General features: G+C 62.4%; 52 protein-coding genes (1 of these 52 cut by a window edge). 16 read left to right on the forward strand and 36 right to left on the reverse strand.

Annotated elements, in window-relative coordinates; genetic code table 11:
* The first annotated feature begins 475 nt into the window (after positions 1-475).
* Positions 476-1,360, forward strand: a complete 885-nt coding sequence (locus K7W03_RS04555; RefSeq protein ID WP_222885716.1) for a helix-turn-helix domain-containing protein — start codon at positions 476-478, stop codon at positions 1,358-1,360.
* Between the two features lie 103 nt (positions 1,361-1,463).
* Here K7W03_RS04555 and K7W03_RS04560 read toward each other — a convergent pair whose 3' ends face one another.
* On the reverse strand, positions 1,464-2,687 hold the full coding sequence (locus tag K7W03_RS04560; protein ID WP_066562938.1) for a cytochrome P450: 1,224 nt from the start codon (positions 2,685-2,687) through the stop codon (positions 1,464-1,466).
* A 116-nt stretch (positions 2,688-2,803) separates the two neighbouring features.
* Between K7W03_RS04560 and K7W03_RS04565 the strand changes: the two genes are divergently transcribed.
* A complete protein-coding gene (locus K7W03_RS04565; protein WP_066563889.1) occupies positions 2,804-3,169 on the forward strand; it encodes a hypothetical protein in 366 nt (121 codons plus the stop codon).
* A 35-nt stretch (positions 3,170-3,204) separates the two neighbouring features.
* Here K7W03_RS04565 and K7W03_RS04570 read toward each other — a convergent pair whose 3' ends face one another.
* The 3 genes from K7W03_RS04570 to K7W03_RS04580 all read right to left on the reverse strand — a co-directional run bounded on the left by K7W03_RS04570 (position 3,205) and on the right by K7W03_RS04580 (position 7,505).
* Positions 3,205-4,005: an SDR family NAD(P)-dependent oxidoreductase gene (locus K7W03_RS04570; protein ID WP_102999876.1), complete on the reverse strand. Its 801-nt coding sequence runs from the start codon at positions 4,003-4,005 to the stop codon at positions 3,205-3,207.
* 78 nt (positions 4,006-4,083) lie between these two features.
* A complete protein-coding gene (locus tag K7W03_RS04575) occupies positions 4,084-6,477 on the reverse strand; it encodes a TonB-dependent receptor (protein ID WP_102999875.1) in 2,394 nt (797 codons plus the stop codon).
* A 149-nt stretch (positions 6,478-6,626) separates the two neighbouring features.
* Complete coding sequence (locus K7W03_RS04580; protein WP_102999874.1) at positions 6,627-7,505, reverse strand: AraC family transcriptional regulator; 879 nt, start codon at positions 7,503-7,505, stop codon at positions 6,627-6,629.
* Between the two features lie 244 nt (positions 7,506-7,749).
* On the opposite strand from K7W03_RS04580, the gene K7W03_RS04585 reads away from it, so the two are divergent.
* Positions 7,750-9,039 carry an MFS transporter gene (locus K7W03_RS04585; protein WP_226869698.1) on the forward strand — a complete coding sequence of 430 codons (1,290 nt, stop codon included), beginning with the start codon at positions 7,750-7,752 and terminating at the stop codon, positions 9,037-9,039.
* A gap of 53 nt (positions 9,040-9,092) precedes the next feature.
* Here the strand turns inward: K7W03_RS04585 and K7W03_RS04590 are convergent, their stop codons facing one another.
* From K7W03_RS04590 to K7W03_RS04600, 3 genes are all read right to left on the reverse strand, one after another.
* Positions 9,093-9,488: a carboxymuconolactone decarboxylase family protein gene (locus K7W03_RS04590; protein ID WP_066562944.1), complete on the reverse strand. Its 396-nt coding sequence runs from the start codon at positions 9,486-9,488 to the stop codon at positions 9,093-9,095.
* Positions 9,485-10,333, reverse strand: coding sequence for an NAD(P)-dependent oxidoreductase (locus tag K7W03_RS04595; protein WP_102999873.1), 849 nt, complete (start codon positions 10,331-10,333; stop codon positions 9,485-9,487). The genes K7W03_RS04590 and K7W03_RS04595 overlap by 4 nt, the downstream gene beginning before the upstream one ends.
* A gap of 127 nt (positions 10,334-10,460) precedes the next feature.
* Complete coding sequence (locus K7W03_RS04600) at positions 10,461-11,900, reverse strand: spinster family MFS transporter (RefSeq protein ID WP_226869699.1); 1,440 nt, start codon at positions 11,898-11,900, stop codon at positions 10,461-10,463.
* A 33-nt stretch (positions 11,901-11,933) separates the two neighbouring features.
* Between K7W03_RS04600 and K7W03_RS04605 the strand changes: the two genes are divergently transcribed.
* Together K7W03_RS04605 and K7W03_RS04610 are read left to right on the forward strand one after the other, a co-directional pair.
* On the forward strand, positions 11,934-12,206 hold the full coding sequence (locus K7W03_RS04605; protein WP_222885717.1) for a PRC-barrel domain-containing protein: 273 nt from the start codon (positions 11,934-11,936) through the stop codon (positions 12,204-12,206).
* A 70-nt stretch (positions 12,207-12,276) separates the two neighbouring features.
* Positions 12,277-12,906 carry a TetR family transcriptional regulator gene (locus K7W03_RS04610; RefSeq protein WP_102999871.1) on the forward strand — a complete coding sequence of 210 codons (630 nt, stop codon included), beginning with the start codon at positions 12,277-12,279 and terminating at the stop codon, positions 12,904-12,906.
* Positions 12,907-12,909: 3 nt separating this feature from the next.
* On the opposite strand, the gene K7W03_RS04615 is transcribed toward K7W03_RS04610, so the two are convergent.
* The 12 genes from K7W03_RS04615 to K7W03_RS04670 all read right to left on the reverse strand — a co-directional run bounded on the left by K7W03_RS04615 (position 12,910) and on the right by K7W03_RS04670 (position 23,965).
* Positions 12,910-13,443, reverse strand: coding sequence for a VOC family protein (locus K7W03_RS04615; protein WP_102999870.1), 534 nt, complete (start codon positions 13,441-13,443; stop codon positions 12,910-12,912).
* A complete protein-coding gene (locus tag K7W03_RS04620) occupies positions 13,440-14,708 on the reverse strand; it encodes a hypothetical protein (RefSeq protein ID WP_222885718.1) in 1,269 nt (422 codons plus the stop codon). The genes K7W03_RS04615 and K7W03_RS04620 overlap by 4 nt, the downstream gene beginning before the upstream one ends.
* Positions 14,705-15,481, reverse strand: a complete 777-nt coding sequence (locus tag K7W03_RS04625; protein ID WP_066563898.1) for an SDR family NAD(P)-dependent oxidoreductase — start codon at positions 15,479-15,481, stop codon at positions 14,705-14,707. Before K7W03_RS04625 ends, K7W03_RS04620 begins: the two co-directional genes overlap by 4 nt.
* Positions 15,482-15,497: 16 nt before the next feature.
* Positions 15,498-16,691, reverse strand: a complete 1,194-nt coding sequence (locus tag K7W03_RS04630; protein ID WP_222885719.1) for a sulfotransferase family protein — start codon at positions 16,689-16,691, stop codon at positions 15,498-15,500.
* A 124-nt stretch (positions 16,692-16,815) separates the two neighbouring features.
* The gene (locus K7W03_RS04635; protein WP_102999868.1) at positions 16,816-17,946 is read right to left on the reverse strand and encodes a phosphotransferase family protein; all 1,131 of its coding nucleotides are present in this window, start codon (positions 17,944-17,946) and stop codon (positions 16,816-16,818) included.
* Between the two features lie 2 nt (positions 17,947-17,948).
* Positions 17,949-19,031, reverse strand: a complete 1,083-nt coding sequence (locus K7W03_RS04640; protein ID WP_102999867.1) for a TIGR03857 family LLM class F420-dependent oxidoreductase — start codon at positions 19,029-19,031, stop codon at positions 17,949-17,951.
* Positions 19,032-19,091: 60 nt separating this feature from the next.
* The gene (locus K7W03_RS04645) at positions 19,092-19,547 is read right to left on the reverse strand and encodes a nuclear transport factor 2 family protein (protein ID WP_102999866.1); all 456 of its coding nucleotides are present in this window, start codon (positions 19,545-19,547) and stop codon (positions 19,092-19,094) included.
* 11 nt (positions 19,548-19,558) lie between these two features.
* Positions 19,559-20,839, reverse strand: a complete 1,281-nt coding sequence (locus K7W03_RS04650; protein ID WP_253257885.1) for a DUF1214 domain-containing protein — start codon at positions 20,837-20,839, stop codon at positions 19,559-19,561.
* A 19-nt stretch (positions 20,840-20,858) separates the two neighbouring features.
* Complete coding sequence (locus tag K7W03_RS04655; RefSeq protein ID WP_222885720.1) at positions 20,859-21,623, reverse strand: tyrosine-protein phosphatase; 765 nt, start codon at positions 21,621-21,623, stop codon at positions 20,859-20,861.
* A 4-nt stretch (positions 21,624-21,627) separates the two neighbouring features.
* Positions 21,628-22,140, reverse strand: a complete 513-nt coding sequence (locus K7W03_RS04660; protein ID WP_222885721.1) for a VOC family protein — start codon at positions 22,138-22,140, stop codon at positions 21,628-21,630.
* 33 nt (positions 22,141-22,173) lie between these two features.
* The gene (locus K7W03_RS04665; RefSeq protein ID WP_102999863.1) at positions 22,174-22,965 is read right to left on the reverse strand and encodes an SDR family NAD(P)-dependent oxidoreductase; all 792 of its coding nucleotides are present in this window, start codon (positions 22,963-22,965) and stop codon (positions 22,174-22,176) included.
* A 121-nt stretch (positions 22,966-23,086) separates the two neighbouring features.
* Entirely contained in the window at positions 23,087-23,965 is an 879-nt protein-coding gene (locus tag K7W03_RS04670; RefSeq protein ID WP_102999908.1) for a helix-turn-helix domain-containing protein, read from the reverse strand.
* Between the two features lie 151 nt (positions 23,966-24,116).
* Between K7W03_RS04670 and K7W03_RS04675 the strand changes: the two genes are divergently transcribed.
* The 3 genes from K7W03_RS04675 (at position 24,117) to K7W03_RS04685 (ending at position 26,358) form a co-directional block, all read left to right on the forward strand.
* Positions 24,117-25,406, forward strand: coding sequence for a sulfotransferase family protein (locus K7W03_RS04675; protein ID WP_222885722.1), 1,290 nt, complete (start codon positions 24,117-24,119; stop codon positions 25,404-25,406).
* Positions 25,407-25,496: 90 nt separating this feature from the next.
* The gene (locus tag K7W03_RS04680) at positions 25,497-25,814 is read left to right on the forward strand and encodes a 2Fe-2S iron-sulfur cluster-binding protein (RefSeq protein WP_066562971.1); all 318 of its coding nucleotides are present in this window, start codon (positions 25,497-25,499) and stop codon (positions 25,812-25,814) included.
* Between the two features lie 40 nt (positions 25,815-25,854).
* Positions 25,855-26,358 carry an ester cyclase gene (locus tag K7W03_RS04685; protein WP_066562972.1) on the forward strand — a complete coding sequence of 168 codons (504 nt, stop codon included), beginning with the start codon at positions 25,855-25,857 and terminating at the stop codon, positions 26,356-26,358.
* A 32-nt stretch (positions 26,359-26,390) separates the two neighbouring features.
* On the opposite strand, the gene K7W03_RS04690 is transcribed toward K7W03_RS04685, so the two are convergent.
* Positions 26,391-27,044: a TetR/AcrR family transcriptional regulator gene (locus K7W03_RS04690; protein ID WP_226869700.1), complete on the reverse strand. Its 654-nt coding sequence runs from the start codon at positions 27,042-27,044 to the stop codon at positions 26,391-26,393.
* Between the two features lie 78 nt (positions 27,045-27,122).
* On the opposite strand from K7W03_RS04690, the gene K7W03_RS04695 reads away from it, so the two are divergent.
* From K7W03_RS04695 to K7W03_RS04705, 3 genes are all read left to right on the forward strand, one after another.
* Positions 27,123-28,061 carry a Rieske (2Fe-2S) protein gene (locus tag K7W03_RS04695; protein WP_222885723.1) on the forward strand — a complete coding sequence of 313 codons (939 nt, stop codon included), beginning with the start codon at positions 27,123-27,125 and terminating at the stop codon, positions 28,059-28,061.
* Positions 28,062-28,075: 14 nt separating this feature from the next.
* On the forward strand, positions 28,076-29,149 hold the full coding sequence (locus K7W03_RS04700) for an aromatic ring-hydroxylating dioxygenase subunit alpha (protein WP_102999860.1): 1,074 nt from the start codon (positions 28,076-28,078) through the stop codon (positions 29,147-29,149).
* Between the two features lie 62 nt (positions 29,150-29,211).
* Complete coding sequence (locus K7W03_RS04705) at positions 29,212-30,294, forward strand: LLM class flavin-dependent oxidoreductase (RefSeq protein ID WP_222885724.1); 1,083 nt, start codon at positions 29,212-29,214, stop codon at positions 30,292-30,294.
* A gap of 187 nt (positions 30,295-30,481) precedes the next feature.
* Here the strand turns inward: K7W03_RS04705 and K7W03_RS04710 are convergent, their stop codons facing one another.
* From K7W03_RS04710 to K7W03_RS04755, 10 genes are all read right to left on the reverse strand, one after another.
* The gene (locus K7W03_RS04710) at positions 30,482-32,137 is read right to left on the reverse strand and encodes an FAD-dependent oxidoreductase (RefSeq protein WP_102999859.1); all 1,656 of its coding nucleotides are present in this window, start codon (positions 32,135-32,137) and stop codon (positions 30,482-30,484) included.
* Between the two features lie 73 nt (positions 32,138-32,210).
* A complete protein-coding gene (locus tag K7W03_RS04715; protein ID WP_172451726.1) occupies positions 32,211-33,131 on the reverse strand; it encodes a TIGR03619 family F420-dependent LLM class oxidoreductase in 921 nt (306 codons plus the stop codon).
* A 213-nt stretch (positions 33,132-33,344) separates the two neighbouring features.
* A complete protein-coding gene (npdG, locus tag K7W03_RS04720) occupies positions 33,345-34,001 on the reverse strand; it encodes an NADPH-dependent F420 reductase (RefSeq protein WP_102999858.1) in 657 nt (218 codons plus the stop codon).
* The gene (locus tag K7W03_RS04725) at positions 33,998-34,828 is read right to left on the reverse strand and encodes an SDR family NAD(P)-dependent oxidoreductase (RefSeq protein ID WP_222885725.1); all 831 of its coding nucleotides are present in this window, start codon (positions 34,826-34,828) and stop codon (positions 33,998-34,000) included. The genes npdG and K7W03_RS04725 overlap by 4 nt, the downstream gene beginning before the upstream one ends.
* Positions 34,825-37,164, reverse strand: coding sequence for a 5-amino-6-(D-ribitylamino)uracil--L-tyrosine 4-hydroxyphenyl transferase CofH (gene cofH, locus K7W03_RS04730; RefSeq protein ID WP_102999856.1), 2,340 nt, complete (start codon positions 37,162-37,164; stop codon positions 34,825-34,827). Before cofH ends, K7W03_RS04725 begins: the two co-directional genes overlap by 4 nt.
* A complete protein-coding gene (locus tag K7W03_RS04735) occupies positions 37,161-38,168 on the reverse strand; it encodes an LLM class flavin-dependent oxidoreductase (protein WP_102999855.1) in 1,008 nt (335 codons plus the stop codon). Before K7W03_RS04735 ends, cofH begins: the two co-directional genes overlap by 4 nt.
* Positions 38,169-38,267: 99 nt before the next feature.
* The gene (locus K7W03_RS04740; RefSeq protein ID WP_253257884.1) at positions 38,268-40,487 is read right to left on the reverse strand and encodes a TonB-dependent receptor; all 2,220 of its coding nucleotides are present in this window, start codon (positions 40,485-40,487) and stop codon (positions 38,268-38,270) included.
* A gap of 352 nt (positions 40,488-40,839) precedes the next feature.
* Positions 40,840-41,934, reverse strand: coding sequence for a CaiB/BaiF CoA transferase family protein (locus tag K7W03_RS04745; protein WP_066562981.1), 1,095 nt, complete (start codon positions 41,932-41,934; stop codon positions 40,840-40,842).
* Positions 41,934-42,863: a 3-keto-5-aminohexanoate cleavage protein gene (locus K7W03_RS04750; RefSeq protein ID WP_102999853.1), complete on the reverse strand. Its 930-nt coding sequence runs from the start codon at positions 42,861-42,863 to the stop codon at positions 41,934-41,936. The genes K7W03_RS04745 and K7W03_RS04750 overlap by 1 nt, the downstream gene beginning before the upstream one ends.
* Before the next feature lie 83 nt (positions 42,864-42,946).
* Positions 42,947-45,628 (reverse strand): LuxR C-terminal-related transcriptional regulator, encoded by a 2,682-nt coding sequence (locus tag K7W03_RS04755; RefSeq protein ID WP_226869701.1) that lies wholly within the window; start codon positions 45,626-45,628, stop codon positions 42,947-42,949.
* 222 nt (positions 45,629-45,850) lie between these two features.
* On the opposite strand from K7W03_RS04755, the gene K7W03_RS04760 reads away from it, so the two are divergent.
* From K7W03_RS04760 to K7W03_RS04770, 3 genes are read left to right on the forward strand one after another with little or no spacing between them, the layout of a single operon-like run.
* The gene (locus K7W03_RS04760) at positions 45,851-46,852 is read left to right on the forward strand and encodes a quinone oxidoreductase family protein (RefSeq protein WP_102999852.1); all 1,002 of its coding nucleotides are present in this window, start codon (positions 45,851-45,853) and stop codon (positions 46,850-46,852) included.
* Positions 46,849-47,625, forward strand: coding sequence for an SDR family oxidoreductase (locus K7W03_RS04765; protein WP_102999851.1), 777 nt, complete (start codon positions 46,849-46,851; stop codon positions 47,623-47,625). Before K7W03_RS04760 ends, K7W03_RS04765 begins: the two co-directional genes overlap by 4 nt.
* A 53-nt stretch (positions 47,626-47,678) precedes the next feature.
* The gene (locus K7W03_RS04770) at positions 47,679-48,185 is read left to right on the forward strand and encodes a nuclear transport factor 2 family protein (protein WP_102999850.1); all 507 of its coding nucleotides are present in this window, start codon (positions 47,679-47,681) and stop codon (positions 48,183-48,185) included.
* Between the two features lie 35 nt (positions 48,186-48,220).
* Here the strand turns inward: K7W03_RS04770 and K7W03_RS04775 are convergent, their stop codons facing one another.
* Genes K7W03_RS04775 through K7W03_RS04795 form a run of 5 tightly spaced genes read right to left on the reverse strand, consistent with a single transcriptional unit; the run spans position 48,221 to position 54,505 of the window.
* A complete protein-coding gene (locus tag K7W03_RS04775; protein ID WP_066562988.1) occupies positions 48,221-49,048 on the reverse strand; it encodes an SDR family NAD(P)-dependent oxidoreductase in 828 nt (275 codons plus the stop codon).
* Positions 49,045-49,923 (reverse strand): MaoC family dehydratase, encoded by an 879-nt coding sequence (locus K7W03_RS04780; protein ID WP_102999849.1) that lies wholly within the window; start codon positions 49,921-49,923, stop codon positions 49,045-49,047. The genes K7W03_RS04775 and K7W03_RS04780 overlap by 4 nt, the downstream gene beginning before the upstream one ends.
* Before the next feature lie 23 nt (positions 49,924-49,946).
* Positions 49,947-51,104, reverse strand: coding sequence for an acyl-CoA dehydrogenase family protein (locus tag K7W03_RS04785; protein WP_102999848.1), 1,158 nt, complete (start codon positions 51,102-51,104; stop codon positions 49,947-49,949).
* A complete protein-coding gene (locus K7W03_RS04790) occupies positions 51,101-53,269 on the reverse strand; it encodes a 3-hydroxyacyl-CoA dehydrogenase NAD-binding domain-containing protein (RefSeq protein ID WP_172451725.1) in 2,169 nt (722 codons plus the stop codon). Before K7W03_RS04790 ends, K7W03_RS04785 begins: the two co-directional genes overlap by 4 nt.
* A 33-nt stretch (positions 53,270-53,302) precedes the next feature.
* Positions 53,303-54,505, reverse strand: coding sequence for an acetyl-CoA C-acetyltransferase (locus tag K7W03_RS04795; protein WP_066562992.1), 1,203 nt, complete (start codon positions 54,503-54,505; stop codon positions 53,303-53,305).
* A 154-nt stretch (positions 54,506-54,659) separates the two neighbouring features.
* On the opposite strand from K7W03_RS04795, the gene K7W03_RS04800 reads away from it, so the two are divergent.
* Together K7W03_RS04800 and K7W03_RS04805 are read left to right on the forward strand one after the other, a co-directional pair.
* A complete protein-coding gene (locus K7W03_RS04800; RefSeq protein WP_066562994.1) occupies positions 54,660-56,330 on the forward strand; it encodes a class I adenylate-forming enzyme family protein in 1,671 nt (556 codons plus the stop codon).
* A 43-nt stretch (positions 56,331-56,373) separates the two neighbouring features.
* The gene (locus K7W03_RS04805) at positions 56,374-57,156 is read left to right on the forward strand and encodes an SDR family NAD(P)-dependent oxidoreductase (protein WP_102999846.1); all 783 of its coding nucleotides are present in this window, start codon (positions 56,374-56,376) and stop codon (positions 57,154-57,156) included.
* 7 nt (positions 57,157-57,163) lie between these two features.
* Here the strand turns inward: K7W03_RS04805 and K7W03_RS04810 are convergent, their stop codons facing one another.
* Positions 57,164-57,355, reverse strand: partial view of a GntR family transcriptional regulator gene (locus tag K7W03_RS04810; protein ID WP_102999845.1) — the final stretch only. Its footprint extends 519 nt past the window's final position; only the last 192 of its 711 coding nucleotides appear in the window; its start codon lies off the right edge, out of view — the gene reads right to left on this strand; it ends in the stop codon at positions 57,164-57,166.

Here is a 57,355-nt window from a genome sequence, read left to right on the forward strand (position 1 = left end):
TGCCTGCCCCGCTCGGGTGGGAGAAGCGGCCCGATCAATTCCCATTCTGCGTCGCTCAGGTCGCCGCGATCCATGCCTGCCCTTCGAAAAGCCAAGCTTGAATCAGAACTTCACCGAGTTGGGAATCCCTTTTGTCAACGCGACCTAATGTCCTCTTCGCGATGCTTTGGAGATTTTCCGACCAGTCGGCCATGAACGCAATGACGGTTTCGCGATGGGATGTCCGGTTTGCGCGATATGATTGCGAGTCGACGTGCTGCAGACAAGGCCCCATAATATCCGCTCATGACCGGGGTCAATGACCAGCATGGAAGGCAAGCTCTGAACGCAGGCGCGACACACAGGGATCGGTTACTGGTGCAGTCGCCCTTGCATGCTCCGCGTTCGAACCTGCCGGCTTTGTCATATCCTGCTTTGCGGCGCAAACAGGCGCGAATGAAAAGGGACGGAAGGTGCAATGGCAGGCGGGCGATCTATGATGCAGTCAACGGGCACCATCCTCCCATGCCAGCCGCTCACCGTATCCTACTTCCATGTCGAGAACAGCATCATCGCAAACGGCATTCGTGCCGATATCCGGCATTTTGCGTGGGAACGCAGCTGTGACGCCAGGTTCGAGCCGAACAGTCACTATCTCGACTATTCGCTCGGCCCGCGCGCGCGGGGCGCGCGTCTGCTGCCCGACGGCAAACGCCATGCGCCACCCTTTGGCGAGGTTTCCTACCTGCCAAAGGGGAGCCAGTTTGACGCGCGCTGCGAACCCAGCGAATATCGCATATTCTGTTTGACCTTCGAAAGCCTGACAGCCGATCAGCTCTTTCAGAATGAGGTAATGCCTTCGTCATTGCCCCCCTGTTTCGACGTCAAGGCGCCGTGGGTCCGTCAGGGCCTCGCCCGCCTCGCCCAGGAAGTGCGCAATCCCGGTTTCGCGCCCGACATCATGGTCGAAACCATTGCGTTGTCGCTGGTCATCGACCTGTCTCGTCACCTTCAGATCGCTCACAAATGCGATGACACCGCCGATCCACGAATGGCGGGCTGGCGCCTGCGCCGCCTTCAGGAGCGTATCGAGGCCGGACTGGCGGGGCCATTGTCGATCGTCGATCTGGCCGAAGAATGCGGCGTCAGTTCACGGCATCTGATGCGGACCTTCAAGAACACGGTCGGGAAGACCCTGGGCAGTTACATTGCCGATGCGCGGATTGCGCAGGCCAAGCGAGAACTGGTTCAGGATGGCGCCCTTATCAAGGTCGTCGCGGGCAATTGCGGTTTCCAAAGCGTCGCGGCCTTCAGTGCCGCCTTCCGCAAGGCGACCGGCCTCAGCCCCCGGGGTTTCCGGCACGAGATGCTGCGCGGCTGACGCTGGAGCGGTTATCCGATGCAATCAGATAACCGCTCCAGAACCAATTTGACCGGTCAGACCTCATGCGCCCACAGATCACAGTCCCGGGCCATGGGAATATTCAGTCCCATTGCAGGTGGAGATCCGGCACATGCAGAATATTGCCCACGAAATACGGCACTTTGAAGCCGTCCTTGATCCGAAATTCCGGCAAAGTCGTGACGAATTCCTCGACCGCGATTTGCAGTTCCAGCCGCGCGAGATGCATCCCCAGACATTTGTGAATACCGCTGCCCAGCGACATATGCGGCGCCTTACGGTCGAAGCGAATGGCCTGAGGATCATCGTAGAAGGCCGGATCGCGACCAACCACGGGTGAGCTGAAGGCCACATAATCCCCAGGCATAATCTTCTGCCCCTGAATTTCGATGACCTTCGTCGCGATGCGGAAGGCCGTGACCGGCGCGAAGGCGCGGAGGAATTCTTCGACCGCGAGGACGATCAGCGACGGATCAGCGCGCAGTTCGTTCTGCTTGTCCGGATGAGACGCCAGATAGTTGAAGATATTGCCGAGCAGCGACGTAACCGTGTCCAGTCCACCGATATACAGGTTGAAACAGTGCCCCAGCACCTCGTCATCATTCCACAGGCGGTCATCCACCTCAAAGGTCAGGACCTTGCTGATATAGTCATCGCGCGGCTGCTGGCGGCGGGCCTCAATCTCCTCCAGCAGATAGTCTTTCACACAGCGCACGGCGTTGCCGCGGACTTCCCAGTCATTGGAGTGGAGCATTTCCTTTTCCCATTTGAGGAATTGCGCCATTCTTTCCTGCGGCAGTCCAAGCAGATCGAGGACGATGAAGATAGGGAATTTCTCCGAAAATTCCTCGATGAAATCGCACTGACCCCGATCCTTGAAGGCATGGATCAAGGTCCGCGCACGCTCGCGCACCTGTTCCTTCATCGCGAACATCTTCTGCGGCGCGAAATGACTGTTCAGCGCCTTGCGGTAACCGGTGTGAATGGGCGGGTCGGCTTCGGTCGGAATGACCAGCCAGTTCTCGCCGATATTCTGCGCCCATTTGCCCATGCCGTTCTTGGTGAAATTGTCAGCGTCGCGCAGCATCGCCTGCACATCCTCGGCATTTTTGAGCAGCCAGCCGGGTTGGTCACCGGGAAAGATGTTGGTGACATAGGTGACCGGCGGCAGGTCCGCATGCATGGCCGGGATCAGCACCTCCTGCGGATTGTCGTAGATCACCTGCCGGGAAAAGAGCGGCAGCGCCATCGCCAGTTCGGGTGGCACATGATCCGGAAGGGGCTGTTGCGCAGGTTTGGTCATCATATTCTCCGAAGCAAAAAGAGATAATTTCCACCCTTGCCAAAGACAGGTGCGGTCCTGGTCATCCGATCGAGACTGGCGGCCATGCGGATGATCCGCAATGACAGGAGGCGATGCGCATGAGCGAGGTAGAAGTGCCGGATCTGGAACAGGCGATCCGCGACAATTACCGGCTGTGGAACGAGGGAAAGCGTGACGAACTCGACCGGCTTTTCCGGGCGCTGGGCCCCCAAGGCTTTACGATCGAATATGTCGGATCGCCTGCCGTCGACGGTAGCACCGCTATGGCGGAGATGTGGGCGGAATATGGCGGAAAATGCACGACCGAGCCGCTGGAGGTGATTGTCAACGGATCGGAGGGCGCGGCCTATGTAGCCAATCGCCTGCAAACCAAGGATGGCATTGTGACGCTGCCGAGCCTCGAAACCTACAAGGTCGCCGATGGCCGGCTGACGATCCGCTATTTTCATCGGACCGCTCATTAACCCCCTGAGAACCGAAGTGCAGGCGTTGGACACAGCTAGTCCTTCGCCTGCATGAAGGCCAGCAAATCGGCATAATGGGGCTGGTGGACAAGGCCGCCGCCAGAAATGGATATATTCTCACCCGTGATGTAGCGCGCCTCGTCCGAAGCAAGAAAGGCGACCAACGCGGCGATATCATCGGGCGTACCGAATTCGGGCGTCAATATATGCCGCTGAATAATCTCCTTCAGGCCCGGCACGGTTTTTTCGAGGGCTTCAGTCAGCACCACGCCCGGCGCGATGCTGTTGCAGCGGATATTCTGCCGCCCATGCTGGGTCGCCACATATTTGGTGAGGCCGATGATCGCCGCCTTGGACGAACCATAGGCAATGCGCGCAAGATCCCCGGCGGTGCCCGAATTGGACGCAGTATTGATGATCGAACCGCCACCACCGGCGACCATATGCGGGATCGCATATTTGCATCCCAGCAAATAGCCGGTGAGATTGACGTCGAGAATCTCGCGCCAGATCCCGATCGGAATGTCGACGGCGGTGGTGTCCTGCGGACTTTTGTCCGGATCGGTCATCGCCGCATTATTATGTAATATGTCGAGCCTCCCGAAATGGTCGACGGTGCGATCAACCATCGCCTTTACCGACTGCGGATCGGCGGCATCAAACTGAACCGCCAGCGCCTTGTCCCCCAACGGGGCGGTCGCACGGACGGCCGCCTCCTCGAACAGATCGGCGATCACGACGCGAGCCCCCTCCGCAACGAGGCGCCGCGCGACGGCGGCACCGATACCACCGCCGCCGCCGGTGACGATCGCCACCCTGTCTACCAACCTCATCATCTTTCAAGTTCCCCGGTCATGGGCTGGCGGGAAAAAGCCGTACTGGCCATAGCTTCTCCCGCCATCCGCTTTATCCGATCAGAATTTAAACGTCGTTTCCACGCCATAGGTGGCTGGCTGACCAACATAGGCGGCTGTGATGCCCAATGTCCGATAGAGATCGGGGAAACGCCGCAGCAGATACTTCTTGTTCGTGATGTTGCGACCATAGACGGCGATTTCGACATTGGGATTTTCAAGTTGGAAGGCGATACGTCCGTTGAAAATGCCATAGCCGGGCACACGACCAAAGCGGTTTTCCGTGTCATAGGCGGCCTTTGTCGCAGCCGACGCCTGATCCGCCGCCCTGACGGCATCGAAATGCTGAGCGCCGACATAGGAATAGGCGCCGGTGACAGCAAGCGTGCCCGCTCCCAATGGAATTTTCTGCGTGGCGCTGATATTGAGCTGCTTCTTGGGCAATTGCAGCAGCGGCAAACCACTCAGGTCGACGACGCAGCCATTGACGACCCCAGCGCCGTTCGTGCAGCCGCTGCCAGCCACCACCTGAATTTCGCTGAAGCTACCCTTCACATATTTACCGTTTTGCAGCGAACCGTTGACGCTGAGCGTCATGCCTTCCCACGGCACAGCCGTGATTTCATTTTCCATGCCCCAGATACGGACCTTGCCGTTATTCTGAATATATTGGGTGACGCCAATGCCGGTGACGAAGCTGTTGACGATCGCCTGATTGTCATCCTTCCACGTGTGGAAGACCGCGGTGTTGAAACGCAGCCGGCGGTCGAAGAGATCGACCTTGAGGCCGGCTTCGACGTCTTTCACCTTTTCGGGGGCGAAGGCGGGCAGCCCCCCTGCCCGCAGGTTCCAGCCACCGGCCTTGGCCGCGCCACGGGTCGCGAGATAGAGGAAGAGATTGTCGCTGGCCTGCCAGTCGAGACCCAGATTCCAGGCCGGATAATTGAACTTGGCATTCTGCGCCTGATTACAGGTGGTGGCCGTAACCGGTTCCGTCGGGGTCACCGTACAGTTGATGCCGGTCGGCGTCCCCGCCACGGCGACATTATAGGGTCGGCCATATATCTGCGCATTATGCAGCAGGCTGTCGCGGGTGTCCCAGGTATAGCGGAAACCGCCCACCGCGCGCAGCTTCGGCGTCAATTCATAATAGGCCTGGGCAAACAGGCCGAAGGTCTTGTTGGTGACATCGGCGTTCGAATCACGGATGAGTCCGCCGAAAATCTGCGACCGACTGAATTCGTAGCCGCTCTCCTTGCCCGCATAGGCGCCCGTGATGAAGCTCAGGCTGTCGGTGATATTGCCGGAAAGCTGAAATTCCTGAGAAATATAATAGGAACCAGACCCCGCGAACGTCGCCAGCAACGGGACAGCAGTGCCATCCGTGTCGTTCTGACCATAGTTCATCGAGTGGCGATAGCCGGTGATGGACTTGAAGTTCAGGCCGCCCAATTCAACATTCAGGGTGCCGGAAAAACCGTATACTTCGAGCGTATTAAATGGCCGCACGCCATAGAGTGCCTGCGCCTCTGGAGTCAGCGTACCGATGGTGGCCGGGATCGACGTGCCGGTCGTTGTATTGCCCCACCAGTTTTCCTTGGTCAGCAGGCCCGCGGTGAGCCCCGGCTGGAAGGCCGCAGGAACGATCGCCGGATTGAAGGCCCAGAGCGCGATCTGCTGACCATGGTTGGACTGGCGGTTCCAGTCGCCCGACAGGGTCAGATCCCAGCCATTGCCCTCATATTTGAGCTTGCCGCGAACGAACTTGCTGTTGTTGTCGGAAAAGTCGCGCTTGGTGAGAAGATTGTCGCCATAGCCGTCCCGGTCGTTGATCGCCCCGCTCAGACGAATCGCCAGGCCTTCCGCAAGCGGCACATTGATATTGGCCTGCGCGCCCAGCGTACTGTAATTGCCAAATTCTGCCTTGAATGCACCGCTGAGCTGGTCGTTCGGATCGTTGGTAACGATGTTGATGGCACCACCAGTCGTGTTGCGGCCGAACAAGGTACCCTGCGGTCCGCGCAGCACTTCCAGCCGCTTGACGTCCTGAATGTCGGTCATGCCCGTCGATGGACGGGGAATGTAGATACCGTCAATGTACGTGGCGACGGCAGGATCGTTGGCGAGGATCGGCTGGAGATTGCCCTGACCGCGAATGGCGACGAAGACGATACCGTCGCCGCCTGCCGAACCACGGCCGATGACAAGGCCCGGAGCGGTGCGCTGAAGATCGACGACGTTTTCGACCTTGGCGGTCGTCAGCGCTTCGGGCGTAAGCGCGGTGACAGCGATAGGCGTGGTCTGAAGACTTTCCTCGGTACGGCGCGCGGTGACCACGATATCCTGAATGCCTTCGCTGGCACCCGATTGCGGCTGCTGCGCATAGGCAGGCTGTCCCATTGCGGCAATCAGCGCGCCTGTGGCGATCGCACCTAAAGCAGCGGCCTTGCTCATTTTTTCCCTCCCCATCATTTTATCCGACTTCGATTTGTAAACGCAGAGTGCGTCTAGCTTGGAGATAATGCGCTCCATAGTGGTAGGCTCCTGTTTGACTGTGCGGCGACAGAATTTGGCCGCCGATCGATAGTTTCCTGTTTGCCGGGTCAATGGACCTGCGGCGGCTGGCAGCGGAAATCCTTAGGCGTCTGGCCCGTCGCGGCGCGAAAGGCAGCAGAAAAGGCCGAGGTGCTGCTAAAGCCGCAGCGCCAGCTGATTTCCTTGATCCGCGCGCCGTCGTTCCGCAGCAGTTCCTTGGCCAAAGCGATGCGGCTGCGCGCGACAAATTCACCCAGACTGACGCCGGTTCCGTCCCTGAACACGCGGGCGACATGGCGCACGCTCATGTTGCAGTCGCGCGCAATATCCGCGATGCCAAGGGGGCCGGACAGATTGTCCATCACATAGTCGATGATATTGCGTACCTGCCGCGCACCGCGTGATGTCGTGCTGCCCAATTCCCGTGGACACATGTGCCGGACGAGTTCGACTGCCAGCCCCATGAGCATCGATTCGACAAGAGTCTGGCTCGCGAAGCCGGGCGCCCGCAATTCCGCCGCCAGTCCGGCAAAAAGGCGGCGCATGGAAACATTCTGGACATCAGCGCAGGGGTCCACCCGCTTTAGCGGCTGCTCGCCGTCGAACAGTTCTTCCAGAAATTCGTCCCCCAGCGCGACACACACCAGATGCCGTTCCTGAAGCGCGGGTTCGCCGACATATTGGCGATGCGGCGGCATGTAGAGGATGTCACCCGAAGCGACACGCCGATCGGGTCGGCCCATGCTGACCATGCTGCGTCGCGGTTGACCGTCGAGCGAATAATCCAGATAATGTTTCTCAGGGCTGAAGACGCCACTGCTGGGCAAAACCCAATCGAAATGACGCAAATCCACACGAGCATCGCGAACGGTCGCCACCGCTTCGATGTAGAAATTCTTGACCCCGAACCTGTCCTGGCCGGTCCAATCGCTCTCCGGACGAAACATCGCCACCTCTGCCTGTTTCTCTTCTCTCTGTGCATCAGATAGGCGCAGCACCCACTTTTACTTCTATCTTCGGATAGGTGGTCAAGACACCCAAGGGCGGCACATCCATAAACCATACTCGACACAATCTGGCCGAGGGCGGCATGGGGAACATATGCTATGCGTTTCTCACGCACCTCAGCCTGATATCCAAAAACAGGAGGCGCTCAATGTCCATCGCACCGCTCTTGCAGCAGCGGGCGCCATGAGAGCGCTGCCGGAAAAACCCGCCGCCGTCAGCCATTATCCCTGGTATGTGCTGGGCATATTGACGCTGGCGCAGACCTGCCATGGCATCGATCGTGCCATCATCGGGCTGGTGCTGGCGCCGGTCGGGCATGAATTTGCCCTGTCGGATGGACAACTCGGGATATTGGCGGGCTTTGCCTATGGCATATTTTTCGCGCTCGCCGCCCTGCCCTTCGGCGTAGCGGTCGACAACTGGAACCGTCGCAACCTGATGGCTGCGGCACTCACGCTGTGGAGCGGCGCGACCGCTTTGTGCAGCCTGGCGACCGGATTCTGGACATTGCTTGTAGGCCGTGCCGCGGTAGGGACGGCCGAAGCGGGCGGTTCACCGACCGGCATGTCATTGCTGAGCGACTATTTCGGGGAGGACCGACGCGCAACCGCTATCGGCATCTGGTATCTGAGTTCGGGTATCGGCCTTGCCATCGCCTTCATTGTGGGCGGTGCGATCGTGCAGAACGCCGGATGGCGCTGGGCATTTGTGGCCGCCGGCGTACCGGGACTGGTGCTGGCGCCCCTGCTGCTGCTCACCGTCCGGGAACCTTTGCGCGGCGCGCATGACGGGCCGGCCCCGCTGCAAGGAGAGACGCTGAGGCTGGTGCAGCGTATCCGCCTGCTCGCGGCGCGACCGGGACTGCTTTACTGCATCTTCGCCATCGTCCTGATCGCGGCGGGGATTTACGGCATGAGCACATGGCTCACCACTTTCCTGATCCGGGTCCACGGCATGCCCATTGCGCGGGCGGGTTTCCTCATCGCCATTGCCTATGGCGGCCTCGGCTCCCTGGGCGGATTCCTCGCGGGCTGGGTAATCGACCTCATCAACCGGCGCCGTGGCGGCTTCGATCCGGCGCGCACATCCCTGTTTGGCGCGGTGATCCCCTTGCTGACGGCAGTGACCGGCGTCGGCACCGTGCTGTTCCGGGACCTTGATCTGATGCTGGCGCTGCTGATGGCCTGCGGTTTCCTCAGCGCTTCCTATAACGGCCCGATCTACGCCGTCATCGTGACCATCGCCGGGCCGCGCCTGCGGGGCCTTGCGGTATCTCTGGTGCAATTGGGGGCAAACCTGATCGGCGTGGGCGCCGGCACTTATCTGATCGGCGCCGTCAGTGACTTTGTCGGGGGGACGGCGGGTGTCGCCTGGGGGATCGGCACCGCCATGCTGTTCACCTTTGCCGGGGGATTATTGCTGCTGCTGGCGTCCCGCGCGATCCGCCGTGCCCACAATAGCGGCGAAGCATAAGAAAAGGGCGGCCTGGTTCTTCGACCAGACCGCCCTTTGTCATGCACGCCCTGTCATTTGGATGCGGCGTCGCGCTCCTTGCGCCGCGCCTTGGCGGCTTCGATCCCCCGGAACACGGTGGTCGTGTTGCCCGCCCCGGCATAGAACAGTATGAAGAGCGGCAGGAAGTCCAACTCCTCATCGGTGAATTCGTTATTGATGAGGGCGCCGTTCATCTGGATCTCGACCAGATCGGCGCGTCCCAGCATGGCGGTCGCGCCCAGCACCAGCAGGCGCTTCTCCCGCATCGAGAAGATATCGCTCGCCCACAGATTGGCGAACTGGTTGCCGACGATTTCCTGATTGAAGGAAGAGTCGCGATACGGACGGGTCATGTCCGACGATCCCGGTCCGTAGACCTTGTCGAACACTTCAAGTCCCTTCTGCCACTGCGCTTCGTCGATGCTCATGCCTTTTCTCCCATTACATTTTCAAGGCCGACGACCGCCTGATCGGTCCGGCGTGTCAGTTCGACCAAGGGCAACGCGATGCCATAGCTGCGCGCCAGATCGATGGCCGCATCCAGATCCTTGACCATCAGCCCGCGCGTATATTCGCGCACCGCCGCTTCCTGCTCGCTGGACGACGGATCGTCACGTACCGCCAGCATCAACGGTCCGCCCACGCTGTCGGAGCTGGCGTCGATCACTTGCGCAAGTTGGCGGACATCCACCCCGGCATTGCGACACAATACGGAGGCCTCATAGCCGGCGCGCAGGCAGCCAAAGACGATGACGTTGCGCGCGATCTTCGCCGCCATGCCCGCGCCGGGGCCGCCCATATGCGCCACCAGCTTGGCAAAGCCGTCCAGCACCGGGCGCACATTCGCAATGGTCTCATCCGTGCCGCCGACCAGGCAGACGAGGCCGTGTTCGCGGGATTTGGGGCCACCGGTCACGCCGCAATCGACCAGTTCCACGCCCGCCGCGTCGGTCAGGGCGCGAACGGCGTTCAGATCCTCGATCGAGACGGTCGCCACCAACACCACGACCATGCCCGGCCGCGCGCGCGACAAAACGCCGTCGGGGCCTGACAGTACGTCAATCGTCTGCTTTGCGTTGACGACGGCGATGATGACGACGTCGGCCTGCGCGGCCAGTTCCGCCGGACTGGCGACGACGGGCGGCACCCCTTCCAACGTGTCGGCAGCATCGGCACGAATGTCATAGACCGCCGCCAATTGATTTGTCCGCGCAAGGCATATGGCGACGCCCGCGCCGATCTGCCCCAACCCGATAACTCCTGCTCTTCCCATCCTCATTATCCTTTCCGCCGCCTGTACGCGGTCCTGTAATCGACAGGCCGGGAGGGTGGCATAGCCAAGACCGACGCGTCATCCCGTTCAGGGCCGCTTGGCCGAACCTCGACAGCTTTCCCGTCCTTCACGACGCATTTGCCTCCAGCGGTAGATTTTTTGCGGCGAGAAGATAGTGGAGAACCGCGATCAAAAGCACGGATGCGGATAGCTGCATGCTCAGTTGCAGACCGCTTGCCGCAGCCGAGAGACAGGCCGCCGGCGGTGGGCCCCTCCCCGCAGCGAGACAGTCGGCGGCATAATTCCCCTCGTAGAGAAACACGGCCAAACGATCGCTGAGATAGCCCAGCACCACCGATCCCAATCCCAGCCCGGCCACGGTCTGGCCGAAGGAGTGGAGCGCGGCGGCGGATGCCCGCATGCGCGGTTCGACCAGCGATTGTGTAATGGTCATGATGGCGGGGGTGAAGGCGTAGAGTAAGGTGGTGGCGACGAAGAGAAAGGCGACCAGCCATCGCCAGTCCGACTGATGAATCGCGAGCAGATAGAAGGGCAGCGCCAGCCCCACCGCGATCGCGGGCGCCCATCCGCCCCAGCGTATATCACGCCGGATCAGGCGTCCGATCAGATAGCCGCCGCTGACCTGCCCGACCATTGTCGCCAGACTGAACGAAAGCGCAAACACAAGACCTGCGTGGGCAAGCGGCAGATCGAAGCGGCGGACCAGCAAAGGGATCAGGAACAGGTTGGTCCCGAACCCGACCAGCCCTACAAAACCGCTGCCGAAGGTCAGGTGCAGGAAAGCGGGGGAATGGGCGAGCCGCCGCAACACCATGGCGAAGGGAGGCGTATCCACGCTTTGCCCCGCATCTTTCCGCTCGGGCTCGGGAATCGTCGCGATCAGCAGAAGCGCCAGCAGCAGACCGGGTGCGCCGACCGCCACGAGCGCGAGCCGCCAACCGAATGTCTGCGCGATCGCGCCACCAGCGATCGCCGCTATGGCGCCGCCCAGCGGTACCCCTATCGCTATCAGCGAAAAGACGACCGCGCGGCGACCAGCATCGAACCGGTCGGAAATCATCGAGACGAGCGCCGGTGTGAAGCCCGCTTCTCCGATGCCTACGCCCATGCGGCACAGCAAGAGCTGGACATAACTCCCCGCTGCGCCGGAGAGCGCTGTCATCAGCGACCACAGCATGGTTACCACGGCAATGATCCGCACCCGGCTGTAGCGTTCGGCCAGCCGCGCGAGCGGAATCCCCAGCACGGCATAGAAAAGCGAGAAAGCCAGCCCGCCGAGCATGCCGAGTTGAAGATCGCTCAGCCGCAGATCGTGGCGAATCGCCTCGCCGACCACGGCGATGATCGTGCGATCGATGAAGTTGAACATGTAGATCGCACCCAGAAGCAGCAGAAACCATTGGTCGCGTGCGCCTGACCCGCCCCTGCCCTTCATCGCCTCTCCGATTGCCATCCGGCTGCTTTTTTCATGCATGTAAGACAGATAGAACAGATTCTTTTCGATGTGTATTGGTTTTCTCTTGAAACCATCCTTGGACTGCGCCAACAGGTCGCCATCTTCGACAAAGGATTTCAGCATATGAATACCATCATCATCGCGCTCACGGCTCTGGGCCTGGCCGCGCCCGCCTTTGCCCAAGCGCCTGCGGTGGATCGCAACGAGGCGGTCTACTCCGCCGATGGAACCAAGATCGGCAAGGTCGATCGGGTGCTGACCGCCGGCGACGGCGCCGTGAGCGCGGTGCGGGTCATCTATCGCGGAAAGTTCATCACCATCCCCGCAACCACGCTGAGCGCGGGTGAGAAGGGCGTGACGACCAGTCTGTCGAATGCCGAGCTGAAGAAACTGTGATTCTTTGCCCCACGGTCTTACAGGACCGTGGGGCATGGACCCGTGCCGCGCCTCGGCTTAAAGCGAAGGCATGAGGGCAGACCAAAAACCGCTCGCACGGATCCCCCGGCGCGGCCGACCGCCACAATCCGAAGGGCCTGCGCTCGACCGCAGCCGGCTGGTCGCGACCTTGCTGGACATGGCCCGGTCGGGCGGAATCGAATCGCTCAATATCCGTCCGGTGGCGCAGCGTCTGGGCGTGTCGCCACGTCTGCTCTACCACCATGTCCGCGACAAGGAGGAGATGCTCGGCCTGCTGACCGACGAGATTCTGCGCGGCCGGATGCCCGACCTGTCGGCGCCGGACTGGGAAAGCCGCCTCCGCAGCATCGCCCGCGCGGTCCATCTGGCCTATCGCGATTTTCCGGGGTCCGCCGCCTTCATCCTGTCACGCAGCGCCAACCGGCTGGAGCAACCCAATGCGCTGGCGATCCGCCGCGCCATCTTCGAGGGGCTGGCCGAGGCAGGGCTGACACGGCCGCAAAGCGAAGAGATGCTGGTGATTTTCTCCGTCATCGTGCTGGGCAATGTCGTCGTGGCGGAAAGCCTGACCGACAATGACGAACGGCTGGCGATGCAGCGCGATGTGGTGGAAGCCGCCTTCACCCGCGCGACCGACATGCTGCTGACCGCGATCCGTGCCGTCGCGGGCACGGCCTGAGCCTCAGTCGAGGTCGGCGATGGATCGGACGGGGCGGCTGATCCCGTCCCACGCGCGATGGGCGGCGTGCATCCGGTCGAGCGACGCTTCCATCGCAGGCGAAAGCTCCATCAGTTCGACATAGCCGCCATTGCCTGCGCGGGTATCGAACAGCGCGAACCTTTCGCCCGACGGCATCATGCCGCTGAACGCCATAGCATAGCCTTCGCCGGACAGCCGCTCCACCCCCTCGTCATAGGGAATGCGCAGCATGACATGATGATAGCCGTCACCATGACGGTCGAGCATTTCGGTGAAGACCGAAGGCCCCTCATTCGTCTGCTGGAGCAGTTCGATCAGCAGTCCGCCGGAAAAGCCGAACGCGACCTTCATCGCCACCTGCGTCGGCGCGCCACGATAGATCTGGCCCGGCAGCACGGGCACGTCGAAAACGAAAAACGGTCCCGCCCCCATGACCCGCGTCCAGTGAGCCAATGCGCGCTCCATGTCGCGCACCACCTGACACAGTTCCAGTATCGAGCCCTTGGGCTGCATCATGCGTCTCCCCAGATCGCGGCATGGGTTCGCAGGAAATGCTGGCGCGCGCGATCGCGCAACTGCTGTTCTCGCAGGGCGAGATCGACCCGGGGAACACCTGCGTCCACTTCGCGGTCGATGGCCGCCAGATCGACGACACGCACGTCGCGAATGAAGCGGGCGGGGTCGGCGCCTTCGGACACGCCCTGCCAGCGCAGCAGCACCCAGCCTTCTTCGAGGCCCGTTGTATCGATCCAGTTGGCGATGCCCGGATCGACGCCCGCCACCACATAGCTGACCGTGCAGTCTACGGCGGGCGTGACCTGCCCACTGTTGAGGCTGACCATGCGAAGCATCGGATCTGGCGAGATCGTCCACGGGTCGGCGATCTGGATGCCGGTATAATAGCTGCCCGCCGGATCGATGGTCACTAGCAACCCCTGCCCTTCCCCCAGTGCAAAGCGCCCACCGGCCAGATAGCCCCAACCCCCGTCACGGCCATTGGGTCCGATCAGCCGATTGGGTTCGGGATGGCCGAGAAAATCATTTTTGAAACCCGACCAGAAGGCGACCCAGGCAGGCAGGTCGGCGATGATGGTCCGGGCAATCTCGCTCTCGCTGCGCGGGCGCCGGTCCGATGGCGGGTCGAGGCGACGGACGCTGACCTGTGCCGGCACCTGCCGCCAGTCGCGCTGACTGTCACGGGTATAGACCTGAATCCGCGCGCCCGGCTCGGTCCGCAAATGGGTCGCACCGCCTTCCTGCGGGCCGACGGTCACCGTCACCTGCCCATCGGCATCGCAGAAGGGCAGAAGTTGCTGAAGCGTCAGCGCGCCCAGATTACGGCCAAGTCCCGCATGATGCTCCGGCTCGACCTCGGCAACGATGCTGAACTGCGGCGGATCGGCGGAAAAGCGGATGTCGACGGCATAGTGCCCATCGCCATCGACCGGAATTTCGCGATTGAAATTGTCGGGATTGTCGATCGCCACCGCCGCACCCGGATAGATGTGGCCGAACCAGCGCCGCGGGGCGTTGCTGATATTCCAGACGACCTTGGGATCGGCGGGATCACCATTGGCTTCGCGCATGGCGAGCCCCAGCACCCACTGATCGAGCGCACGATCCAGCCCCAGCCGTCCGTCGAGCGTAGCCGCCAGCGGATCGGCCAATAAGAGGAGGCGCGCCTCCTCGCGCGCGGCGCGGATGTCGGCCCGTTCGATCAGGCGTAGCGCCAGCCGTTCCGCCGCCGCCTGATCTTCGGTCCAGAGGGGGTTGGCGGTCATGAAATGGTCCCCACCCGGCCGCCTTCGGTGAAGATGGTGCTGCCGGTCGTGTAGCTGGAGCCGTCCCCCGCCAGCAATATGGCTGCGCCTACCGCCTCGTCCGCCGCGCCGAAGCGCTTGATCGCGTTGCGCTCGGCCAGGCCCAGCCCCTTGTGAATATCGGCCTCTTGTCCGTCCGGACTCATCGATCCGACGCACAGGCAGTTGATCCGCGTGTGCGGCGCCTGCGTCTTGGCCAGCTCGCGCACCAGAAAGAGCAGCGCCGCCTTAGACACGCCATAGGCGACGGCGGGCGGGATTGGCGTGAAGCCGCCGCAGCTCTGGACTGAAATGATGCTGCCCTTGCCATGCGCCTTCATATCGGCCTCGGTCAGTTCGGTCAGACGCCAGGTCGCCATGACATTGACGTCCATCGCCGTTTTCCAGACGTCGTCCGTGTTCGCCCAAAGCCCGCCATCAGCGGCATAGACCACGCCGGCCGCGGCATTGTTGAAAACGATATGGATCGGCCCAAAAGCCTCACGGGCGCCCGCCACCAGCCGTTCAAGATCGGCCTTCTCGCCCGCATCGGCGGCGATGGCGATCGCCCTGCCGCCGTCGGCCGCGTTGATCTCTGCGGCAATCCGGTCGAGCCGGCCCTGCGAGCGGGCGGAGAGGACCACATTGGCGCCCAATTCGGCATAGGCCTTGGCGACATGTTCTCCCACGCCCGGCCCTACGCCGGTCAGGATGGCGGTGCGCCCGTCGAGGCGGAAACGGTCGAGAACGCTCATGCTCATACTCCAGACATCAGGGTCGCGCCCGGTCGAACAGATGGCCGTAGCGCGCATAATAGCCGGCAAGCCGTTCATGCACCTCGCCCGGATCAATGCCGAACTGTTCCGGACTGTGTTTGTGCTTGCCAAGGCGGCTGGCGGCAGGATTGTCTGCCAGAAAAGCGGTGATGCGCGCGCGATGCTTGTCGGTGAAGGGCAGAGCGAAACGGTCGTAGATGCGCTGCATCGCCGCCATCGGATCGGCAACGATATCGCGATGGGCGAGGTCGAGAATGCGGCCCTCGATCGCCGGATCATTCGCCCGCGCTTCGGTCGCGCGGGCCATCGCCGCGCACCAGGTGTCGACCACCGACCGGCCGATCGCCTTCAGGTCGTCTGCGCCGCCCACGGCAGCGAGGAACCCCGCGATCATGCTCGACAACGAAGAGAAGGTCAGCACCGGATCGCGATGGGTCCACACCAACATCGCGCCGGGATAGGCCTCCACCAGACCGGGCAGGTCCATCAGATGCTGCGGTGATTTCAGCGTCCAGCGGCCCTTGGGTCCTTTCCACTGATATTGCTGGAGCATCCGCTTATGGGTGCGATATTGCCCTTCCGGCACGGTATCCTGCAACCAGCGGGCGAAATCGGGTACGCCCAGTTCGGCCGGAAAATTGGTGCTGGCGAAATGCAGCATCATGCCATGATTGCACTCGCCCGGCTGAGTGCAGTCCATCCGCTGGATATCGGCCAGTTGCGACGCGTGTTTCAGCCAGTTTTCATAGATGGCCTGCACCTGCGCGATGCGCGGATCGCTGTCGAAACTTGCTTCTTCCGGGGCAGGCCAGGGGATATACCATTCCCATTCGCGGGGCGCGCGAGCGGCCGGATCAAGGCAGAGCAGGTCATAGGTGATCGTCGTCCCGGTGCGCGGCAGGCCGCAGACGATCAGCGGGTCCCCCACGTCCTGCGCGACAATGTCCGGATGCTGCCTTTCGTCTTCGGCGAAGCGCAACCGGGTCGCGAGCAAACCGACAATCTTGTGATGCGCGGTCTCGCGCAGCTGGGCTGGCGGGTCCATCGCCTCGACCGCTTCGACCAGCCGACGAAAGCCCGTCATGAAGGACAGGTCCGGTCCGAAATCCGACAGTCCGGTCGCGGCGCGCGCCTCCGCGATCAGCGCATCGGCGTCGAGAGGCGAACGCTCCAGGACAGAGCTGTTCATGGATACCCCTCGACCGACCGCTGCCTCATGACTCACCCTCTCCACTTTATTATTCCACGATGTGTATTTAATAGAAGAGGCCGTGGTCAAGCAGACAATTCACTTTTGCCCGCAGCGAGCCGCGTCAGGCTGCCTTGTCTTCCACCGGCGTCAGATTCTTCATGAAGGCCACGAAATCCGGTCCCAGTTCGGGGATGGGCAGCCCCAGCTTTTCGGCCAGATAAAGGGTCATGAAATTGTCGTTGAGCGATTTGTTCGTCGCAGGGATGTTGCCGATGCCGACCTGCCGGTCGAAGGCGCCCACGGCGACCAGCGCCATGCGGAGCGCCGCGACGATGTCATAATAATCGAGATGCCCGGCCTTCTGTTCGCTTGCCGCTTCCCAGATGGCGATCGTCTCCTCCTTGCTCGGCAGGCCTTCCAGCCGGGTGATACCGAAGCGGCGGCCGAACAGATCGTCGAAATAGAGCCACCAGGCGAGGTCAAGCTCCGCCGGCCCCAGTGCCGCGAGTTCCCAGTCGATCAGCGCGTTGACGCTGCCGTCGGCCGCGAACATGACGTTCGACGGCGTGGGATCGCCCCACAGCACATTCACCCCCGCATCGGCAGGCATGTTGGCGCGCACATAGGCCATGGCGGCATCGACGATGGGCATCGTCCGGCCGCGCCCCGCAGCCTTGTGCCACGCCTCCAGCGCACCGACATATTGATCGAGACCCGGCCGCCCATTTTCCGGCTGGGCGAGAAATTCAAAGCCGTCGCGCCAGTCGATCGTCGCCAGGCTGGCAAAGGCGTTGATGGCATTGGCGAATGTTTGCCGCCGCTGCTCCGGGGTCATTTCGACCAGCCAGCCTTCCAGATTGTAATTGGGCTTTTGCTTGGCGCATTCCCCTTCCACCTTGCCCATCACGAGAAAAGGCAGGCCGAGAATATCGGGGTCGAGATGCATGCCGATCCACGGCGGCACGGGCAGATCGCCGCGCGCATCGAGCGCCGCCATCATCTTGCCCTGAAGCGCGAGGCTGCTGCCGAACACCACTTCCAGATCCATCGGCTGACGGCGGACCACAAGCGTCTGGCTCTGGGAACCAGCCGGATCGACATAGTCGACGTCGACAAAGAAAATGTCCGCCGAAAAGCCCGCGCCCAGCGTCACATTGAGCGGACGAACGCGGATGTCGCGCCACTCGGGCTTTTCGCTCGCCAGCCAGTCCTGCAACTGGACGGTGATACGATCGGGAGTCAGCAATTCCATGATTACAGCCCCTTCGCCGCCAGCGCGCGCTTCAGTTCGGTGGTGAGCGGCCCCATATCCTTGGGCGACGAGCCGTGGAGCAGAATTTCATCGGCGCCAGCATCCAGGAACCCCATGAGCTGATCGGCGCATTGGGCCGCGGTCCCCACCGCAGCGCCCTCGTCCAGCCATTGCTGCGGAATGAGCCGACTGACATCGACCAGCTCCTGCCGCGTATAGGCCTGATCCGCCGGCTTGCCGTTGAGGCCTGCAATCTTGGGATGGGCGCGGATATCCTCCAGCACCTTTTTGTCCCAGCCGTTGATGTCGACGATCAGGTCGCCAAAGCCGGGCAGTTCGAAATAGGTGATGGCGCGGCCGCCGACGACGGCCTCCTCCTCGTCCTTGGGCAGGTCCGGGGCGACGATGATATTGTGATAGATGCGCACGGACATGGGATCGCGGCCGGCCTTCTCCGCCGCGTCGCGGACGATCTTGGCGCTGTTCTTCACCCCCTGCGCCGACACAAAGGGGTGCAGCAGCACGCCGTCGCAATGTTCGCCAGCGAATTCCAGGCTTTTGGGCCCGATCGCAGTGAAGATGATCGGCGGGGGCGTGCCGCCATGGCGATCGGTCAGATTGATGGCGGGGAATTTGCCCAGCACACCCTCATAATCGATCTTCTCACCCGCCCAGAGGCGCCGGCAGATCGAGATCAGATCGGCCAGCCGCTCCATGGTGATCGGCGGCGAACCCAACATCTTCATATAGGCCGGAACCGCCCGCGCGAACATCAGGCGGAACCGCTCCCCGCTCATCGCCTGCATCATGTCGGCGACGCTGGCGGTGACGAGCGGATGGCGCATCGTCGCATACATGGTGCCGGTGATGCGGATCTTCGAGGTGGCCTCGGCCACCGCGCCCGCCAGCACCGCCGGTTCCTTCAGCGCATAGCGTTCGGAAATCCACACGCAGCCAAGACCGATACGTTCCGCCTCTTTCGCTTCGTCAATCCCGCGACGCGGATCATTGACCCGCCCGGGGAGGATATAGGTGCCGAACTTGTCGAAAAGTGCCTGTACGCCCGGTTCCACCGCTTCCGTCATTCCCATGTCCTCTCAAATATATGCCACTGCATTGCCGTTGGGAGGAGCATAGGCAACCTGTCAAACGGCAGGTTCGGGATGCACCTCGACATAGAGGCGCGTGAGCTTGAGCGCAGCGATTTTCCACTGTCCGTCCTGACGCACATAGCGTTCGGTATAATGGCCGAAACCGGTGATCGACTGACCGCCGGGGATCGGACATTTGCCCGGCGCCCAGACCACCCGGTCCTGCATCGCCGTGATCATGTCCGCCTCATCGCCGCGCAGGTCGATTTCCGACGAGTGGATCTGATGCGCCGAGCATGCGTCGATGACCGCGGAACGTACCTGCTCCAATATGGCGGCGTGCCCGCTCATTGGGGGATTGCCGGTGTCCTCCTCCACATCCAACACCGCATCGGGCGTGAACAGAGAGAGGAAGCCATCCCAGTCCTTGGTGTCGAGAAAGCGGCAATAGCGCGCCTTCACATTGCGGAGCGCCTCATAGTCGAGAAGTCTGGCCAGTTCGTCGCTCATTGGTTCCCCCCTCACCAGATGATGCGCGTGTGCGCGCGGAGCGTGCGTTCGCGGATAGCTTCGGCGCGCGCGTCCGGTGTCACCAGAACGGTGTCGACTGGCAGATGGCTGCGCACGTCGGCCAGTTTGACTTTCTTCATCGTCGGCGTGGGCCGCTCGTCGGTGTTGAACCAGCGCCCCTGCACAGCGCCGCTGGCATAGCCCGACGTGTCGAGCCAGTTGTGAACGCCCGGATCGCGCGCGGAAATGACCGCGCGGAAATAGCCGTCGCCATCGACCACGGCCTGAGCCGCATTGAGGCTGGACTGATTATGATACCAGTCGGTCGTCTCATAGAGTTCGTTGGTCAGGATCAGCGACCAATAATCGACTTCCCTGGGAATCCGGACCTCGGTTATCAGCGCCTCGTCATCGGCCAGATCATAGGCACCCTCATAATAGGATTGCCGGGCAAGACCGGTCATCTGGGAGAAGTCGACGACTTTCAGCGTGTTGATCAGCCCCTCGTCACGCAGCTTCTGCACCTTGTCGGGGAAGGCCAGCGCACAGACCGTCGCCGTGGCGGGAATCTCGGCAAAGCGGTGCGCCAGTTGGGCCAGCGTAGGGCGTCCCTTAGCGGCGTGATCGGCATCCAGACGCACGATGCCGAAGCGCGGCTCGCGCTCGACACCCCAGTCGCAGGCGACGATCCGCACCATCAGCTTCTCGGTCGCGGGTTTCAGTTCCCACCAGTCGCCTTCATAACCGGTCGGACGGGTCGGCGAGAGGATGACATCGAAGGCTCCATCAGCACCGACATGCAGATCGTTAAAATCATTCGCGTCCTGCGCGGGATGATGCTGCCCCGTGCGCAGCGTGTCCGGGCCGAGCTGGGCCAGGATCATCATTCGCGTCGTGCCGCGATCGCCCCGGATGCGATAGGTGCCGCCCTTTTCGATCAGCGCCGCCTTGTAAATGGTGTCCGCATTGGGCTGGAAGATATTCTGGCAAATGTTGAGTTCGGGCACGAAGATCGGGTGACTGCGATCATGCATGATCGCGTCGTTGGTCGCCCGCAGCACGCCCGACAGCAGCAGCCGCATCGATTCCTGCATGACGCGGGGATCGCTGCGCAGCCTTTCCGGGATACGATCGCGCATCAACTGGCCCAGGGGGCGAAGCTGGTCGAGCAGATCTTCCCATTCGAAAATGCCGTTATCGCTCATCTCATTCTCCACCATATTCTTCCGGTTGACGGCGGAGGCCCCGGCTATCCCGCCCGGCAGCAGAAGCCCGGCCAGGGTGGCGGACACGCCCGCGCAGATTTCCCGCCTAGTCTGTGGCAAGCAATTGCTTCAGCGCAGCACGCCGTTCCGCGTCGACGCCTGCCGCCTCGAAATACCCTTCAATCCCGCCCCAGCGCGTCGCGACCATATTGAGCGCGCTCAGGAGGAAATCATCCTGCACGCCGATCAGGATGGCCACCATGTCGTCGGGCGGCACGAAGCCGAAGGTCTTTTGCAGATCGCGCTTGAGATGACCCGACACGCGCAGATTCTGGCCGAATATGTCGGACTTGCGATAATCCTCCATGATCGCGGGACGCGGCACGGCGAGCAGGTCGAGGAACAGGGCGACGACGACGCCGGTCCGGTCCTTGCCGGCGGTGCAATGAACCAGCATCGGCGTGTCCTGCGCCAGCAGCGCATCGACCATCCGCGACAGATGCGGCAGAAATGCCTGCGGCATCAGGCCGTAATTATGCGCCATCACCTCGACGGCGCGCGCGGCGGTCGGGTCGCGACCGAGCGACATCCACATATCTTCCCCCTGCGCGCGCAGGTCCGTATTCATGTCAAGGTCGAGCATCCGGCAATCCGGCCCGCACCAGTCATGAGGCGCCGCATCCCTCTCGATCGTCGATCGGAGATCCGCCACCGAGCGAAAGCCCAGATCCGACAATTCCGTATGATGATCCTCGATAAAACTGGCTGGGCCTTCTGACCTGAAAAGGATGCCGGGCCGGACCTGACCTCCCCCCGCGGTCGGCAGGCCGCCAATGTCGCGGAAATTGAGGCGGGACAGAGCGATGGTCATGCAGTCAGTCCTTTACTGGCGGATAGGTGGGGACGACGGCGCGCATCTGCGCCAGAAGGTCGGGCGCCATCCAGACATGCTCGACATAATGGCCCAGCGTCGCGCGCTCGTCGGTGTAGATATATCGCAGCACATCGCCCAGCGCGCCCTCGAACACAACCGGGTGCCGCGCCAGGTCGAGCGAGGCGACATGCGCCTCCCAGTGGGCAAGCGGTCCATCGATCCGGGTCGCGACATGATGAAAGCGAATGGCTAGGTCATCGCCCTCGGGCAGAAAATCGCTGAACAAGGGGGCCGTATCGCCCACCGGTTCGATCAGTTCGACCTCCACGCCGCCGACCACCGCCAGCGCGATCTTCAGCACCGGCTTGCCGGTCGGGTCTTCGCCGGGCTGGATGTTCGACAACTCGAAGAAGCCGGGCGTGCCATAAGCGTCCTTGAGCGCGGCCATCGCCGCGTCGAGATCGTTGGTGACATAGGCGACCTGGCAATGCTGGCTGTTGGGCCGGACGAACATGCGTATCTCCTGCTATTATCGACAGTCCGTCGGTCAGTTGGCGGACATCTTCCCCCCGTCCACGACCAGCGTGTCGCCAGTGTGATAGGCTGACATGTCGCTCGCCAGATAGACGACCGCACCTTCCAGATCGGCCGGCTTGCCCGCCCGCCCGAGCGGCGCCTTCGCGGCCACCAAGTCCGCGATCATCTTGCCGACTTCCGGGTCTGCAAATGTCATCTCGGTTTCGATGAAACCCGGCGCGATGACATTGCAGCGCACGCCGATCGGACCGAGTTCGGCCGCCAGCGCCTTGGCGAGGGCATTGAGCGCGCCCTTGGCAATGCCATAATGGGCCATGGTCGGCACGCCCTGGAAGATCGAACCGCTGCCGCAGATGATCAGCGAGCCCCCCGGATCACCCGCCTCGGCGCGCGCCTTCATATGCCGCGCACCCTCCCGCAGGGTGAAGACCGCGCCATCGAGATTGACGTCGATCAGCTTGCGATAGGTCGCAACGTCCATCTCCGTGAACGGCACCCGGCTGGCGATACCGGCATTGGCGACCATCGTGTCGACCCGGCCCATGGCATCGAGCGCGCGGGCGAAGCCGGCGACGATCGCAGGTTCGCTGGCGACATCGACCACGTCAGCGAACACCCGCACCCCATGCGCGCGCAACGCCGCTGCCGCCTCCTCATTCCTGTCGGCGCGCCGCCCCCAGAGGATGACGTCACTGCCCGCGCGGGCAAGGCCGCGGGCAAAGCCGAACCCCAGCCCCGAATTGGCGCCCGTGATCAGCGCCACCTTGCCGCTCAGATCGAACAGGTTTTCCGGCACGTCCATTCTCCCCATGGCCGCTCGAACAACGGCGGCGCTTTGGCGCAACATTGCTGGCGACCGCGCCGATGAACAAGGGGGGCCAGTTTCGCGATCGTGCCAATGCCATCGCGAAACGGCCCTGCTTTCAATGCATCATGCCTTCGCGAAACTGCCGGGGCGTCAGTCCAGTCGCCTTGCGGAAGGCGGCTGAAAAGGCGGCCGCACTGTCAAAACCGCAATCCCAGGCGATGACCTTGATCGCCGGGCCGGCCTGGCGCAACAATTGCTTTGCCCTGTCGATCTTGCGGTCGGCGACATAGCGGGTGAGCGTCTGCCCCGTGGCAGCCTTGAACTGGCGGAAGAAATGACGGGTGGAAAGGCCGCATTCCGCCGCCAGCTCGGCTACGGATGGGGGCTTGCCCGGCTGCTCGATGCGATCGCCGATGCGTTGAAGCTGGGCCCGGGACATGCCACTCCCCCGTATTTCGGTATCGCCGCCCGAAACGCGCAGATAGCGCTGTAACTCGATCGCGGCCTGAAGCCATATCGCCTGTGTCAGCATCTCGCTGCAAAAGCCAGGCTGCGCAATCTCACCCGCAATGCGCCGCAGCGCCTCACGCACAGCGGGGCTGCGAACGTCGAGCGATGCCTGCAAGGCGTCGTTCGACAGATCCGGCTCATCATGATCGAATCCCATCCCGTCGAAGCCGCAGCATATCGATGTCTGCTCACCCTCGCCCCACTCGGTATGAAGTTCGCTTCGGGCCGGGACGAACAGCACGTCGCCCAGAGCGCTGGCCCTGCCCTCTCCGATCCCGCCATAGCCGCCACAGGGACGACCGGGGCGCGGGGACAGCGCGAGATCCAGAAAGCTGCGGGGTGACGAAAATATCCCGCCCTGTTGGCCGCGGAAGCGATAATGGTGCAATTCCATCACCACACCGGGCAGCGCTATCCGCCCCCGAACCGTGCACTCCATGGCCGGTGTGACGGGCAGATCATAGACCTGGGAAACAGCGTTCATCCAACCTCTCCGAACAGTTTCGCGTGCCGCGATGCCATCCCTGCGCAGCATGGCGCTTTTGCGGAGCATTTGGCGCAGTGGCGATGGCTGCGCACCTTGCGGAAGAAAGGGTCCGTGCTTTTAGATGGCGCATCGATAAAAGGAGAGCGACATGGGCAGTCCCGCGCAGGAAGAGGCCGCGCGCCGTAACATCATTGACATTACCGACCTGCATCACCCCGTGCTGACCGATGTTCAGAAGCAGGTGATGGCCGGAGCCGAAGCGGCGGCGGATCAGATCGTCCTCCAGCCGGAGGTCATTTTGACTGCGGCGCAGGCGCAGACCGGGCTGTCGGATTTCGGCGCGGAGGATTTTCGCGAACGGCTGGCCGTCTGGTGCCAGGCCGTGGACGAGGATGCCAACGCCTCGGCGGTCACGCGCGCCAATCTGTTCCAGATGATGATCCGCTTTGCCGCGACCCGCCTGCGGATCGAGGACATAGTGAAGCGCCACCCGGAGATATTGGACATCCAGATCGACCGGCCGATCATCGTCGCGGGCCTTCCCCGATCGGGCACGACGCATCTGCTCGGTCTGCTGTCGGCCGACCGCCGGTTCCGCTCCCTGCCCTGGTGGGAAGCGATCGCGCCGGTTCCCGCCCCTGACGAAACCCCGACACCTGAGGATAGCAATCCCCGCTGGACCAAGGCGGAACAGGGCTGGCGGATGATGGAATCCATCCTGCCCCATATGGCGATCATGCACGAATTTTCGCCCGATCATATCAGCGAGGATATCGAGCTTCAGGCAGTCGACTTCTCCTCCTATCTGATCGAGTGGCTCGCGCATGTGCCGCGCTGGCGCGATTATTATCTGAGCCACGACCAGTCGGGCACCTATGCCTATCTGAAAAAGGGCCTTCAGGTCCTGACATATCTGAACGGACCCAACCGCTGGGTCATCAAATGCCCGCAGCATATGGAGCAACTCCCCGCCCTCTATAAGGCCTTTCCCGACGCCACCTTCGTCCTGACCCATCGCGATCCGGTCGGATCGATCCGGTCGCAGCTCACCATGTATAGCTATGCGGCGCGCATGTTCCGCAAGACGGTCGATATTCAGGAACCGCTCGCCTACTGGCCCGACCGCTATGAGAAGCTGCTCCGCGCCTGCGTGCGGGATCGCGACATCCTGCCCCCCGACCAGACGATCGACGTCTATTTCCACGACTGGATCAGAAATCCCGACCCGATCCTGAAGGAAATCTATCTCATTGCCGACATCCCCCTGACCGATCAGGCGCTGGCCGATCTGCACAGCTATCTGGCCGAGCATGGCGAGCAGGCCAAGGGCAAGATCGTCTATGATCTGGAACGCGATTTTCATGTGACCGGCGAGGAATTGCGCCGCCCCTTCGCTTTCTATTTCGATCGTTTCCCGGTCGAGGTCGAGGTGAAATAGCCAATCTCACAACCTGCCTTTCGACAGGAGGGAAATCAATACGCCCTGATTAGGAGGGGGCATCGATTCCGATTCCAGCAGAGGAATGCCATGCCCGAATTGAATGTCATTACCCGTGACGGCGCCCAGCAGACGATCAAGGCATCCGCCGATACGTCAGTGATGGAAGCCATACGTGATTCCGGTTTCGATGAGTTGCTGGCGCTGTGTGGCGGCTGCTGTTCCTGCGCGACATGCCATGTCTATGTCGACCCGGCCTTCGCTCAGTCCCTGCCCCCCGTATCGGACGATGAAAGCGATCTGCTGGATGGCTCGCCGCATCGCAACGACTATTCGCGCCTGTCCTGTCAGGTCATGATGTCGGAAGCGCTTTCGGGCCTTACGATCACCATCGCGCCTGAAGACTGAGCATAACGCACCACCCCTGAATGAATGAGAGAGGATTATCGTGGCCTGGAAAGAAGATATTCGTGAACAGCTCGACGTGTCGGATTCGACCGTACTGACCGACAAGCAGAAGCAGATGGTCAAGCATTGGACCGACCTGCAGGAAACCCTGAATGCCGGCGACTTTGACGGAATGGATCGATTTTTCCATCCCGAGTTTCGCTACGGCAACCCCAACCGGCCGGATCTGGGCACCTATGAGCAGTGGAAGACCTCGCCGGTCGCGCTCTACAAGACCTTCTTCCCCGCCGCCTACAAAACCATCGACGCGGTCGGCAAGGGCGACGATGAAATCTGGATCTACGCGACCCATTATTGCAAGCATGTCGGCGGCCCCTATATGGGCGTGCAGCCGACCGGCAACGAGTTTCAGGTCAACTGGTTCTCGATCGTCAAGTTCAAGGACGACAAGATTATCAGCATCTTCAGCATTTCCGACGTGCTGACCATGCTGAAGGACATCGGCGTGGTGGAAGTCCCCCAGCCTGTCGATCCCTACAAGTAAGCAGATATGCCGCTGCCCTTCTTCCGCTTTGGTCAGGCGACCGACGGAAGGAGGGCAGCGAGCAGAAAAGCGGCCAGCCTATCTGCATGTTCGGCCGCATGCACATCATCCACTTCCTGCCCGGCCCCCAGCCGCTGCTGCATCGGCACGGCACAGAAATAATAGCCGACCCCCTGCACCAGCAGCGCCATCAACGCCGCCGTCGACAGGTCGTGAACCGGCCGCTGCAACCGCACCGCGTCGAGCAGGCCATCGAGCCGCCGCTGGAACGGCAGCACAAAATGTTCGACGATATGGTCAAGCCGCCAGGTCGAACGGCAGCCTTCCACATTGGTCAGCGACACGATGTCGCCATTGCTCGTCGCCCACAGGCAGAAACGCTGGATCAGATGGCGCAGCCGCACTTCCGGATCGGCCGGTTCGTCAAAAGCCGCTTCGACGAAGGGCGATGCCTGCGCCATGCGCCAGTCGACCGCACGTATCCACAGATCCTCCTTCCGGCCGAACCGGACATTCAGCAGATTGTGGCTGACCCCAAGCCGCTTCGACAGATCGCGCAGCGTCGTGCCCTCATAGCCGCGCTCCGCGAAGGTCGCAAAGGCCAGGCCCAGCAGTTTGTCCTCATCCACGGCCTGGGCGGCATTGAGGGCAGGACGGCCGCGGGTGCGCTGGGGACGATCGAGCATCAGCAGATCCATAGTGAAAAGACGTTGACATATAAATTGTCATCCGTCAATTTAATCGAAAGGAGAGTGGATAGCGCTATGAGTCTCGATTGTGATCTTTGGTGGGCTGTCGCACGGTCCGAGGAAGTGACCTCCGAAAAGCCGCTGTCCGTCGATATCGGCGATCAGCCGGTCGTGCTGTGGCGCGACAATCACGGTATCGCCCGCGCGCTGGAGGATCGCTGCCCGCATCGTCGCGCACCGCTGTCGCTGGGCTGCATCCGCGACAATGGCTGGATTCAGTGCGGCTATCATGGCTGGAGCTATGACGGCGAGTCGGGACGCCTGAAGGAAATCCCGAACATGAAGGATCAGCAGAAATTCCCGCCAATCTACAAGGCCAATGCCTTTGGCGTCAGCGAGCAGGCGGGTTTCGTGCGGGTCTGCCTCAATCCCAAGGCGGAAGCGCCGCTCAGCGCAGACCCCAAATACAGCTATATCGGCACGGTCAACGTCAGTTGCAGCCATCAGGAATATCTAAATGCGCTCTATGACGATCCGAGCCTCGTCATCGCGATCCGCGGTGTCCGCTTCAGCCCCTATCTGATGTCGGAACTGCATGAGGAAGGCGGGATGCTGGTGATGGAGCGCAATTGCCAGTGGCATCCGCTGCACTGGCCGTCGCATTTCGTGGCCGAATTTCCGCTCACCCTGCTGACGCGCACCCATCCGCTGACCGGCGAGACACAGTTGACGCTGCGCGACGACCAATTCAACGATCTGCTCCACGCCGTTCTTTCGCCCGTCCCCTCGGCGCGGGGGGTGACAGCCGTCCGCTGGCGGGCCGAACTGGGCGTTCGCCATCCGGGCGTGCGCGGCGCGGTGCTGCGCGGGATCAACCCGCTGTCGGTGCTCGCATCGGTCGACGGATCGAAACTGCGTGCCACCAAGCCCACCGTCTCGCTGCATGGCGAGGATCTGCGCAAGGCAATGCTGGAAAGCGCCCCCGCGACCCATGATCAGACCGTAGCGGCCTGAAGGAGGATTTGAAGATGCTCGAAACCGCCGATCGTCCCGTTTCGCACGACGACAATTCCGCCGCGCCATCAGGTGGCAACCCGATCGCCCTGAACGCCATCAACCGCTGGGTGCCGCATAATCTCGTGATGCGCGACAGCTGGTTTCCGGTGGCGCATGATTATTCCGTGACGGGGAAGCCCGTCCGCCGCGCCATCTATTCGCACCCCATCTTCCTGTGGCGCGACAATGGCGTCGCCGTCGCCAGCGAATTCCATCCCAATGAGCGGATCGCACGCGACAAGAGCGAATTTACCGACGCACGCGGCCGGTATCCGGTGATGGAACATTATGGCGTGGTCTGGGTGTGGTTCGGCAACCCGCTGGCGGCAGACCCGGCCCATCTCCCCAGCCTGCCCTTCCTCCCTCCCAAGGGTGGCCTGCCGCGGCACATGACCGCGACCGTCCGCTTTGAGAGCGCCGCGCCGATCAGCCTGGAAAATCTGATCGACCTTACCCATGCCGACTTCCTGCATGCCGACGTCGTCGGCGACGAACGGTCGGACAGCGAAACCGTGGAAACCTTCTACGACAGCGAGACCGTCACCATGGTCCGCACCTGCGTCAACAAGTCGGTCGCCCCGGTGATGAAATTCTTCAGCGGCATCAAGCAGCCGACCCAGAATGTGCGGCAGGTGATCCGCATCTATCTGCGCTCTCACTGCGCCATCGCCTATGGCCGGTTCAGCCCCGGTGACGATGTGCCGCTGTTCCACCCCTGCACGCCCGAAACGCGGGACCGCACGCGGATGGAAATGGTCATGAACACCTCCAACGCGGGCCTGATGTTCCGCCATGTCATGCCCAAGGCGGGTTACAAGGTGTCGCGGCAGGACAGCTACATGACCTCGCCGCAAAGCCCGCGCTATATGCGCCATACCGACCGCAAGGACCTGCACAGCAAGTTCGACCAGGCCGGGCAGCGCTATCGCATGGCGATGATGGACCTTGCCGACCGGCAGGCGAAGGGCGACTTCGCCTATCGCGACAATGTCAGCGCCGATTGCAGCGACATCATCGGCCTACGCAAGGAACTGTTCCAGTTCTGATCTGATCTCTCCCCATGGGCGGACGGCAGCGTCCGCTCCTTTTTTTCTTTTCCGGAGTCGCCATGTCCAAGCTCGTCAATGCCGTCGGCGGTGAACGCCGCTGGTGGGCCGTCATGCCCACCCTGCCTGCCCCCGCCATGGCAGGTATCGGCCAGCAGATGGAACAGGCGGGTTTCGAGGGCTGCTTTTCGCTGCAGATTTACGGGCCGCCCTTCGTTCCGATGGCTGCGACCGCCGCGCTGACGAACAGCCTGAAGGTCGGCACCGGCGTCGCTATTGCAGGAACGCGCAGTCCGGTGGAAACCGCCTATGCAGCGATGGACATCGATCGCATTTCCAATGGCCGCTTCGTGCTGGGGCTGGGCTCCAGCATCAAGAGCTGCGTCACGGGCATGTATGGCGAACCCGAACGCAAGCTGCTGTCCCACCTGCGCGAAAGCGTCAAGGTGATCCGCTATGTCATCGCCAACGCGCATAAGGGGCTCGATCCGATCGAGGGGGAATATTTCTCCGCCGATTTTGAGGAAATGATGCTGACCGCGCCCCCGGTGCGGGAAGAGATTCCGATCTGGATCGCGGCGCTACAGGACAAAATGACTGCGCTTGCGCTGGAAATCGGCGACGGTCTGATGGTCCATGCCCTCTGGTCCGCGGCCTATACCAGGAGCCGACTGCCTTTCATCAACGAGAAGCTGGCCCAATATGGCCGCAGGCGCGAAGATATCGAAATCAACGCCTGGCCTTGGATCGCGGTCAATGATGACAAGCAGAAGGCGATCGACGACAGCCGCGCCACCGTCGCGGCCTATTCCGGATACAAGGAATATGAGCCCTTCTTCGAGGCGATCGGCTTTGGCGATCAGGCGCGCGCCTGCCAGTTGAGCCTGGGTGAGCATGGCGACATCGCCAAGGTCATCGGCAATGTGTCCGATGCGATGGTCGAAGCCTTCGTGACCTGCGGGCCGGTGGACGAAGTTCTCGAAAAGATCGAGCCGTTCTGGGATGTGGTGGACTCGCTCTGCCCGATGACGCCCTATCGGGATCTGACCATGGACCAGCTGACCGACTATAATGCGGGTCTTTTCAAGCTGGTGGCGACGGCTCGGGCGCGGGCCGGCATGGTTGCCGAACCGGCGTACAGCTAGAGCGCGCTGCGTTAAATTCGACGCAGGTCGCGCGCTCTAAGTTTCTGTTGTCGCATCGTTTATGCGGAAAACCGGTTTCCACTTTTCCGCACGATGCTTTTAAGGTTGATCTCAGTAGTTGCTACGGCAGGAGCCGGGGCCAAGGATAACCCTTGATCCCGGCTCCTGCCGTCCCCCCCCCAAAGAATCAGGCCGGCACCAGTGACTCGGCCATGGCTTTGCCGGCGATGAACCCTGTCACCATGGCCGGGCCGACATTGCAGCCATGCGCCGGCGATTTGCCGCGCCAGATGGAATTGGCATCAAGCCCAGCCGCGAACAGTCCTTCGACCGGCGCGCCATCTGTTCCGATCACGCGGCATTGCGCGTCGATCTTGAGGCCCACCGTCGTGGACCCGTCACCCGGATAGATTTGGATGGCATAGAAGGGTGCCTTTTCCACCCGACCAAGACACGGATTGGGCTGATGCCTGGGATCGCCGATCTCGATATCGATCTGCGTGTCGCCCTTGCCGAAATCCAGATCCTTGCCGATCTCGGCATAGCGGTTCATCTTCGCGACCGTCGCCACCAGCCCGTCGGCGTCCACACCGATCTTGTCCGCCAGTTCGCGCAGGCTGGGCGCCTCTGTGACATAGCCCGCCGCGATCAGTTTCTTGAGACCGCCGCCGCCGGGATACACCATGCCCATGCCATATTTCTTGATGAACGCGGCATCCCCGATGATGTGGGCGGGCACGGTGCCGCTCCGGTGCATGGCCTCGACAAAGTGGACGGACGCCTCATTCCCGAAACGCTCGCCCTTGGCATCGACCGCGATGCAGCCGGGCTTCGACATGTCAATCAGATGCGCGTAGCGCGCGACATAGCCGTCCGGCCGCGTCATCTTGGAAACCACGGCCCAGACGGCATTGACCAGATTGTCGCCATCCAGCGACGCCCCGGCATCCAGCCCCATATTCATCCCGTCGCCGGTATTTTCATAAGGCAGGATCGAGACATGCTCCTCGGCATAGGGGATATAGGCCTTGCGCAACTGCTCACTGGCCGAAAAACCGCCGGACGCCAGCAGGACACCAACCCTTGCTTCGATGTCCTCGGCGCCGACGCGCACGCCGGTCACGCGGCCGGCCTTCACCAGCAGCCGATCGACAGCGGCGTCCTTGCGGAGCGTGACACCGGCATCGATCGCCGACCGGATCAGCCGCGCCGCCAGCGCATTGCCCATGGTCAGCCGCGTGCCGCGCGGATAGCGGCGCACCTTGTCCAGGCCAAATTTCGCGGCCAGCTTGCCGAAATGGAACAGCGACCTGGGCGACGGCATCTCGGCCAGATAAGGAAGGTCGAACAGATCGATCATGAAGCCGCCCGGCGCGTTGAACTCCTCGCGTGCCGGACGAAGCTCGGCGAAGTGATCGCCCAGTTTCTTGCCGTCATATTCCTGTGGCGAAAGCAGTCGGCCATGATCGGCGGCGCCGCCGACTTCAGGGTACCAGTCGCTGCTGGGCGGCGAGAGAAGGAAATGAACCTCGCTGTTCTTGTCCAGCCATTCCACCATTTCCGGACCTGCGTCGAGATAGGCGTCGATCAACGCGGGATTGGCCGTCGGTCCGATCACGTCCAGCACATATTGGCGCGCCACGGCGCGGCTGTCCTCGACACCGGCGGCCTTGGCCTGCGGGCTGCCGGGAATCCAGATGCCGCCGCCCGAAACCGATGTCGTGCCGCCGAAATGTTCGGCCTTTTCAAGCACAAGGACCGACAGCCCGGCGGACGCGGCCCTGATCGCCGCGGTCATGCCCGCAGCACCCGATCCTACCACCACAACATCATATTGGGCCATCAAGTCCTCCCGATCAGTCTTTCGATGTCCATGAGGAAAAGCGCGCCAGCCCGCGCCTTTCCCCCGGCAGGTTTCAGATTTTGGGCATGATTTCCTCGGCCACCCACTGGAGCCGCTCAAGATATTCGGTCAGCCCGGATATGCCCGGCGGCAGCGGAACGATGGTTTGATTGACCCCCAGTTCCTTCAGCCAGCCCACCTGATCGATGACCTTTTGCGCGTCCCGCGTTCCGGGCGCGCGCGGGTCATCCATGATCTCATGATGCGCGCCGACATTGAGCATTTCGAGCGCAAAGAACATGTCGATCGGCCGTCCGTCATATTCAGGCTGCGAACGGATGAAGTCGAGGCATTCGGGGAATTTTTCCGGCGGGGTGCGGAAGGGCGACCAGCCGTCGCCGAATTTCGCCACGCGCCTGAGCACCGGTTCGGCATCGCCCCCGAACCAGATCGGCAGACGCGGTTGCTGCACCGGCTTGGGCGCGAACCCGACATTCCTGAACCGGACGAACTCTCCCTCGAATTCGGGCTTTTCCGATGTCCACAGTTCAATGATCGCGGCGACATATTCATCGGCCATGCGCCCGCGCTGGTGGAAGTCCACACCCAGCATGTCGAACTCTTCCTTCAGCCAACCGACCCCGAACAAGGCCGTGGCCCGGCCGCCGCTCAGCCAGTCGAGCGTAGACCAGGCCTTGGCATGAACGATCGGGCTTTGCAGAGGCAGGATCGACACCGAGGAACTGAGCTTCATATTCCTGGTACGACCGGCGAGGAAGGCGAGTGCAACCGTCCCATGAACATAATGGTCGCCCGACAGCGCTATATGTTCCTGTGGGATGATGAAATGTTCGCCCAGCATGCATTTGTGGAAACCAAGTCGATCGGCCGTCGCCACCGCCTGTCCGATGTCATCTCCGGTCAAAGCATATTCCCAGGGCTGCGTCATCGCGGCGACGTGCATGCTGTTGGGAACGCCGATGTTGAGCTTCATGATGATCCTCCCATATTCTCCGGGCGAAAGGATAGACGGGGCGGGGTGAGCGGCACCTTCCCGCCGGAAGGGGAAGCCGCCCTGAAATCTGTGCCCGACGATTTTCGGCACGGCAAAATGCCCTTCCCCCATCCTCACCATCAGTCGTGCCCTGTCCGAAGAGAGGGTCAGGGCTTTCGATGGGCGGATTCCTTCGAACCCGTCAAGGCAGCGTCACGCCTTCAGCGGCACGAGTTCGCCCGTGATGCGAATGCCCGCCCCGTCGACCTTATAAGTCTTGTTCATGAAGATCAGGATCGACGTCAGCGCTTCGGCAGCGGCGGAATTGACGAGCGCACCACCATGCAGCCCCCGCAACCCCATGGCATCAGCCAGTGCCACAACGCGCGCCCGGGCATACTTGTCATCGCCAAATACCAGCACGTCGCACCCGACATCGACATCCTTCGCCAGCTTGTGCGCGGCGACATTGTGGAAAGCGGAGACCAGCGTGACATCCTGTCCCAGCACGTCCTGCGCCTTCTGGGCGGCGGAGCCTTCATCCGGCAACTGGACGCGCATCACCTTGGGCGGAACGAGCGGGACAGTCGTGTCCACGACCAGCTTGCCCGCGACATGGGGGGCAATGTCGCGAAGCGTCGCCTCCTGTGCGGCAAAGGGCACCGTCACGATGACAATGTCCGCTTCCGCCGCGACATCCGCATTGGCGCCCCCGCGCAGACCGTGCCCCAGTTCCGAGGCTGCCTTTTCCGCACTTTCGGCTTTTCGCGATCCGATCGTCACGGGATAACCGGCACGCGCCAGCCGCCAGGCAATCGCAGCGCCCAGATTGCCGGTGCCGCCGACGACGGCAATGGCAGGAAATGTCATAAAATGTCCTTCGATTGGTTGGCGGTAAAGCGCATCATGTCTGCAAATACCGCGGAATGAGACGTGAACCCGCCGTCGGCGACAATCGAAGCGCCGGTAATGTAGCGGGATTGATCGGACGCCAGAAACGCGACTACCTCTGCAATATCCTCCGGCCGACCGAGATAGTCGACCATATTATGCTCCCGCATCAGCGTCTGTGCCTCCGGCGGCATGTTGCGGTCCAGAGCCTCCGTCATCACCAGCCCGACAACGACGACATTGGACCGGATGCCCTGCTTGCCATATTGCGTGGCGATATAGCGGGACAGGCTGAGCAGGCCGGCCTTGGTCGTGCCATAAGCGGGAAAGTCGAGATCCCCGGCGAGGCCCTTGCCCGATCCGGTAAAGACGACCGAACCGCCGCCCGCAGCGATCATGCGCGGGATGGCATGTTTTGCGGTGAGCATCGCCCCGCGAAGGTTGACCGCAAAGGCACGGTCCCAGAAGTCGGCATCCATATCCGCGATCAGCCCATCACCGGCCAACATACCGGTCTGCGCCGCATTGGCGTGCAGGATGTCAAGCCTGCCGAAACGATCCACGACCTGGGCGATGCCGTTCGCCACCGTCTCCTCGTTGGTGACATCCATGATGAGGGCGATCGCCTCTCCGCCAGTTGCCTCGACCCGCGCGACGGCTTCATCGAGCGGCGCAGCCTCCGGGCCTGCCACGGCGATCTTCGCCCCACGGCCCGCCAGCATGAGCGCGGTGGCCAGACCGATGCCGGTTCCTCCGCCGGTGACAATCGCAACCTTGTCCTTCACCGGATATTGCAGGTCGGTCATAGCATCTCCGATAAGGCAAGGGGCCGTGGCGGCACCGGTTGATAAAGTGTCGTGCGCTGGCGGACAGGCCGTCCCACCGAGGCCGCCAGAGCCTGCATTTCCTTAGGCCCGAATTCCTGCCCATTGACGCCACCGGCAGCCCGGGTAATCGATTCATCCATCAGCGTGCCACCCATGTCATTGGCGCCTGCATTCAGGATCGCCGCGGCCCCTTCCGGCCCCATCTTCACCCAGGACACCTGGATATTGGGGATCACCGGATGCAGCACGATGCGCGCCACCGCGTGCATCAACACGGCCTCCCGATAGCTTGGCCCGGACCGTGCCAGCCCCTTGCGCCAGATCGGTGATTCCATATGCACGAACGGCAGCGGCACGAATTCGGTGAAGCCGCCCGTCTCCTCCTGCAACCCGCGGATGCGGAGCAGATGGCGCGCCCAATGGCGATATTCCTCGACATGACCGAACATGATCGTCGCCGTGCTACGCAGACCGACCCCATGCGCCACGCGCATCACCTCGATCCACTCATCCGCCGTCACCTTGTCAGGGCAGATGATGGCGCGAACTTCGGGATCCAGTATCTCCGCCGCCGTGCCGGGTAGCGTGGACAGCCCCGCTTCCTTCAGCCGTGCCAGATAATCCTCCAGCGGCAGGCCGAGCGTGCGCGCGCCATGCGTCACCTCCAGCGGCGAAAAGGCATGGATATGAATATCGGGCGCGGCCTCACGCACTGCCTTCAGGACATCAAGATAGGTGTGACCGTCATAATCGGGATGAATCCCGCCCTGAAGGCAGACTTCGGTCGCGCCGCGATCCCAGGCTTCGGCCGCACGGCGTCCGATCTCCTCCATGTCGAGCCTGTAGGCCGGACCGCGCATGGCTTTGGTGCTGCCCTTGGAAAAGGCGCAGAAGCCGCATTTATAGAGGCAGATATTGGTATAGTTGATGTTGCGGTTGACCGCATAGGTCAGCATGTCGCCCACGGCCTGCCGCCTCAATCTGTCGGCCTGGTTGACGATGGCGGTGAAATCATCCTGCCCGGCATCGAACAGGGTGACGATGTCCGCTTCGCTCAGCCGCTCCCCCTCTCCCGCCGCAGCAAGGATGGAGAGGATCGATCGGGAGGCGAGAACGGGCTCCACGGCCATGATGTCGGGCGCGGGATCGCCATGCCCTGCGGACCAGTCGTCGACCTTGGGCAATCCCCGCCCGTCGATGGCACGCAGGATCTGGGTGGCGATGGCTGGCGCTACCCAATCCCGCGCGGCGAGCGCATGACGCGGACCGATGGCGAGCCGCTGCATCAATATGCGGCCCGCGGCTTTGGTGGCGTCCTCCAATATCTCCAGATGCGGCCAGGGCGCCTCCGGGTTTACATGGTCCGGCGTCACGGGCGACACCCCGCCCCAATCATTGACGCCGGCCCGGATCAGCGGCGCCAGATCGACGCGATCGTGGAGATTGGGCGGTGCCTGGATCGTCATCTCAGGCCCCAGGATGATCCGCGCGGCGGCGATGCCCCAAAGATGATCGTCAAGCGACGGTTCGGCATGATCCGCCATCCGCGTTCCCGGCTTTGCGCGGAAATTCTGGATGATGACTTCCTGAACATGGCCGTAGCGGCGATGCAGATCGCGAATGGCGACCAGCGCTTCCACCTGCTCATCGCGGGTTTCGCCTATGCCGATCAGCAGGCCGGTCGTGAACGGCACGCGCGCGCGGCCAGCTTCCTCGATGGCTGCCAATCGCTGGACCGGTTCCTTGTCGGGCGAACCGAAATGCGGGCCGCCGCGCGCGCACAGCCGATCGGAACTGCTTTCCAGCATGATGCCCATGGAAGCGGAATGCGGCCTCAACAGCGCATAATCGGCGCTGTCCATCAGACCGGGATTGAGATGAGGCAGCAAGCCCGTCTCGCGGAACACCAGTTCCGCCATTTCGGTAAGATAGGACAATGTCGAGTCATGCCCCAATCGCGCGAGAGCCTCGCGTGCGGCGGCATAGCGGGCTTCCGGCCGATCGCCGAGCGTGAAAAGGGCTTCCCGGCATCCGGCCGCCGCGCCCGCGCGGGCAATGGCCAGAACCTCATCTCTGCTGAGATAGGCATCACCGGCGCGGGTCGGCGTGGTGGCGAAGGTGCAATAATGGCAGACGTCGCGGCACAATTTGGTGAGGGGGATGAAGACCTTGCGCGAATAGGTCACGCGACGGCCATGCGCCGCGACCGTCATCGCCTCCGCTGCCTCCATCATGTCCGCAAGGGACGGGGATCGCAGCACCGCCGCAATCCCGGCCGCTTCGTCTTCGCTCAGATGCAGTAGATCCAGTGTCACATCGCACTCCTCGCCTGGGCAAGCCCGCGAATGGTTTCCAGCGGCGCCGCATGTCCGGGCAAGGCCGCGATGAAGGTCGAGACGCCCATCGCCTCAAGTTGCCGCAGCATGTCCGTGGCCGCGTCGACGGGTCCTGCCAACGTATCGAAATCCGCCAGAAACCCGGTCAGTCCCAATTCTTCCATCAAGGCCACATTCCTGCCGCCAACGACCACATGTTCGGTCGGGTCATAGCGCGCGTGCAATTGATCGATCTTGCCGCGAAACTGCGTCGGGACCCGCGCCAGGGTTTCGGGCGTGCGGAAGGCCATGCCGTTGACGACGATGAACGCCTTGAGATCGTCAATGGCTTGGTCGCGGCTGGGACGGATCGAGGCGAAGGAAACGACCCAGATATCGATCGACAGGGGATCGCGGCCCGCCGCCTGCGCCGCTGCCCGGACCGTATCGATCCGGTCCTTCAGCGCGTCGAGATGGCGTTCCCCCGCGAACAAGATGACGCCATTGGCTTGCTCGCCCGCCAGAGCCAGCGCTTTGGGACCGAAGGCGGAATAATAGATCGGAATCGGCCGGGCAAAACGGAGCGGCTTGATCTCCGCCCCGTTCAGCTCCGCCGGCCGTCCGGCAAACAGGTCCCGAAGCGCCGCCAGTTCCGCCCGGATTTCCTTTTGCGTGGCGGGCGGCCGCCCGATGGCCAGAACCGTGCTGCCGCCCGTCGCCAGGCCCAGTGCCACGCGCCCGCCGGAAAGATCGTCGATCGTGCTGAGCGCGGAAGCCGTTACCAGCGGATGCCGCATGAAGGGCGATGTGACAAGCGGCGCCAAAGTCGCTTTCGGGGCGTCCAGTGCAGCGAGGGTAAGCGACACATAGAGTTCGTGCCAACCCGCGGGCGAATCGCCCACGGTGATCAGATCGAAACCCAGATCGGCGGCAAGACGGACTTCTTCGCGAAATCTGTCCAGCCTGTCCCCCCACATGCTGCATATGCCGAGCTTCATGGCCATCCTCTCGGGAACTTCCTACGCCCTGCCGCCTCGGCGCAAACCTGTCCTTGTAGAGGGGGGAGGCGGACGGATCGCTCACCCTCCCCCCTCATAGGCGTTTCAGAACGTATATTTGGCCGTGACGCCCCAGGTCCGCGGATCGCCCGCATAGACCGAACTGGTGGGAAAGGACGGCAGAAGAACGCTGGAGGCCGAGAAATATTTCTCGTTGAAGAGGTTCTTCACATAGACGCCCAGATCAAGGCCCGTGCCCCCGATCCCGCGCCAGTCCAGCCGTGCATTGGCCAACTGGTAACCCGGCAGCTTTTCGCCGTTCTGACCGCCGAAATCGTCGGTCATGAACAGGTCGGCGTTGAGCACGACATCGCCGTCAGCCGGACGGATCGGCAGGGTCCAACTGACGCTGGCCGTGCCGGAAAAGCTGGGCGAATATTTGTTGATCTGGCCCTCGCCCAGCACGATCGTCGAAGGCAGCCCCGCTGGAACGGTCAGGCTTTCCACCTTCACATTGGTATAGGCGGCGTTGAAACCGACGGTGAGGCTCCGCACGGGGCTGATCGATGCTTCCAGTTCCACGCCCCAAATCCGCAGATCCGCGACATTGGCGGCCAATGACCCGTTGGTCGGCGAATCCGGGGTGCCATTCGGAACGGTCGTCTGCGTGTTCAGGAACTGAAGGGCATTTTTATATTTGCTGTAATAGGCGGCGATATTGAGCCGCCCGCGTGCCGATCCGACATGATAATCATATTTGGAACCGATCTCGACGTCGGTGATCTTTTCCTCTCCCGTTTTCTGGAAAGGACGAAGATCCGCGCACACGCCTCCGGTCGCGACGCAGGCCGGGTTTGTGCCGCCCGTGGTAAAGGGCGTTTCGAACAGCGGCGTGTTCACATTGGCGCCCCGATAGCCGCGCCGCGACACGATATAGAGCAGCCAGTCCGGCGTCGCCTTGTAATCGAGCCCGATGGTCCAGCTCGGCTCCTGCCCCTTGTTGGATACCGTGCCGACGCCGTCGGCCAGACCTAGGGCGGCGGTGTTGAGGCAAGTGGCTTCATCGACATAATTCGTGCCGATGGTGCCACCGCAGGCCGATACCTTGTCCCAGCTGTAACGCGCGCCCAGATTGAGCTTCAGCTTGTCGGTAAATTCATAACCGATCTGGCCATAGACCGCCCAGTTCTTGTTGCGAACATGCGCCGTCACCGCCGGAGCAGGGACGCCACCAACGGAAAATGCCGTGAACTGCGACCCGCTGAGACCGTCCGGCTTGTCATTATTGTAAAATGCGCCAACGATGAAATTGAACGAACCAAAGTCGCCCAGCAACTGGGTTTCATTCGTCAGATACTGCCGATCCAGCACGGATGACGCTGTGAACAGGGTGAACGGCACGGCCGAAGGCGCGGGAGACGGTAGACCCGTGGGTATCTGCAGCAGCGGCAGGCCGCCGGTGTTGATCAGCTGATAACTGTAATTCTTGCGATAGCCGAAAATGTTGCGCAGCGTCAGATCGCCAAAGCTGAAAGACGTATCATTGGTGATAGACGTGGTCTTGCGATAGGCCGCACCGCCGTTGATGCCGCCATCGAACGATCCGCGACGATTGGCCTTCTGCGCCTGCAGCGCCGCCTGCACCTGCGGCTCGACTACCCCCAGCCCCAGCGCGGCGAAGGGGTAATTCTCACGCAGCAGATAAAGGCCGCCGGCCAGTTCATCGCCCTTGAAATATTCATAGATGGTCGTGCTCTTGAGGCCCTCGACCGGCTCGACCAGCAGCGACAGGCGGAAGGCGTCCTGATGGATATTGTCGAAGCCCGGGCCACCGTCGAAGGCGATCGTGCGCGGGTCCTGCCGGCGGATCTGGCCCGCCGCGCGGAAGGCGATCTTATCCTCGATGATCGGGATATTCACCGCGCCTTCCAGCTCGCGATAATCGAAGCGGCCGTAAGTGCCCTCCACATAGCCTTCGAACGCGTAACTCGGCTTCTGACTGCCGATCACGACCGCCCCGCCCAACGTGTTACGGCCGAACAGCGTCCCCTGCGGCCCCTTGAGCACCTGAATGCTGCCGATATCATAGGTCGGCACGTTCGACCCGACGGACGGCAAGGGGGTGTCGTTGAGATAGATGACGACGCCCGGCGTCACTTCGCCCAGCGGCAACTGGCCAATGCCCCGCAGGGTCAGGGCGACGTTATCTTTGCCCCCTTCGGATGAGAAGGTGAAACCCGGCGCGATCGTCTTCACGTCGCTGACCGTCTGAACGGTGCTGCGTTCCAGCGCCTCCGAAGAGAAGGCGGAAATGGAGACGGACACATCTTGCAGCCGCTCTTCCCGGCGACGGGCTGTGACAACTATGTCACCCGCATTCGCGCTTTCCGCCTGCGGTTCGGCCGAGGTTACGGGCTGAGCCCATGAGGGGAAAACAACAGCCGCGGCGCTCGCAACCAATGCCAATTTCAGAGCAGCCAATCGCATAAAAATCCTCTCCTTGAACCAGTTATCGCTGCCACCTGCGCGCGGCGCAAGCGTGATGACCTGCGGCAGATTCAGCGTTCAGCCTCATTAACCACCTATCGCCGGATAGGATTTGCGCCAATCCAGAACAAACGGCTCAGATGTTGTATTTGCGCCGCACCGATGCGCTATGCATGGCTGCGATGGCAGATCAGGACCAGGCTGCGATCAGGTCGGCGACCGGCACGGCCGAAGGCTCGCAGATGCCGCCCGCATTGAGGGACAATCTCGGCGCGGGCGCTGGCTGGGCCATGCCGTTGCGCCGGACAAAAGTCCCACGCGCCGCGTTATGCGCATGCCGGGGCGCTTCCTCCATCGACAGGACGGGCGTGACGCAGGCATCGCCGGCCGCAAACAGGGCAGCCCATTCGTCGCGGCTTTTCGTCAGGAACACCGTGGCAAAGTCCGCCTGCATCGCGGGCCAGCCTTCCCGATCATTCTGGTCATAGTGCCGATCGGAAAGACCCAGTCCTTCCACCATCTGGGCAAAGAATTTCGGTTCCAGACATCCCACCGCGACATGCCGCCCATCGGCACATTCATAACAGCGATAAAAGGGTGCCGCGCCGTCCAGCAGATTGGAGCCGGGCGCATCTTCCCACAAACCCTTGGGCTGCCACGCATAGAAAAGGCTCATCAACGACGCGACGCCGTCGGTGATGCAGGCATCGACGACCTGCCCCTGCCCCGTCCGTTGCGCCGCAAGCAGCGCGCTCAACAGGCCGAAGATCAGGAACATCGCACCGCCGCCATAATCGCCCACCAGATTGAGCGGCACCGGCGGCGTCCCCTGCCGCTCACCCATGGCGTGGAGAGCGCCGGTGATCGACAGATAATTGATGTCATGGCCCGCCCGCAGCGCGAGCGGCCCGGATTGCCCCCAACCCGTCATCCGTCCGAACACGAACCGCGGATTGCGCGCCAGGCAGACATCGGGACCGACCCCAAGGCGTTCCATGACGCCGGGCCTGTATCCCTCGATCAACCCGTCCGCCCGCTCGATCAATGCCAGCAGCTGTTCGCGATCCGCGTCCCGCTTGAGATCGAGATAGGCCACCGCCCGGCTGCGATGCAGGATATCGCCCCCCACATCGTCCCAATCCCCCACCCCCGCCGATGGCGGCCGGGCTATGCGGACGATCTCGGCGCCCATATCGGCCAACAGCATCGCCGCGAGCGGCACTGGGCCGATCGCGTCGATCTCCAGCAGGCGAATACCGGCCAGCGGCCCGCTTTTTTCCGCCATCAGATATTCGTCCGGTCCGCGCCCTTGAGGTCGAGCATGGCGCGCGCCTCATCAGGCGTGGCGATTTCAAGACCCATGCCTTCGACGATCTGCCGTGCGGTCTTCACCTGCTCCGCGTTGGTTTCAGCGAGCCGGCCCGGACCGCCCCACAGCGAATCCTCCAGACCGATGCGAACATTGCCGCCCATGGATGCCGCCATGGCGATAATGCTCATCTGGCGCGCGCCAGCCCCCAGCACGGACCATTCATATTGGTCGCCGAACAGCCGGTCGGCCGTCCGCTTCATGTGCATGATATCGTCGGGATGGCTGCCGATGCCGCCCAATATGCCGAAGCAGGTCTGGATGAACAGCGGCGCCTTTACGAGACCGCGGTCGAGAAAATATTTCAGATTGTAAAGATGACTGGTGTCATAGCATTCGAATTCGAAACGCGTACCTAGCGGCGACAAAGTTTCCAGCAAATGTTCGATGTCTGCATAGGTGTTCTTGAACACCAGATCGCGCGACGCTTCGAGCGCTGCCGGTTCCCAGTCATGCTTGAACGATTTGTAGCGATCCAGCATCGGGAACAGACCAAAGCCCATCGTGCCCATATTGAGGCTGGCAACTTCAGGAGCGAAAGTCTGGGCGGGACGAATACGTTCCTGCACCGTCATGGAGGGGTGCCCCCCCGTGGTCAGGTTCAGCACCGCGTCCGTGCGCTGCTTGATGACCTTGAGGAAAGGTTCGAACAGATCGGGATTCTGGTCCGGCCGCCCATCGACAGGATTGCGCGCATGCAAATGGATGATGGCCGCGCCCGCCTCCGCCGCGCCGACCGCCGATTCCGCAATCTCCTCCGCAGTCACGGGCAAATAGGGCGACATGGAGGGCGTGTGGATTGCGCCTGTAATCGCGCAGCTGATGATGACCTTGCGTTTTGCCATGATATTTCCTTTCGCGCAGATTGCGCGGTTCGCAGGTTGCGCGAACGGCGCAATCTATCCTTCGATAGGAAGCCGCGCGCGCTTCAGGGCAAAATACCCAGTTGCCGCGCCCTCAGAACCGCCTGCGGCCGGCGCCGCACGCCCAGCTTGTCATATATTTGCTGCATATACCATTTGACCGTGCCTTCGGTCAGACCCAGGCGGTCGCCGATTTCCCGGTTCCGCAAACCTCCGCTCACCATCGTCAAAATGTCAACCTCGCGGTTGGCGAGGCGCCCGGTCAGACCGAAATCATCATCCTCGTCCTCATCCGCTTCGATCTGCGGTCCTCTGCGCAATAGCGACACGAGGCGAACGGCGAAGCGATCGGCGGGCGTTTCCAGTTCCGGACCCTGCGAATAGGCTTCGATGATGAGAGACGCGATCACCTCGCCCTCATCGATGAAGACCCGCACCCATCCGGCAGGTTCGGCCATTTCGACGGCGGCGCGAACAGCCCTTCGCGCTTCGGACCGATTGCCCTGAAGCACGGCGATTTCCGCCAACAGCAATTCGAAGATCACGGCCGAGCGCACCGCCCCCGCGCGCTTGACGAATTCCAGCCAGCGATGGGCGACCTTGCGCGCCCGTCCAAGCCGGTGACGTTGCATCTCGATCCGGAGCCAGGCGATCGCGATGCTTTCGTTGCGCCGCGTCGGGTGCAAGGTCGGAATGGGTTCGCCGTCCAGCTGCGGATCGCCCGCCAGAAAATGCTGCTCGGCCTCCTCAATCTGCCCAGCCTTGATCAGCAGCCGCACTTCCTCTGCCACGATGAAGGAGCGCAGGCGATCAAGTCCACATTCGATCGCCACGAGATGGGCGTCGTTGAGCGTCGAAAGCGCTCCGGGCAAATCGCCCCGTGCCGCCCACAAACGCGCGCTGACCAGATAGCCGGACGCCATCTGATCGGAAAATCCCCATTGCCGTACGACCGGCAGATACTGCTCCGCCAGATCCGCCGCCAGTTCAAGATCGCCTGCATCGTAAAGCAACTCGGCCAACGGCAAGGCAGGAAGCGCAGCCAGGCCGGAACCCGGACCGTGGATCTCAACGGCTAGCGCAAAGGCTTCTTCCAGAAACCGTTGGGCAAAGGGGGTCTTGCCCTGCGCCATCATGGTGGGCGCGACCGAGGCCTTCAGCGCGATGGACGCAAAAGCCGATCCGGGGCGCGAGAGGGCGCGGCTGGTTTCCGCCTCCAGCTTGAGCATGTCCTGAAAATGATAAAGTTCCCGCCGCGCCGACATGAGCTGCGCCAGCAAGGTGCAGCTGAGGTAGGCGTGACTGTCGGCCAGTTCGGCGAGCAGCGGCTCGGAGTCCGCCTCGACCCTGACCATGTCGTCGCGCGCCGCCGCCAGCATCACGAAGCGATGGCGGATCAGCAGGTCAAGCTGCTCGATTTCATGTGCGGGCAGGGACTGCGCCTCGCGCCGGGCTTCACAGGCCTGCCTCGCGGCGGAAATCAGTCTGTCCGCCGAAGAAAATGCCAGTTGTCGGATACGTCTCCACGCCAGCGCCAGCAGCAGGTTGGGACGTTCGGCCAGGATCGGCCAGGGCAGTTCCGCGCCCAGTTCGTCGATGCGATACAGATATCCCGAATAAGTCAGTCCTTCGGCCAGACGATCCAGCTGGTCGGCGAGAAACGCCTTATCGCCGCTCAGCCGCGCATGTTCGATCGCCGTGATAAGCTGTCCATTTTCCGCGAAATGGTCGCTCGCCCGTCGATGCATGACGGCGGCACGGCCAGGCGCGCGTTCCATCAGCCTGCCGAGGACCATTTCACGAAACAGCCGGTGATAGGAATAGCGGCTATGTTCCTGATCGATGGCATGCAGAAACAGACCTTCGCGGAAGACATGATCCAGCATCGCGCGGGCATTTTCATCCTCCGTTACCGCCGCGCAGGCCGACGGGGTCAGTTCGTCGAGTATCGAAGTGTCGACCAGAAAGCGGCGGACATCGTCCGGCTGCAAGCTCAACACCTCATCATGAAAATATTCGGCGAATTCCGGCCGAAGGCCAGTCAATCGAAGATTTCCAGCGCCTTCGCCGGCACGGCGATAGAGGTCGCATGCGATGACGATGCCGGAAACCCAGCCCTGCGTATCCCCCACTATGTCCTGTAGATCGCGCGAATCCACCGGCGTTCCGATCGACCGGGTGACCAGCTCGGTCGCCTCGGTCAAAGTGAAGGACAGGTCGGCGACCCCCACTTCGACCAGAAATCCGAGCGCGCGCATGCGCGCCAGCGACAGTCCGACCGTCCCACGCGCGGCAATGATGATGGTGAGCGCATCCCGCGCGCTGGACGACAATTGCGCCACAAATTCAAGGATCGGTTTGGCCAGCAACTGCGCGTCATCAATGATGATGACGGGTCGCACATCCCCCATCATCGCGATGATGGACAGCCAGCTTTCATCGGATGCGTTACTTTTCAGGTCTTCCCACGGCAGGCCCGCGACGATCCCGGCGGCCTTCAATGCCTGGAGAAACGACTGCTTGCTTCCTAATCCCGCCCGCGCCGCCAGCCAGAGAACGGGACGCCCCCGGGCCTTGAGTTCATCCGCCCAGAACAGCATGGCCGTTGTCTTCCCGCTTCCGGCGGGGGCGGACACCGCCGTCATGCGCGACTGAGCCACTTTGTCGGTCAACGCCACCAGCGCGGCGCGCCGGATTGGGCTATGCGTCGACCGGGGCGGCAAGATGGTTGTCGGCACAACGGTCATGCTGTTCTCTCCTGAGCACGCGCCTTCGCACGATTCGTTTTATTGTGTGAAATATATTCTGAGCGATGAATCTATAAACGCAATCCCTTTTTCCTATCCACAGATAGGTTCCCAATCAGCCGGAAAAATGTCCAGCTTCGGAACGGAAAAGCCGGGGCCGTCACGCAAGGGTTGTTACCACGCAGCTTTCGGCGCCAGGCAGGATATTAGGAAAGGTTGACCATGAAGGCCCTTTATCTCGAACGGACCGACGGCCCTGAATCCGTTGCGGTGGCGGAAGTCGAAACGCCGGTGCCCGGTCCGGGAGAGGTGCGCGTCGCACTGCGGGCGGCGTCGATCAACCATCGCGAACTGTTCATCACGCACGGCCAATATCCCGGCATGACCGTGCCGATCACGCTGGGCTGCGATGGCGCGGGCGTCGTCGACATGATCGGTGAGGGCGTGACCGGCGTCAGCGAAGGCGATGAGGTCGTTCTGTATCCCGCGCGCAACTGGGGGCCGAACCGCCATGCCCCGGCCGCCGATTTCGGCCTGCTCGGCATGCCCTTTGCCGGCACGATCGCGGAATATATCTGCGTGCCGGTCGACAATCTGGCGCCCAAGCCCGCCTTCATGAGCTTCGAGGAAGCCGGGGCCGTGCCCTTGACGGCGCTGACCTCCTGGCGCGCGCTGATGTTCAAGGGCCGGCTGGAGGCAGGGGAAACCCTGCTCATCAGCGGCGTGGGCGGCGGCGTTGCGACATTCGGCCTTGCCTTCGCCGTCGCCAAGGGCGCCAATGTCTATGTCACCGGCGAAAATCAGGACGTGATCGATCGGGCCGTTGCGATGGGGGCCAAGGGCGGCCTGCTCTACACCGATCCCGACTGGCGCAAGCAGGTCGGCAAGCTGACCGGCGGCATTGATGTGGTGCTGGACGGCGCGCCCTCGCCCAGCTTCGCCAATTATGTCCGCGCCATCAATCCGGGCGCGCGCATCGTCATCTATGGTTCGACCGCCGGCAATGAGATCAAGTTCAACGCCACCGACATCTTCCTGAAAAGCGCCAGCATCGTCGGCAGTCAGGTCGGCGACCCGCAGGACTTCAAGGACATGCTGGCCTTTGCCGGGAGCCATGAAATCAAGCCGGTGATCGAGGCGACCTATCCGCTCGCGCAGGCGAAGGAAGCGCTTTTGCACCTGCGCGACCAGCATAAGTTCGGCAAAGTCGTGGTGACGATGTGAGCGATCTGTTCAGCCTGAGCGGCAAGAAAGCGCTGGTCACCGGCGGCGCGCAGGGGCTGGGCCGCATGATCGCCGAAGGTCTGCTGCGGGCCGGGGCGACGGTCGCGATCACATCGCGCAAGGCCGACATTTGCGAAGAGGCCGCCCGGGAAATGGCGGCGCTGGGACCGTGCATCCCCCTCCCCGCCGACCTGTCGACACCCGAGGCGGCGGTCGATCTCGTCGCCCGTTATCGCGATGCGGTCGGCGCGTGCCACATATTAGTCAATAATGCGGGCAAGACCTGGGGCGGGCCGATCGACAGCTTCCCCGACAAGGCCTGGCCCGGCGTGATGGCCGTGAATGTCCAGACGCCCTTCACCATGATCCGGGAACTGCTGCCGGAACTCGGCGCTGCCGGGGCGCCGGGCGATCCGGCGCGGGTGATCAACATCGGTTCGGTCGCAGGCATGAAGCCCGAGCGGCTCAGCGCGTACAGCTATGCCGCGAGCAAGGCCGCGGTCCATATGATGACACGCGATCTGGCCGGCGATCTGGCGGAACGCAACATCACCGTCAATGCGGTCATTCCCGGCTTCTTCCCGACCAAGATGACGGCGCATCTGCGGGATGAGGACCATGTCGACCCTGCCCTGCTGGCGCATATTCCGCTCAAACGTCTGGGTTCGCCGGACGATATTGCCGGCATCGTCATTTTCCTGTGTTCGCGCGCGGGCGCCTATGTCACCGGCGCCCAGATTCCGGTCGACGGCGGGGTGGTCGGCTGCGGTTGAAAGGAACCAAAGATCACGACCACCCTCGCGGTCGGTAAAGAAGGGTATTTGCCATGACGATCGACCTCCCCGTGCTGGCGGATCGCCTCGCGATCGAGGAATGCATCTACCGCTACGCCCATCTGGTCGATTCGATGCAATATCATCGCATCGCGGAAGAAATATTCACGCAGGACGGCTCGATCGACTTCGGCAGCGCGCGATCCGTGGGGCGAGAAGCCATCCATGCCCAGTGCATGGGCTATCAGGGCGCACTGATGGGCTGTTCGCATAATATCACCAATCTGGTGATCGAACTGCAGGGCGACCAAGCGCGCGCGGCCAGCCGCGTCATGGCCTGGCAGTGGTTCGCGATCCCCGGCGCCGATCCCCTGCGCCCGACAGACCTTCTGGCGGTGGGCGGCTATGAGGACAGGCTGCGGCGCACGGCCGAGGGATGGCGGATATATGAGCGACGGGGCATCAATTTTGGCACCGGCATCGGGGCGGGATCAGTGCCCGATCCGATGCGTCCCATCTTCGAAGGCATGCAGGGCCGAACGCCGAGTTGGCCCGCCTGAACAAGGGCGGGCGCAAGGGCCCGCCCCGCTTCCACTCAGAGTTTCCAGCCCCCGCCCGCGACAATCACCTCGCCCGTGATATAATCCGCTTCGGGCAGGCACAGCAGGTAAACGGCCCCGGCCGCTTCTTCCGGTGTTCCGGCACGGCCCAGCGGGATGCCCTTTTCCATGGCTTCCAATATTTCGTCGCTGACGCCGGCCTTGATGTCCCGGCCCTTGACGTTGATGGTCGAGCTGCCCGCCTCGCCGGCGGTCATGCGGGTCATGATGGCGCCGAAAGCCACGGCATTGACGGTGACATTGTACCGCCCCCATTCCTTCATCACCGTCTTGGTGAGGCCGACAATCCCCGCCTTGCCCGCCGCATAGCCCGACTGCCCGGCATTGCCGCCAAGCCCGGCGACAGAGGATATATTGATGACCGTCCGGCGCTTGGCCCGGCCGTGCTCCGCAATCTCGTTCTTCGCCGCGGCGGCGATCACCGGCTGCGCGGCGCGCAAAATGCGGAATGGGGCATTGAGATGCACGTCGAGCATGGCCATCCACTGCTCGTCGCTCGTCTTCTGAAGCACGGAATCCCACGCATATCCCGCATTGTTCACGATGATGTCGATCGTTCCGAAATGCGCGATCGCCGTTCCAACAAATTTGTCGCCGAAATCGGCTTCCGTCACATCGCCCACGCACACCACGGTGCGGACCCCCAGGCTTTCGATTTCGCTTGCCGTTGCCTTCGCCACATCCTCGTCCAGGTCGTTCACCACGACATGAGCCCCGGCGCTTGCAAGTTTCAGCGCAATGGCCTTGCCAATGCCACGCCCAGAGCCGGAAACCAGTGCAATCTTACCGTCCAATATCTTCACTTCAATGCGTCCCGTTCTTCCTTGAAACCACCGATGCGCGCATGTCCGCCATCGATCACAATCCTGTTCCTGTCGGGCACGCTCGCCCGGAACGATATTTCGTCGCCGTGGCGCCAGACCTCCGTCCGGACCGTTTCCCCCGGCCAGACCGGCGCGGTAAACCGGACCCGCATTTCGGTCAATGAAGCCGGATCGCCGTCACAGCACAGATGGGTCAATGCGCGGCCGACCAGCCCCATGGTGGCAAGCCCATGCAATATCGGCCGATCGAAACCGGCCGCCTGCGCCGTGCCCTGATCAATATGCAGAGGATTGCGATCGCCGGTCAGGCGATACAGCATTGCCTGATTGGACGCCGTCGGCAGGTCGAGGAACGCGTCCGCTGGCCGCTCCGGCATGATGACCGGCTCCGACCCGTCAAGATCGCGCGCGCCGCCAAAACCACCTGCATCCCGCAAGACCCACACTTCCTCCATTTCGGCGATCAGCCGGTCGGTGGGCGTGGTGAGCACGCGTTTCGCCCGCACAAGCGCGGGCTTGCCCACCCCCTTGTCTGCGAGACCGATAATCTCGATCCGGCCATTGACCAGTTGCCCCAGTTCGAGTGGACGAAACAGTTTCAGCGTCTGCTCGCCATGCAGAATGCGCGGCCAGTCCCAGCCAAGTTCCGGCGCCATGGGCCAGAATCCGGGTGTCCCCAGAACCAGCGCCATGGTCGGCAACACGGCCAGATCACGCTCGAAGATCAGATGCTGCTCGGCTATGGCTCCGAGCCCCGCGCCGACCCCCAGCGCATAGAGGATCGCCCCGCGCGGATCGCAGACATCCTGTGCTTCGGGCACCCGGAAACGGCGCAATTGTTCGACGTTCAGCATCCGACTTATCCCCGGTTCAGCCGTCAGGACAGCTTGCGCTCGTCAAGCCCCAGCCCACGACCGATGATTTCGCGCATGATTTCCGAAGTGCCGGCAAAAATGCGACTGATGCGTGCGTCGGTATACATGCGGGAAATGCGATATTCCTCCATATAGCCCGCGCCGCCGTGCAGCTGAACACACTCGTCCATCACCCGGCCTTCCAGTTCGCTCGCCAGCAGCTTGGCCGAAGATGCGTCCTCCGCCGTCAGCTCCCCGGCATTGAGCAGCAGCACACACTGGTCGACATAGGTCTGGATTGCGTCCAGTTCGGCCCGCATCGTCGCCATCTTGAACCGGTTGTTCTGGAAGGCGCCGATCGGCTTTCCGAACGCCTTGCGCTCCTTTATATAGTCGAGCGTGATGTCGAAGGCGGTCTGCGCTGTCGCCATGAATCCGATCGCGGCGACCAGCCGTTCCTGCGCAAGGAAGCGCGCCAGATATTTGAAGCCCTGCGTCGGATCGCCCAGCACATTCTCCTTGGGCACCTTGACGTCGTTGAAGAAAAGCTCCGCGGTGTCCTGCGCCTTCATGCCCATTTTGGCGAGCTTGCGGCCGCGCTCGAACCCTTCCATGCCGCGCTCGACGACGAAGAGGCCGAGGCCGTGACGGCTGTTCGGGTCGGTCCGCGCGGCCACAATCACCAGATCGCTGAGGATGCCGTTGGAGATATAGGTCTTCGCGCCATTGAGCAGCCAATGATGGCCCTTGTCGATCGCGCTCGAACGCATGCCGGCAAGATCGCTGCCGGTCGAAGGCTCGGTCATCGCGACGGCGAGGATCTTCTCGCCGCTGACGATGCCGGGCATCCAGCGGTCCTTCTGCTCCTCGGTACCGAGCTTGGCGATATAGGGCGCGACCAGATCATTATGGAGATTGATGTAGAAGCCTATGTCGCCATGGCGCATATTCTCCTCGATGATGATCTGTTCGAAGCGGAAATCGTCGATCCCCGCCCCGCCATATTTTTCATCCGCCCAGGTGCAGAGCAGGCCCTGCTCGCCGGCCTTCAGGAACAGTTCCCGGTCGACCATGCCCTGTTCACGGAAGCGTTCGGCATGGGCGCCGACTTCGGCGCTCATGAACTTGATGACGCTGTCACGGAACTGCTCATGTTCCGGCTCGAAAATCAGGCGTCTCATGCCGGGATCGGCTCCTTGGCCGTCGCGCCCTTGGCGGACGCATAAAAGGGTTCGGCTTTCGCCGCCTTGTCGCGCAGCCATGCCGACGGCAGGAAGCGGGGGCCATAAAGCTGGGCGAGACGGTCGGCTTCCTTGACGAAGGCTTCGATCCCCACCGTGTCGATGTAGCTGATCGTGCCGCCGGTCCAGCTCGGGAAACCCCAACCATAAATGGCGCCCAGATCAGCGTCCTGCGGCGTCTCCAGTACATTTTCCTCAAGACAGCGCGCCGTTTCCATTGCCTGGGCATAGAGATAGCGTGTCTTGAGTTCCTCGATATCCCAGCCGTCCTTGGCCGGGAAATGTTCGGCCAGCCCCTTCCAGAGATGCTTCTTGCCGCCCTCGGGATAGTCGTAGAAGGCACCGCCGGTCTTGCGCCCCGACCGACCGATTTCGTCCTTCATACGGCGCATCACGGGGACGCCCGCCGGCGGCGTATATTTGTCGCCTTCCTCGGCAATGGCCTGATCCACGATCTTGAGCGGCAGATCGAGCGTGAGTTCGTCCAGCAGCGCCAGCGGGCCGACCGGCATTCCGACCGCCTTGGCGGCATTCTCGATCACCGCCGGCGGCACGCCCTCCGCCAGCATGGCAGCGCCTTCGTGGATCAGCATCTGGAAGACGCGGCTCGTGTAGAAGCCGCGGCTGTCATTAACGACGATCGGCGTCTTGCGCAGCTGCGCGATGAAGTCGAGGCCCTTGGCCAGCGTTTCCTTGCTGGTCTGCTTGCCCATGATGACCTCGACCAGACCCATGCGGTCGACCGGCGAGAAGAAGTGCAGACCGATGAACTGGTCCGGGCTGCGCGACGCCTGGGCGAGCTGCGAGATCGGCAGGGTCGAGGTGTTCGAGGCGAAAATAGCCTGCGTCGGCAGCACCGCTTCAGCCTTCTTCGTGGTTTCGGCCTTGATCGCCGTATCCTCGAACACGGCTTCGACCACCATGTCACAGCCATCGAGCAGCGCGAAGTCGTCGGTCGGGGTGATGCGGGCGAGAACGGCGTCCGCCTTGTCCTGCGTCAGCTTGCCCTTTTCGACCAGCTTGCCCAGCACCTTGGCCGAATAATCCTTGCCCTTCTGCGCCGTCGGGACGTCGCGGTCGATCAGCACAACCTCGATGCCCGCATTGGCAGACACGAACGCGATGCCCGCCCCCATCATGCCCGCGCCCAGCACGCCAATCTTCCTGGCTTCGAACTTGGGGAAGCCTTCAGGGCGACGCGCGCCCTTTTCGGCCGCCTGCTTCGAAATGAAAGTGGTGCGGATGATGTTGCGTGCGACCGGATCGGTCAGCAGCTTGGCGAAATATTTGCCTTCGACCGCGAGCGCCTTGTCGAAGGGCAGTTGCATGCCGTGGAACACCGAGTTCAGGATCGCGGCGGGCGCAGGCTGGTTGTAGCCGACCTTAGCGAGACCTCCCGTGTACATCATGTAGGCGGCCGAATCCTCGGGCACAGTTAGGCCCTTTTTCTGCGGCGGCGTCCAACCCTTTACGTCCCAGGGCTTGACCGGATCCGGGCTGGTGGCGAGCCAGCTCTTGGCCGTGTCGATCAGCCTGTCGGCGGGGACAATCTCATCCACGATCTTGAGCTTGAGCGCTTCCTGCGGACCGACCGAGCGCCCCGACAGCAGCAGGTCGAGCGCGGTCTTCATGCCCGCGATGATGCCGAGCCGCACCGTACCGCCCGATCCGGGCAGCAGGCCGACATTGACTTCGGGCAGGCCGACCTGCGCCTTGGCATCATCCACCAGGATGCGGCGGTGGCAAGCCAACGCCAGCTCGAACCCACCGCCCAGCGCCAGGCCGTTGATCGCCGCCACCCAGGGCTTGCCTGATTGCTCGATGGCGCGGTGCATGTCGGTCGCGCGCTTTGAAAAGGCATAGGCTTCCTGCGGCGTCAGCGTGCCGAACCCGTTCACCAGTTGCTTGAGGTCCGCACCGGCCATGAACGTCTTCTTGCCGGACGTCAGGATGACGCCCTTGATGCTGTCGTCCTCGGCAATCTGCTTGGTCGCCGCTTCCATGTCGGCGATGAAAGCATCGTTGACGACGTTCATCGAGCCTTCGGCGTCGAGGGTCAGGATCGCAAAGCCGTCCTCGGCCTTTTCCAGTCGCATAGTCTTCATGGGATGTCCCGCTCTATAGTTTGGTGTGCGCGCTCAGACGCGCTCGATGATGGCAGCCGTGCCGAGGCCGTTGGCCGCGCACAGGGTGATGAGGCCGGTTTCCGCGTTCCGCCGCTCCAGCTCGTCCAGCACGGTGCCCAGAATCATGGCGCCGGTCGCGCCCAGCGGATGGCCCATCGCGATTGCACCGCCATTGACGTTGATCTTGTCGTCGGGGACGTTCAGTTCCCGCTGGAAGCGCATGACGACACTGGCGAAGGCTTCATTCAGCTCCCACAGGTCGATGTCCTTCTCGGTCATGCCGGCCGCCTTGAGCGCCTTGCGCGACACCGCCCCCGGCGCCGTCAGCATGATCGTCGGCTCCGACCCGATATTGGCGTAGGAACGGATGCGACCACGCGGCTTGAGCCCAGCCTTTTCCCCAAATTCCTTCGACCCGACGAGAACCAGGCCCGCGCCGTCGACGATGCCCGAGCTGTTGCCGCCATGGTGGACATAGTTCAGATCTTCGATTTCGGGATATTTGGCCTTCGCCACCGCCTCGAACCCGGCCTTGCCGAACCCTTCGAAGGCGGGCTTGAGCTTGGCAAGGCTTTCCACCGTGGTGCCGGGGCGCATATGCTCGTCATGGTCGAGCACGACTTCGCCCAGCACATCCTTGACCGGCACGATCGAGTTTTTGAAAAAGCCGTTTTCCCACGCATGGGCGGCCTTGCGCTGGCTCTCGACGGCGAAATTGTCGACATCCTCGCGCGTGTAGCCATCGAGCGTCGCGATCAGGTCCGCGCCGATGCCCTGGGGCGCATAATAATTGCTGAAGGCAACCGACGGATCGGACGTCCACGCTCCCGAGTCATAGCCCATGACAGTGCGGCTCATCGACTCGACGCCGCCGCCGATACCCGCCTGGATCATGCCGGAATGCACCTGCGCCGCGATCAGGCTGACCGCATCGAGACCGGTTGCACAGAAGCGATGGATCTGCTGCCCCGCGACGGTCTGGGCATAGCCTGCCTGCAACACCGCCGCGCGGGCCAGCACCCCGCCCTGCTCGCCGACCGGCTGGGCCATGCCGATGATCACATCGTCGAGCAGCCCGGTGTCGAGATCGTTGCGGCTCTGAAGCGCCTTCAACAGCTGCGTCGCCATTTCGACCGAGGTGATCTCATGCAGCGCGCCATCAGGGCGGCCCTTGCCGCGGGGCGTCCGTACATGATCGTAGACATAGGCTTCCATCGTGAATTCCCGACCAGTGATGCAAAAATCTCTGCACCTGCTCTTGGAGCCGGAAGACAAAGCTGCACCTATCCAACGAAAGGCGCAGACAGGAGCGATGGCTGCAATCTGATCGTCATCGACAGCTGACCGGCATTTTTAGGAGCGGACATCCGTGGTCACACAAGGCGAAGATTGCGCCCCATTCCGTATCTCTGCAACCACCCTGGGCGATCTGCTTCTCAAAGGATGGGACAAGGCGCCCGACAAGGAAGCATTGGTTTTTCCGGGGGAACGCAAGACATATGACGATGTCGTACAAAGCGTCCTAAGACGCGCGCGCGGGCTGAAGGCGCTCGGCATCCAGCGCGGCGACCATGTCGGCATCCTGCTGCCGTCGAGCATCGAATTTGTCGAAACGCTGTTCGCCAATGCGATGTGCGGCGCCGTCTCCGTGCTGATGAACGCGCGCTACAAGGCGCCCGAAATGGCCTATGTCGCGGAAAATGCCGATCTGGCCGCGATCATCACCAATGACATGGTCAGCGAGCATATCGATTTCGGCCACCGGCTGGTGGAGGCCTTCCCCGACCTGCCCGATGCCACCGACCCTGCCGCCCTGACGCTCGCCGGCGCGCCTCTGCTCAGGCGGATCGTCATGCTGGGCGGGCGTTCGGTCCCCGGCTTCATCGATCAGGCAACCTTCGACGCGGCGGTGCAACAGGTGGACGAGGCCGATATCCACGCCTCCCGCCTGACCGTCAGAGTCCGCGATACCGCGATGATCCTTTATACGTCGGGCACCTCGGCCAATCCCAAGGGGTGCCTGCTCAGCCACGAGGCCGTCACCCGGGAGGCATCGAATCTCGCCCGCTATCGCTGGTCCTTCCAGCCCGACGAGCGCGCCTGGTCGCCGCTGCCGCTGTTCCATATCGCCGCGATGCTGTGCATGCTCGGCGCGATCGACGTGGGGGGCACGTTCATCGGCCAGCCGCATTTCGATGCCGGAGAGAGTCTCAGGCAGATCGAGGAAGAAGGCGTGACGATGATGTTCCTGCCCTTCGTCACCTTCCATCAGGCCATGATCACCCATCCCGATTGGACCAGGACCGACATGTCGTCGGTGCGCCTGCAAAACAGCTGCTTCGCCTTCATGCCGGATCGCGTGGGTCAGGCCTATCGGGAGAAGGCGCCCAACATGCTTCAGGTCGGGACCATGGGCATGACCGAGGCGGCCGGCATCGTCACCACCGGCGGCTATACGATGGACCCGGAAATGGGCTTCAGGAAGCTCGGCTTCCCCCTGGCCGGTATAGAGATGAAGATCGTCGATCCCGAGACCGGCGAGGAAAAGGGCGTGGACGAGCGCGGCGAAATTCTCATTCGCGGCTACAATCTGTTCGACGGCTATTACAAGGATCCTGAAAAGACGGCGCAGGCGCTGGACGCCGACGGCTGGTATCACAGCGCCGACATCGGCTCGATCGACGAACATGGCCATGTCATGTTCCACGGCCGGTTCAAGGATATGTTGAAAGTGGGCGGGGAAAATGTTGCCGCGGCCGAAGTCGAGGCGGTGCTGGCGACCCATCCGGCGGTCCGTCTGGCGCAGGTGGTCGGGCTGCCGGACGAGCGGCTGGCGGAAATCCCCGCCGCCTATGTCGAACGCGAAGGCGATGTCGAAGTCGAGGCGGAGGAACTCATCACCTATACCCGCCAGCGCCTCGCTTCCTTCAAGGTCCCGCGCCATATACGTTTCATCGACGAATGGCCGATGTCGGCATCGAAGATCCAAAAGTTCAAACTGCGCGGTGCGTTGATGGACGAACTGGGCCTGAAGGACTGAAACACTGCGCATCGACGCCATGGATCTATGTAGGGAGAGTGACATGCGGGTGATCATTACGGGTGCTGCAAGCGGCATCGGCAGGGCCTGCGCCGAACTGCTGGCGGCCGGGTCCGTGATACCGGGCGAACATCAGATGCTGCTCGCGGATCGCGATGCGGCCAATCTGCAGGTCGTGGCCGATGCGGTCGGCCCCGCCGCTGCGACCTGCGTGGTCGATCTCGCCGAACCGGATTGCGGCGACAGGATCGTGGCTGCCGCGCTCACCCATATGGACGGGATCGACGCCGTCATCAGCAATGCTGGCGTCATCATGGGCGGCGCACTGGCCGAACTGCCGATCAGCGATTTCGACCGCATCTTCGCCATCAACACCCGCTCGTCCTGGCTGCTGGGAAAGGCTGCCCATCCGCATCTCAAAGAAAGCAGGGGCGCCTTCGTCGCGACTGCATCCATGTCGGCCACCCAGCCCACGCCCGCGCTCGGCTTCTATTCCTCCAGCAAAGCCGCGCTGCTGATGATGATCCGTCAGCTCAGCATCGAATGGGGTCCGGACGGCATCCGGTGCAATACGGTGTCGCCCGGCCCCACTTACACGCCGATGACCGCTGCGGGATATAAGGACCAGTCGCGGCGCGACCAGCGGGAAGCCAATATCCCCCTGCGCAAATTAGGCGTGGCCGAGGATGTCGCTCAGGCGATCCTGTTTCTGATCGGCCCTCATGCTGGCCATATCAGCGGCGTCGACCTGCTGGTCGATGGCGGCATGAGCAATATGCTGATGCCTGCCAGCGGCGGTGGGACCGGTCAGAACAGGCAGAGCTGAAATGGGATCAAAGGGCCTGATCCGCGACGACAGCCAGTTCGGCATGGGTTCCGCTCTGGCCATTTTGCGGGTCGATAAGCATCCGCGCGGTAGCCATCAGATGGTCCGTCAGCAGCGCCACGGCGCGGTCGGCGTCCCGCGCAAGCGCCGCGTCGACGATCTGCGCATGTTCGTGAACCAGGTCCCGGTCACGATGGGC

The organism is Sphingobium sp. PNB (genome assembly GCF_019873065.1).
GTDB classification, from domain to species: domain Bacteria; phylum Pseudomonadota; class Alphaproteobacteria; order Sphingomonadales; family Sphingomonadaceae; genus Sphingobium; species Sphingobium fuliginis.

Excerpts from the sequence above, each read along its gene's own strand:
- K7W03_RS04555 (WP_222885716.1), top strand. The coding sequence starts at position 476 with ATGATGCAGTCAACGGGCACCATCCTCCCATGCCAGCCGCTCACCGTA.
- K7W03_RS04560 (WP_066562938.1), bottom strand. The coding sequence starts at position 2,687 with ATGATGACCAAACCTGCGCAACAGCCCCTTCCGGATCATGTGCCACCC.
- K7W03_RS04565 (WP_066563889.1), top strand. The coding sequence starts at position 2,804 with ATGAGCGAGGTAGAAGTGCCGGATCTGGAACAGGCGATCCGCGACAAT.
- K7W03_RS04570 (WP_102999876.1), bottom strand. The coding sequence starts at position 4,005 with ATGATGAGGTTGGTAGACAGGGTGGCGATCGTCACCGGCGGCGGCGGT.
- K7W03_RS04575 (WP_102999875.1), bottom strand. The coding sequence starts at position 6,477 with ATGAGCAAGGCCGCTGCTTTAGGTGCGATCGCCACAGGCGCGCTGATT.
- K7W03_RS04580 (WP_102999874.1), bottom strand. The coding sequence starts at position 7,505 with ATGTTTCGTCCGGAGAGCGATTGGACCGGCCAGGACAGGTTCGGGGTC.
- K7W03_RS04585 (WP_226869698.1), top strand. The coding sequence starts at position 7,750 with ATGAGAGCGCTGCCGGAAAAACCCGCCGCCGTCAGCCATTATCCCTGG.
- K7W03_RS04590 (WP_066562944.1), bottom strand. The coding sequence starts at position 9,488 with ATGAGCATCGACGAAGCGCAGTGGCAGAAGGGACTTGAAGTGTTCGAC.
- K7W03_RS04595 (WP_102999873.1), bottom strand. The coding sequence starts at position 10,333 with ATGGGAAGAGCAGGAGTTATCGGGTTGGGGCAGATCGGCGCGGGCGTC.
- K7W03_RS04605 (WP_222885717.1), top strand. The coding sequence starts at position 11,934 with ATGAATACCATCATCATCGCGCTCACGGCTCTGGGCCTGGCCGCGCCC.
- K7W03_RS04610 (WP_102999871.1), top strand. The coding sequence starts at position 12,277 with ATGAGGGCAGACCAAAAACCGCTCGCACGGATCCCCCGGCGCGGCCGA.
- K7W03_RS04615 (WP_102999870.1), bottom strand. The coding sequence starts at position 13,443 with ATGATGCAGCCCAAGGGCTCGATACTGGAACTGTGTCAGGTGGTGCGC.
- K7W03_RS04620 (WP_222885718.1), bottom strand. The coding sequence starts at position 14,708 with ATGACCGCCAACCCCCTCTGGACCGAAGATCAGGCGGCGGCGGAACGG.
- K7W03_RS04625 (WP_066563898.1), bottom strand. The coding sequence starts at position 15,481 with ATGAGCGTTCTCGACCGTTTCCGCCTCGACGGGCGCACCGCCATCCTG.
- K7W03_RS04630 (WP_222885719.1), bottom strand. The coding sequence starts at position 16,691 with ATGAACAGCTCTGTCCTGGAGCGTTCGCCTCTCGACGCCGATGCGCTG.
- K7W03_RS04635 (WP_102999868.1), bottom strand. The coding sequence starts at position 17,946 with ATGGAATTGCTGACTCCCGATCGTATCACCGTCCAGTTGCAGGACTGG.
- K7W03_RS04640 (WP_102999867.1), bottom strand. The coding sequence starts at position 19,031 with ATGACGGAAGCGGTGGAACCGGGCGTACAGGCACTTTTCGACAAGTTC.
- K7W03_RS04645 (WP_102999866.1), bottom strand. The coding sequence starts at position 19,547 with ATGAGCGACGAACTGGCCAGACTTCTCGACTATGAGGCGCTCCGCAAT.
- K7W03_RS04655 (WP_222885720.1), bottom strand. The coding sequence starts at position 21,623 with ATGACCATCGCTCTGTCCCGCCTCAATTTCCGCGACATTGGCGGCCTG.
- K7W03_RS04660 (WP_222885721.1), bottom strand. The coding sequence starts at position 22,140 with ATGTTCGTCCGGCCCAACAGCCAGCATTGCCAGGTCGCCTATGTCACC.
- K7W03_RS04665 (WP_102999863.1), bottom strand. The coding sequence starts at position 22,965 with ATGGACGTGCCGGAAAACCTGTTCGATCTGAGCGGCAAGGTGGCGCTG.
- K7W03_RS04670 (WP_102999908.1), bottom strand. The coding sequence starts at position 23,965 with ATGAACGCTGTTTCCCAGGTCTATGATCTGCCCGTCACACCGGCCATG.
- K7W03_RS04675 (WP_222885722.1), top strand. The coding sequence starts at position 24,117 with ATGGGCAGTCCCGCGCAGGAAGAGGCCGCGCGCCGTAACATCATTGAC.
- K7W03_RS04680 (WP_066562971.1), top strand. The coding sequence starts at position 25,497 with ATGCCCGAATTGAATGTCATTACCCGTGACGGCGCCCAGCAGACGATC.
- K7W03_RS04690 (WP_226869700.1), bottom strand. The coding sequence starts at position 27,044 with ATGCTCGATCGTCCCCAGCGCACCCGCGGCCGTCCTGCCCTCAATGCC.
- K7W03_RS04695 (WP_222885723.1), top strand. The coding sequence starts at position 27,123 with ATGAGTCTCGATTGTGATCTTTGGTGGGCTGTCGCACGGTCCGAGGAA.
- K7W03_RS04700 (WP_102999860.1), top strand. The coding sequence starts at position 28,076 with ATGCTCGAAACCGCCGATCGTCCCGTTTCGCACGACGACAATTCCGCC.
- K7W03_RS04705 (WP_222885724.1), top strand. The coding sequence starts at position 29,212 with ATGTCCAAGCTCGTCAATGCCGTCGGCGGTGAACGCCGCTGGTGGGCC.
- K7W03_RS04710 (WP_102999859.1), bottom strand. The coding sequence starts at position 32,137 with ATGGCCCAATATGATGTTGTGGTGGTAGGATCGGGTGCTGCGGGCATG.
- K7W03_RS04715 (WP_172451726.1), bottom strand. The coding sequence starts at position 33,131 with ATGAAGCTCAACATCGGCGTTCCCAACAGCATGCACGTCGCCGCGATG.
- npdG (WP_102999858.1), bottom strand. The coding sequence starts at position 34,001 with ATGACATTTCCTGCCATTGCCGTCGTCGGCGGCACCGGCAATCTGGGC.
- K7W03_RS04725 (WP_222885725.1), bottom strand. The coding sequence starts at position 34,828 with ATGACCGACCTGCAATATCCGGTGAAGGACAAGGTTGCGATTGTCACC.
- K7W03_RS04735 (WP_102999855.1), bottom strand. The coding sequence starts at position 38,168 with ATGGCCATGAAGCTCGGCATATGCAGCATGTGGGGGGACAGGCTGGAC.
- K7W03_RS04745 (WP_066562981.1), bottom strand. The coding sequence starts at position 41,934 with ATGGCGGAAAAAAGCGGGCCGCTGGCCGGTATTCGCCTGCTGGAGATC.
- K7W03_RS04750 (WP_102999853.1), bottom strand. The coding sequence starts at position 42,863 with ATGGCAAAACGCAAGGTCATCATCAGCTGCGCGATTACAGGCGCAATC.
- K7W03_RS04755 (WP_226869701.1), bottom strand. The coding sequence starts at position 45,628 with ATGACCGTTGTGCCGACAACCATCTTGCCGCCCCGGTCGACGCATAGC.
- K7W03_RS04760 (WP_102999852.1), top strand. The coding sequence starts at position 45,851 with ATGAAGGCCCTTTATCTCGAACGGACCGACGGCCCTGAATCCGTTGCG.
- K7W03_RS04770 (WP_102999850.1), top strand. The coding sequence starts at position 47,679 with ATGACGATCGACCTCCCCGTGCTGGCGGATCGCCTCGCGATCGAGGAA.
- K7W03_RS04780 (WP_102999849.1), bottom strand. The coding sequence starts at position 49,923 with ATGCTGAACGTCGAACAATTGCGCCGTTTCCGGGTGCCCGAAGCACAG.
- K7W03_RS04785 (WP_102999848.1), bottom strand. The coding sequence starts at position 51,104 with ATGAGACGCCTGATTTTCGAGCCGGAACATGAGCAGTTCCGTGACAGC.
- K7W03_RS04790 (WP_172451725.1), bottom strand. The coding sequence starts at position 53,269 with ATGAAGACTATGCGACTGGAAAAGGCCGAGGACGGCTTTGCGATCCTG.
- K7W03_RS04795 (WP_066562992.1), bottom strand. The coding sequence starts at position 54,505 with ATGGAAGCCTATGTCTACGATCATGTACGGACGCCCCGCGGCAAGGGC.
- K7W03_RS04805 (WP_102999846.1), top strand. The coding sequence starts at position 56,374 with ATGCGGGTGATCATTACGGGTGCTGCAAGCGGCATCGGCAGGGCCTGC.